This is a genomic window from Massilia glaciei (assembly GCF_003011895.2).
Taxonomy (GTDB): domain Bacteria; phylum Pseudomonadota; class Gammaproteobacteria; order Burkholderiales; family Burkholderiaceae_D; genus Telluria_A; species Telluria_A glaciei.
Window position 1 is genome coordinate 1 of record NZ_PXWF02000337.1, and the last position, 47,815, is coordinate 47,815.

A 47,815-nucleotide genomic window follows, 5' to 3' on the forward strand; every position below is an offset into this window, starting at 1 on the left:
AAAATCCGGTAACTCCGGCTACACTTTCGTCCGTGACTTTCTGCGCTCCGGGTTGAGTGAACAACTGGTCATGATGCACGCGCCCAACAGGCCCGATGCCAGGGACTACGAATGTGATCGCGTCCCCCATCAGGTGCGCCTGATTCGCCAAGTGGCGCCAAACGGAAAATTGCGAGTTCTGATGACCAGGCTTGCTCGACATGAAGGCTTTTCCCGCCAGCAGTTTTAGAGATCTCTATCATCAACGCTGGAGAATTGAAGAAGCGTTCAAAAGGTTGAAGGATCGCCTCAGCATCGAGCACGTTACCGGCCTTTCGCAGCAGGCTGTCGTGCAGGATGTGAGCGCCAAAATAGTGACCGACAATTTGCAGGCTCTCACCGCATTGACCGCACATGTACACGCCGGCCTCGACATCGTCAATCGCATCAATCACGCTTATGCCCATTCCGTGCTTAAACCATTATGGCCATCACTCCTGACACTCGGCAGAAAGGTCAAAAAGCTGTTGAAGAATGCGCTGGAGCTGATCGGTGGCCAGAACTATCGCCATCGAGAGAACGTGTCAAAACCACGCAAAGCAAAAGCAAAAGCAAAATCATACAAACACCTGACACAAAAGCCATGCTAGATTTGAAATATTTCCCTTATCTTGGGAAGATTGATGGATACGCTCGAGGCAAAGCTGGGCATGAACAGCCAGAATTCGAGCAAGCCGCCATCGCCCGATGGACTGGCAAGAAAGAATAAGACGAGCTCGTTGCACGGCAAATCCGACAAGGCGGTCGGAGGCCAACCGGGGCACAAAGGAAAACAGGGGCACAGCATGTTGGAAGTGCTGCGCCGCACATTTGCTGGCGATCCGATCATGCCAGTGGCGTAGCGGCTGAACAGTAGAGCGAGAAGAATTGATTATCGAATTACACAAGGTTTGACTTACGTTCTCTGCACGGCTCTGCTCGGCCTTTCAACTTGTCGCAGGTATAACTATGGACCTTTATAATGAAACAACAATTTAAGGCTGCTGGCAAGTCCAAGACCTCACCTGTATCGAATATAAAACGCACCGAAATAGCTGTAAAAATTCGGAAGCAAGTATTGTCCATATTCTTGGCGGAGCTGGTGACAAAGAAAGTTTTTATGGGTCTGGGCCATATGAAAACATTGTCGACGCATACCAAGCATTCGACGAAAAAATAGAGGATTTACTTCGATTAAGTTTATACAATCGAAAATACATAGGTTACAATGAAGTTCGAGGTGATGAAGACATAAAAGGCATTGTAATCGCAGCGATCCCGAGTAAGAAGACGCCGATTTGCATTATCGGCCACAGCCTTGGCGCGTGGAACGGCGCTCATCTATCCGGCCTATTATAAGAGCGAGGATATAATGTGGAAATGCTAATCACACTGGACCCTGTTGGCATGGGTGGCATGATACAAACGGCCCCTGATATTTATCCAAAAATGCCGGCCCCGCTGCTAAATTTTGTATTAACGTTTGTGCAGTTCCGAAAATTAGTCATAATTTCGACACCATTGCAAACCTCGGCGAACGTTGGATTATTAGCAGCGGCCCATGTATCAACTACAAAGTCGATATCAATCACTAGGCGAAAAATTGTTTTTTATCCCACTTAAAGAAAATAAATCGGCGGCTGATTTTATGCACGAATCAATTAGATTGGTCACGAAACCATGAAAATGCTCGCCATTTCTATAGTTTTCTCTTTGATAATTATTGGCTGCACCGATCAAAGGCCCCCGACCAACTTAAAATATCAAAAAATAGTGAACATGGGGAGCGCGTATGATGTATTATTTTCATCCGATGTAAATATTGAAACTTTATTTAAAAAAAAGAAAGGGGAAGCAGCTGTTTCTAAAAGATTGCTCTGCGCGCTAGGCGAAGATAATAATATTGAAGTGAGGCACCAGATGAAGTGATTTTTAAGTGGAGTAATCGATCTAGAAAAAGTTAAATTCGATGCGGAAAATGGACGTTACAACTATATTGCAACCACAAATTTTTATGAGATTTTAGATGGTGGCACAAGCACAAATCTTCTATTCGGACCTACTCTAGAAAAAATTCTAATCTCCAGAAGTTCTATACCTTGCAGAGTTGTGATCACGGTTTATCTAGCGCAGCCATTCTACTCCGAGCCAATGTCAATTCCGACAAAAGATATTATTCAAGCCATTAATCCTGCTGCATTTAACAAGAACAAGCCTCTACAGTTTTGATTTGTGTTCAGTTGTCTCGACGATCTCGCAACAGCTCCAAAAACCTAAAGCGATAGAATTAGTGGTGACTACATATGCACGACTTAATGATATCTACCACAAATCCAGCTCAGCCATCTACTAACACTACTTCAGAGTAACGAAAAAAATAGGCCCAATGATTAAGGAAAATAAATCAGCTGCCGACTATCTGCACGATTCAATTAGATTAGTCACGAACCTATGAACAACTCAGCCATCTCCCTTTTTCTTGTCGCGATATTGCTTGGCTGCACCCCTAAAAAGCCCGCCGTTAACTTAAGGTATCAGAAAATAACAAATACAGGAAATTCGTACAATATACTGTTCTCATCCAATGAAAATCTTGAAACTTTATTCGACAAAAAAAAGGAGAAATAGCAGTTTCCAAAAGACTTGTGTGCGCGCTAGGCAATGACAATAATTTTGATGTGAAACACCATATGAAACAGTTTTTAAGCGGCGGCGTCGATCCAGCAGAAGCCAGCATTGATACGAAAACTAGACGATACAATTACATTGCTGTAACAGATTTTTATGAGAGTTTAGACGGCGGCACAAGCAGGAATCTACTATTTGGATCTTCTTTAGAAAAAATACTAAAATCCAGAAGTACAATACCTTGCAGAGTTGTGATCACGGTTTATCTATCGCAGCCATTTTACTCCGCACCAATGTCAATTCCAACAGGAGATATTATTAAATCAATTAATACTACTTCAGAGTAACGAAAAAACATTCCTAAATTTCTCTCTTGCTCATCCGAACAATATAATATCCAGTATTACCATACCTTGCAGAATTGCAATCACGGTCTATCTATCGCAGGTGTTTTACTCCGTACCAATGCCAATCCCAACAGAAGAAATGGTTTATTTTTTAACAACACAGCAAGCAACAACAAAAATCACTATAGGCAATCACTGATTTATTCAGGATTGAGGCTTGCGATTTGTTCCAATGCCGAAAAAATTGAAACTTCGATTGCAGAATGGTCCAATAACCCACTAAAATCAGCGGGAATATTGGAGCCCTAGTGCAAGGGCTTATCAACGTCGATTGTTTAAATAATAAACATGCCCTCTTCCCTGACTTTGTCATCAAACCAAAAGAAACAGGCCACCCTGTTGTACTACTTCTCGTCGCTCGACTATCTCAAGGGACTGAAAGAACGTGTTGACCTTTTAATTGGCCCGCAAGATGCGCCGCGAGGAAAGTCGAGTCGACATGAAAAACAGAGACGGGCCACTTTCCACAAAACCATGCCTGTGCGCCTTGGTGCACAAGGAAATTCAGCATTGCATCTACTTCTTGCGTACCAACAGTCATTGAAAGTCGATATTTTTGAGAGAAAGCGCGACATGTTCAGTGAGACTGGCACGCATCAGTGTGGGCGGGCACTCTCCGAAGTTCCGCTGCCAGGGAATGGCCCGGCTGGATGGGAGGCATTTGAGGCTGCGTTCGAGGGAATTTCGTTGTATGCCGGGCGGATCGACAAAACGATGGCGCAATCTGGCACCGCCGGCGAACGGGACGACTCCTGCTTCACCGGGGCGTGGACAGAACGGGCAGGATGTTTTTCGCGCTTCCCCCAATTTCGCGTTCATACCGACGAGGTCGCGGAAACCGGACAAGTACCGCACCGGACTGGTGTGTACGTTTCAAGTGATGATCCCCACGCTGCCCTGCAGTTCGCATGGGTCGGCGGCCAAGGCGGCCGATTGTTGGAAGGCGTAACATTCAACCCCTTGGGCCTTGCCGCGCTGGAGTCTGTCGGCAGGCAGCGGCTATGGCTCGATGAAGTGGCGATGCTGCGTGTTGTTCAGGCCAATTTGAACAATGCGGACTTGAATGCCGACCCGGGTTTTGAATGCGCAGAAATAGCGGAGCTTGCGCCTTCACTCATTGCCAGAAACGCTTTTACGTCACGCGCGATGAAATGGCATTACGTGGAAAAGATCGATGGCGCGTTCGAGGAGATCAACGAATCAGAAACCGTCCAGCTGCACCGGTAGGGAAGCCGCAGCCTCCAAGTGACACACCTGTGCTCAAGACAAGCGTGACTGGCAGGTCACGACAAATAGATGTTCGGAAAGTACCGTTCCATCAATGACTCCGGCCGCAGCGGCGGCTTGAACCCGAACTGCTCGTACAAAGCATGCGCGTCCCCGGTGGCCAGGGTCAGGCGGCGCAGCCCCTGCAGACTCGGATGCGCCAGCACCGCCTTTAGCAGCTCCTTGGCGTATCCGCGGCCCCGGTGCTCCGGCACCACGAACATATCGACGAGATTGCCGAAGGTAGCGTAGTCGGTGATCACGCGCGCGAAGGCGACTTGGCGGCCATCGACATAGCCGCCGAAGCAGAGCGAATTTTCAATCGCGCGATCGACGATGGGGCGCGATATGCCGACCGCCCAGGTCGACTGTTCGCTCAAAAAACGGTAGACCAGCGGAACGTCGAGTTCGGCCCGGTCGGTACTGATCTGTAAATTGGAACTGGACATGGCTACGGCCCACCCGGCGAAAAAGAAACCATTCTACATTCGAACACGCAGACTTGGCGCATGCTCCGTGCGCGCTCCAAAAAGAGCACAGCCCCGTCCGCAGCGCCGTCCGCAGAGCTCGGAGGCGCATACCAGACTTCAGTACGAACTGATCGGCGCGCGGAGCGGCGGCATCGAGTGACATCCGCGGCGGCGCCTCCCTCTTCTTCGTGCGGCCGCCCGGAGGCCGGCTAGCCCCTGACCGTCTAGTTCGGTCGTAAGCCTGTGCCGGACGGCGGCCGGCGCGCCTGAGTGGTCACGGGCACCATCGCCAATTTCGCAAACGCCAAAGACCGCGTCATCCGCCGGGCGGTCGCCTGCTTCGGCGCCGTCTGGGCGCGGGTGTCACGTGACTAAAGACCGTACGCCGTCAACAAGTCGCGGTATGCCTTGCTCGCCTTGACCTTTTCCAAGGCAGCGGCGAACTTGCGCACGGTCGCCCGTGGCGTGTTGAGCGTGAACGCCAATTGCCCCTCGCCCGCCATCTCGGTCAGCTCGAACATCTTGACCGCCTGGCGCGGATCGAAGCCGTAGCGCTTGGCCGCGTGCGCCAGCATGGTCGGGTCTTCCGGCAGCACATCGATGCGACCGGCGAAGAATTTGCGGATATTGAGCTCGTCGTTGGCCGCCGCATCGATATTCGGATACAGCCCTTTTTGCCGGAAATAGACGAACCGGCTGCCGTCGTTCACCACGCCTATCTTGTATTTGGCCAGCTCCTGCAGCGTGTCGGCCCTGATGTCGGTCCGGGTCCTGAGGCGGTACACGAATATCTTGAACGGGACGATCTGCCCCACCCACTGGTAACTGGCCTCGGTTTCGGCGTTGCGGTAGACCGTGAAAATCAGGTGGTTGGGCTGCGTCATCTGCATTTGCTGGATGCGCGGCCATGGCAGGATGTCGATCGACCCGGTGCTGCCGGCCTGCGCAAACACCAGGCGCACCACGTCGACGGCGAAGCCGGCCGGCCGATTCTGCGCGTCGATATACTGGTACGGCGCCTCGCTCGGTGCGTAAGCGCTCACATGCGCGGCGCACATCGCAGGCGCCAACATCAGCAGGGCGAACAAGAATTTAAGCATCAATGACCCGTTTCAAATAACGCTCGGGCAGCGCCAGCTTGGCGTCCTCGGCGCGCCACAGCATGTTGACGACCGACCAGCGGCTGCCGTCGTTGAGCAGTTGGATGCTGTTGATCCCGCGTACGAACGGCTTGGCGTCGCCCTGCGCGTGCCGCGCCTCGTAAGTGCTCAATATTCTGGCGATCTGGCCGAAGCTCTCGATGCTGCGCGCCAATTCGGTCTCGAAGAAGCCGCTCGCGGCGAACATCGGGCCGGCCCGGCTTATGGTGTCTTCGACGCTCATCGCGCGCGTGCCAAAGCTGCCGTCCGGACGGGCGCCAACCGCCATCATCTTCGCCCCCGGCACAAACAGGGAGCGCAGCCGGTTCCAATGGCGCGGCTTGTCGGCCGGCCAGGAGATGACGTCGTACAGCGCGGCGATGATCGCGTCGACCGAGGCCACGTCGGCTCCCGCCGCGGCCGGCATGGCGGCGGGGGCGTCAACCGGCGCGGCAACCGCGGCGGGCGCGTCCTTCGCCTCCTGCGCCTGGGCGGCCGGTCCGCCCAGCAGCGCCAGCGCGGCGCATGCCGCCAATGTGAGTCGTTTCATGCCCGCCTTCGCAAAATTAGGTGAATGATAATACCTCAATAGCGCGCACCGTGTTGCCCCGGGGTAATTTCACCCGCTTTCCCGTCCTTGTTTATAATCAGGTAAATCAACAGGATACCTAAAATGACAGATCAATTCTCAAAAAAAGGCGAGGCCTGGTCGGCGCGCTTTTCCGAACCGGTCTCAGACCTGGTCAAACGCTACACCGCTTCCGTCTTTTTTGACAAACGCCTGGCGCTGTTCGACATCGCCGGCTCGCTCGCGCACGCCGAGATGCTCGAGGCGCAAAACATCATCAGCGCGGCCGACCGCGCCGAGATCGAGCGCGGCATGGCCCAGATCAAGGGCGAGATCGAAGCGGGCAGCTTCGAGTGGCTGCTCGACCTCGAAGACGTCCACCTCAATATCGAAAAGCGCCTCACCGAACTCGTTGGCGACGCCGGCAAGCGGCTGCACACGGGCCGCTCGCGCAACGACCAGGTGGCCACCGACATCCGCCTGTACGTGCGCGCCGCGATCGACGACATCACGGTCCTGCTCAACGCGCTGCGCTCGGCCCTGGTCGACCTGGCCGAGCAGCACGCCGACACCATCATGCCGGGCTTCACCCACATGCAGGTGGCGCAGCCGATCACCTTCGGCCACCACATGCTCGCCTACGTCGAGATGTTCGGCCGCGACTGCGAGCGCATGGCCGACGCCCGCAAGCGCGTCAACCGCCTGCCGCTGGGCGCCGCCGCGCTGGCCGGCACCACCTTCCCGATCGACCGCGAGCGCGTCGCGCGCACGCTCGGCTTCGAGGACGTCTGCCACAATTCGCTCGACGCCGTCTCCGACCGCGACTTCGCAATCGAGTTCTGCGCCGCCAGCGCCCTGATCATGACGCACATCTCGCGCATGTCCGAGGAACTGGTCATCTGGATGAGCCCGCGCATCGGTTTCATCGACATCGCCGACCGCTTCTGCACCGGTTCGTCGATCATGCCGCAAAAGAAAAACCCCGACGTGCCCGAACTGGCGCGCGGAAAAACGGGCCGCGTGTACGGCCACCTGACCGGCCTGCTGACCCTGATGAAAGGCCAGCCGCTGGCCTACAACAAGGACAACCAGGAGGACAAGGAGCCGCTGTTCGACACCGTCGACACCGTCGTCGACACCCTGCGCATCTTCGCCGACATGGCCGGCGGGATCACCGTCAAGCCGGAAGCGATGCGCGCCGCCGCGCTGCAGGGCTACGCCACCGCGACCGACCTGGCCGACTACCTGGTCAAGAAGGGCTTGCCGTTCCGCGACGCCCACGAGGCCGTGGCCCGCGCCGTGCGCGCCTGCGACGACGCCCGCTGCGACCTGTCGGAGATGTCGCTCGAACGCCTGCGCGATTTTTCGCCCCTGATCGACGACGACGTGTTCGCCGTGCTCACGCTCGAAGGCTCGGTGGCCGCGCGCGACCACGTGGGCGGCACCGCGCCGCGCCAGGTGCGCCTCGCCATCGCGCGCCTGCGTGCGCAATTGGGCCAGTAAGCGCGCGCGATTGCGGCAAAAACCGGCTAAAACGGGCCACAAACGGGCCAAAACGGGCCACAAACGGGCCACAAACGGGCCACAATCGGGCCAGTGAGGCTTGCCACGACGTCAATACCGTGGCAAAGTCAACCGCCGCTCCCCCGCCACGGGGAGCGACGGTTTTTTTTTGAGTCCGCCACACTGGAGAAGCACCATGTTTTTGTCCCTGTCACGCGGGATCGACAAGTTCAACGAGGTGATCGCGACCGCGGTCAGCTGGGCCCTGCTGGCCGCGGTCATCATCTCCACGGTCAATTCGCTCATGCTCTACCTATTCAAGTCGAGCTCCAACGCCTGGCTCGAGATCCAGTGGTATTTGTACGGCGCGGTGTTCCTGCTCGCCAGCGCCAACACGCTCAAGCGCGACGAGCATGTGCGCATCGACGTCATCGTGGGGCGCTTTTCGCTGCGCACCCAGGTCTGGATCGACCTGTTCGGCTACCTCGTCTTCTTGCTGCCGGTGTGCGCGCTGATCTTCTGGTTCAGCCTGGCCTACGCCGAGGTGGGCTACCTCAGCGGCGAGATCCGCAACGTCGGCGGCCTGCCCGCGTGGCCGGCCATGATGCTGGTGCCGATCGCGTTCCTCATGCTGATCGTGCAGGGCGTCTCCGAGATCATCAAGCGCGTCGCCTTCTTGAACGGCCGCCTCGAGGCCGGCGCCTTCCGCAAGGTCGCCCCCACCCCGGCCGACGAAATCGCCGCCATCAAGGCCGCGAACGCGCCCGAATAAAACCATAACAAGAATAAACCGAGACCCATGGAACAGTTCATCATCGCCAACATAGCGCCCATCATGTTCGGCGCGCTCGTCATCTTTTTGCTCTCGGGCTTTCCGGTCGCGTTTTCGCTCGCGGCCAACGGCCTGTTTTTCGGCCTCGTCGGGATCGAACTGGGCCTGCTCGACATCTCGCTGCTGCAGGCGCTGCCGAACCGGATTTTCGGCATCATGAGCAACGACACCCTGCTCGCGATCCCCTACTTCACCTTCATGGGGCTGATCCTCGAGCGCTCCGGCATGGCCGAGGACCTGCTCGACACGATCGGCCAGTTGTTCGGCCCGATCCGCGGCGGCGTCGCCTACGCCGTCATTTTTGTCGGCGCCCTGCTGGCCGCGACCACCGGCGTGGTGGCGGCCTCGGTCATTTCGATGGGCCTGATCTCGCTGCCGGTGATGCTGCGCTACGGTTACGACAAGCGCATCGCCAGCGGCGTGATCGCCGCCTCGGGCACGTTGGCGCAGATCATCCCGCCGTCGCTGGTGCTCATCGTCATGGCCGACCAGCTCGGCCGCTCGGTCGGCGACATGTACCGCGCCGCGTTTTTCCCGGGCCTGCTGCTGACGGCGATGTACTGCGGCTATGTGCTGTCGCTGTCGATCTTCAAGCCGCACCACGTGCCGGCGCTGCCGCCCGAGGCGCGCAACCTGCGCGAGCCGGACGGCAGCAGCGGCATGGCCTCGCTGCTGGCCGTGCTCGCGATCGCGGTTGGCGCCGGCTTCGGCTTTGCCGCGCTGTTCGGCGCCGCCTACCCGGAACTGCCGGCCGACTACGTGGGCGTGTATGCGGCCAGCTTCGGCGTCGGCGTCGCCTTTGCGATCGCGCTCGCCAACCGCACGTTCAAGCTCAAGCTGCTCTCGCGCATGGCCCAACGCGTCGTGTTCGTGCTCATTCCGCCACTCGCGCTGATCTTCCTCGTGCTCGGCACGATCTTCGTCGGCATCGCCACCCCGACGGCCGGCGGCGGCATGGGCGCGATGGGCGCGATCATCCTGGCCATGCTCAACAAGCGCCTGTCGTGGAGCCTGCTCAAGCAGGCCATGGGCTCGACCACGCGCCTGTCGTGCTTCGTCATGTTCATCCTGATCGGCTCGACCGTGTTCGCGCTCGTGTTCCGCGGCGTCAACGGCGACCTGTGGGTCGAGCATCTGCTCACCGGCCTGCCCGGCGGGGTCATGGGATTTTTGGTGATCGTCAACGTGATGTTCTTCGTGCTGGCCTTCTTCCTCGACTTCTTCGAGCTCGCCTTCATCCTGGTGCCGCTAGTCGGCCCGGTCGCGGCCAAGCTGGGCATCGATCTGATCTGGTTCGGCGTGCTGCTCAGTGTGAACATGCAGACCTCGTTCATGCACCCGCCGTTCGGCTTCGCCCTGTTCTACCTGAGGTCGGTCGCGCCCAAGGAGGTCAAGACCTCCGACATCTACTGGGGATCGGTGCCGTTCGTGTGCATCCAGGTCATCATGGTGGGCTTGATCATCGCGTTCCCGAGTCTGGTGTCGGTCGCCGACAGCGTCGACATGACCGAAAAGCTCGAACTCAAACTGGAGCCGTCGGAAGCGCCCGCCGCCCCCGCGCCGACGACCGAGGACGGCACGCCGGAGTTGAATTTTTCGACCGATACCGACACGCCGCCGGCGGCCGGCGAGCAGAAGGCGCCGGAGGCCGCCCCGGAGGAGGCCAAGGAACCCGAATTGAATTTTTCGTCCGACACGGAGACAAAATAGTCCATGGCCGAGGACTGGCTCGGACTGGCGCGCACCCTCGGGCTGTTCTTCGCCACGGCGCTGGCGGAACTGACCGGCTGCTACCTTCCGCTGCTTTGGCTCAGCGGGAAGGGCGCGGCATGGTTGTTGATTCCGGCGGCGCTCAGCCTGATGGTCTTCGTCTGGCTGCTCACGCTGCATCCGGGCGCGAGCGGGCGGATCTACGCCACCTACGGCGCCGTGTATATCAGCACCGCCGTGCTCTGGCTGCACCTGGTCGACGGCGTCGCCCCGAGCTACAGCGACTACGTGGGCGTGGGATTGGCGCTGCTCGGCGCCGCCGTGATCGCGCTCGGCAACAGGGCGGCCTGAGGGGCTAGGAGCCCGTCGGACTTAGGAACCAAGCGCAAATCGTTACATTTGTTGCGCACGGTACAGATCGAACCGGCCGCGCGCCGGGCCTGGGTCTAAAATAGCGCCATGACCACAGGGACTGTGCGCATCTCGCCGGGCGCGCAAGACAATCGAAATGAACCAAAGCAACGACACCTCGGTCAATGAGCTGTTCAAGGCGCATCCCATCCCCATGTGGATCTACGACCTCGAAACGCTCGCCTTCATGGCCGTCAACAACGCCGCGGTCGCCCACTACGGCTACAGCGAGGCCGAGTTCCTGACCCGCACCATCGCCGACCTGCGCCCGGCCGAGGACCTGCCCAGGCTCCACGAAAACCTGCGCAACGCGCCGCCCGGCAAACTGCAAAAGTCGGGCACCTGGCGCCACTGCAAAAAAGACGGCACCCTGATCGACGTCGAGATCACCTCGCACCCGCTGGTCTTCAAGGGCCGCGCCTGCCGCTTCCTGCTGGCCCACGACGTCACCGAGCGGGTCCAGGCGCAGCTGCGCATCGCGCGCCTGAACCGCGTCTACGCGGTGCTCAGCGGGATCAACTCGGCCATCGTGCGCATCCGCGACCGCGAAGCCCTGTTCAAAGAAGCTTGCCGCCTGGCCACCATGGAAGGCGGCTTCCTGAGCGCCTGCGTCGCCCTCGTCGACCCGGCCGACGGCGCGTTGGCCATCGTCGCGCAGGCCGGCCAGGGCATCCCGCTGCGCTCGGGCGCCCCCTGGCCGGCGCAACGCGCGGCGCGGGAGCAGCGGGCCTTCATCTGCAACGATATCAGCAACGGCGACTGCAACGGCATCGGCAACGACATCGGCGCCGACGGCGTGCCCGAACCGATGCGCGCCGACCTTCTCGCGCGCGGGGTGCGCGCGGCGGCCGCGTTCCCGCTGCTGCTGGGCGGCCGCCCGGTCGCCGTGCTGGCCCTGTTCGCCGGCGTGGCCGGCACCTTCGACGAGGACGAGCTCAAAGTGCTCAACGAAATGGCCGGCGACCTCGCCTTCGCGCTGCTGTTCTTCGAGCGCGAGAAGCAGCTCAACCACCTGGCCTACCACGACATGCTCACGGCGCTGCCCAACCGTGACCTGTTCCTCGACCGCCTGGTGCAGCTGCTGCACGCGAACAAACGCGAGAACCAGCCGGTCGCGATCGTCCTGCTCAACGTCGACCGCTTCGCCCAGATCAACGACACGCTGGGCCGCCACGCGGGCGACGCGTTGCTGGCGCACATGGCGCGCCGGCTAGAATCGAGCCTGCCCGGCTTTTACAACATCTCGCGCATCGGCGGCGACAATTTCGCCCTGACCCTGAGCGAACTGGCCTGCCTCGAGGACGCCGCCGCCGTGCTCGAACAGCGCATCTTCGCCACGCTCGACCAGCCGTTTTCAATCGACGGCAAAGAGGTGCGCATATCCACGCGCGCCGGCCTGGCGGTGTTCCCGGCCGACGGCGCGGACGCCGAGACGCTGTTCAAGCACGCCGAGGTCGCGCTGCGCAACGCCAGGTCGTCGGGCCAGCGCTACCTGTTCTACGCGCCGCGCATGAACGCCGCGCTGGCCGCGCGGGTCGCGCTCGAGAACGAATTGCAAAGCGCGCTCGAGGAACGGCAGTTCGTCATGTACTACCAGCCGCGCATCGACACCCCGAGCGGGCGCATCGTCAGCGCCGAGGCCCTGATCCGCTGGCAGCACCCGGTGCGCGGCCTGGTGGGGCCGGTCGAGTTCATCGGACTGGCCGAAGAAACCGGCCTGATCCGCCCGATCGGCGCGTGGGTGATCGACGCCGTCTGCGCGCAGCAGGCGGCCTGGCTTGCGGCCGGCCAGCCGGTGGTGCCGGTGGCGATCAACCTGTCGGCCGTGCAGTGCGCCTACGCGGGCCTGTTCGCGACCATCAGCGACGCCATCGAACGCCACGGCCTCGAGGCGCGCCACCTCGAATTCGAGCTCACCGAGACGGCGGTGATGAACAATCCCGAGGAGGCCGCGCGCAACCTGCGGGCGCTCAAACGGCTTGGCGTGCTGCTCTCGCTCGACGACTTCGGCACCGGTTATTCGTCTCTGGCCCAGCTCAAACGGTTCCCGTTCGACTTCGTCAAGATCGACCGCTCGTTCATCGCCGGCCTGCCCGACGACGCCGAAGACGCGGCCATCGCGGCGGCCATCATCGCGATGGCGCACAGCCTCCATCTGCGGGTGGTGGCCGAAGGCGTCGAGACCGAAGCGCAGTTGGAATTGCTGCGCACGCTGCGCTGCGACGAGCTGCAGGGGTTCTATTTCAGCCGGCCCATCCCGGCGCAAGGCTTCGCCGCCCTGCTGGCCGCGGACAGCCTTCGTCCTCGCGCATGCGGGGACCCATAGAACGGTCGCGCCGGGGCACCTTCCAAGTCCAAGGTTCGGCCTCTGCGGGACGATGCGGGAGCGCTGGCCTTCGCGCTATAGAGTTCCCCGCCCGAAGCGCTATGCGTTAATGCATAGCACGAGCAACTGTCATTCAAATCTGCGTAACCGAACTAGGCTGCCGGCAGCGTCATCGCCGCGCCGATCCTCACGCAACGCGCGTCCTCCTCCAATGTGTCGCTTAGCGCGCGCCGGGTGCCCGCCGACAGCGCCGGGAACCGCTTGAGCGTGGCCGCCAGCCGCGCGACGCTCGCCTTGGTGCAGGTCGCCGGGATAAGCGTTTCGGCGTAGCTGCGCACAAACGGCAGCTCGGCCGACTTGTCGATGTCCACCAGCATGCGCAGCCGCTGGTCGGCGCTCGCCTCTTCCAAATCGCCCTGCCCGGGCGGATACAGGCTTTCCATGGCCGCGCGCAGACGCGCGAACGGCATGCGCGTTTTAGGGTCGCCGATCCTGGCCAGCCAGCGCCCCTTGACGGCCGCGTCGGGCCGCATGACGTCCGCCTCGAGCGCGGCGGCCTGCCCGGCGTCGGACTTGTCGCGCGCCAGTTCGACCCCGACCAGCGCGGCGCTGCCCGGCGCCGCATGCCGGTTGAGCTGCTTGATGATCGCCCAGCGCATGTCCTGGTTCGGCGTCTCGCCGCCGACGGCCAGCCGGCCCCCGAGGATCGCGGCCAGCTTGCCGAGCGCCTCCGGGCTGCTGGCCGTGCGCAGGTACAAATCGAACCAGTGCGCCAGCAAGGCGCCGTCGCTCTTGTGCCGCAGCACGCCGGCCCAGGCCATATGCTCGATCGCCAGACCGGTTTTGCGCGCGTGGTGCGAGCCGGGCGCGATCGCGTCGAGATAGGCCCGCGACGCGCCGATCTTGGCTACCACGGCGCCCAGCAGGGTACGGTCGTTCTCGTGCGGCGCATTGGCCAGGGCCGCGTCGATGAAGGCATTGAGAGGCAGCTCGGCGTCGAGCACCCCGTCCCACAGGCTTTGCCACAGCATCGTGCGCAAAAACGGATCCCCGACCTTGCCCAGACCGCGCCGCGCGGTCGCGAACGAGCGCGCGTCGAGCCGCACCTTGGCATAGCCCCAATCCCCATAGTTCGGATACACCAGGTCCGGGCAAGCCTGGCCGAGCATCTCCGGCACCGGCGTCGAGCCCCCCTTGTAGGTCAGCGCCAGCAGCTTGCCGCGCGTCAGGCGCGCGCCGTCGAGCGTGAACGCGGCCACCTGCACGCGCTGCTCGCGCAAGGTCGGCAGACCCGGGTTGGGCGCGTGCTGGTCGATGCTGAAGCGCGCCACCTTGCCGTCCTCGCAGCGAAAGTTGGCAGTGATGGTGTTGACGCCGGCCTCGCGCAGCCATTGCCGGGTCCAGGTCGACAAGTCGCGTCCGGCCGCCGCGCCAAGGCTGCCGGTGAAGTCTTCCAGCTTCGCGGTTTTATAGGCATGTTTGACGAGGTAGTCGTGCACGCCCTTGCGGAACACCTCCGCGCCCAGCACATGGCGCAATTGCTTGAGCGCCGCCGCGCCCTTGGCGTAGACGATGCCGTCGGCGTTGTCGAAGGCGTTCGCGGTCGAGGCCACGGGCGCCTCGATCGGATGGGTCGCCGCCGACTGGTCCTCGCGGTAGGCGCCCTGCTTCTCGCCCGCATAAAAGGTTTGCCACGCGCCCTTGAATTCGGTCGCCTCGGCGGTGGCGAGCGTGCCCATGAACGAAGCGAAGCTCTCGTTGAGCCACAAGCCGTTCCACCACTGCATGGTGACAAGGTCGCCGAACCACTGGTGCGCCATCTCGTGCATGATGTAGCTGGCGAGGTTTTCGCGCTGCTCCGGCGTCATCTCCGACTTGAACAAAAAGCCGTCCTCCGAGAACGTGACCGCGCCCACGTTCTCCATCGCGCCATACAAAAAATCGGGCACCAGCAGGTGGTCGTATTTGGCGAACGGATAAGGCACGCCGAAATACCCCTCGAAGAACGCCAGCCCGCTCTTGGTGTACCGGAACCAGTCGGCCGGCCGGACCTGCTCCGCCACCGATTGGCGCGCGAACAGGCGCAGCGGGTACTTGCCGCTGTTGTCCTCCCATACCTTGTACGGCCCCGCGTGCAGCGAGAAGGTGTACGGGCTCAGTCTCGGCGTCTTTGGAAAACTCCAGCGCCGCGTCGCGCCCAGTTCCCGCACCGCGCTTTCGCGCGTGGCCGAGACCACCTGCCAGTCGGCCGGCGCGCTCACGCTCAGGGTGAAGCTCGCCTTCAGGTCGGGCTGGTCGAACAGGGCGAACATCTGGTGCGCCGCCGACGGCTCGAACTGCGAATAGGTGTAGACCCTGCCGTCGGCCGGGTCGACCATGCGGTGCAGCCCTTCGCCGTTGGTGCTGTGGGCGCGCTCGTAGGCGACCGTGACGCTGTTGCGCCCCTTGCGCAGGTGGCGCGGCGCGAGCGTGATGAACCACCGGTTGTAGCGCGGCGCGACCGCCTTGCCGTTGACCAGCAGCGCGGTGATGTTGGCGTTTTCGAGGTCGAGCGTGAGCGGCGCGGCCGTGTCGCGCAGGTCGAAGCCGATGGTGCTGGTGCCTTTGAAACGCGCGGCGCCGCTCAGGGAGATGTCGAGCGCGTAGTCGACATTGGACACCCGCGCCGAACGTGCCGCCGCATCGGCCTGCGACAGATGGGCATTGTGCGCGCGCGCCGGGGCGTCCGCGCGCGCAAAGACTGCGCCCGCGCACAACGCCAGGATGGCACAGAGCGCGGCGGCGCCCGGACGGCGGATCGGCAGATGCATGCGGGTCTTCGCAGAAGAGGAAGCGGCGCCGCGAGGGCGCCGCAAGGTGGGGCCGGCCGGCGCCGGTGTCAGGAGCGGCGCAGCGAGCGCGCGAACAGGCCCAGGCCGCCGACCGTCAGGACCAGGATGATGATCAGATTGAGCAAGGTCATCGTGCGGAAGTTGATGCTCAGGCTGGCGATCACGCCGAAGATGATGGCCGCCAGCGAGCCGCACGCGAGGATCCAGCCCCACGGCGCGCGCGCGTTGTAAAAAATCCAGCCGACCCCGAACATGAAGGGGATCAGCAAGGCGCCGCCCGAGACGTTCCATCCGCCGCCGTAGGAGATGCGGTACAGCGGGGCGCCAAAGCCCCAGCTGTTCGACACCACTATATTGTCGAGCAACATGAAGCCGCCGGCGCAGGCCATGATCAAGCCCATGAAGAAAGCGAGCGAGCCGCCCGATGTGCCACCGGCACCGCGTTGTGAATTCATTCTGAAGTTCTCCTTGACCTGCAACTGACTGATAAAAATGCGCCAACACCGGCGCGCTAGGCTAGTTCCTTGCCGCGGCGTGGCACCAGCAGTTCGTCGGGGGTGCAGCCGAGCACCCGGCACAGGCTGCTCAAGAGCTTGATGTCGAGCTGCTTGGGCTCCTGGTACACGAGGCGCGAAATGCTGCTCGCGCTGACCGGGCAGCCGTCGCGCGCGAGCGCGTCCTGCAGGTCCTTGGCGAACTTGATGCCGCGGTCGGCCATGACCGCGTGCAGGCGCCAGTCTAGCCCCGTCAGGCTGCCTGGTTTGGCTTCGCCCCCGCCCTCCACCGCTTCTCGCATGCTGCCTCCTACAGTTCGGCGAACTGGCGCTTGATGCGCTTGGTGAGCTCGAAAAACTCCGGCCGCGACTCGATGTCCGGATCCCATGCCATGCCCATCTCGGCCAGGTTGATGACCTCCTGGATGCGCGCGCCGGGCACCGGGTTGCCCTTGTCGTCGCGGTCGCGCCCGAGGACCCAGACCGTGTCGGCGATCGCGATCGCGCTTTCGATATCGTGCGTGACGACGATCATGGTGTTGAGGTCGTGCTTGCCCGAGACGCCGGCGATGGTTTCGCACACGCGCCGCTTGGCCAGCGGATCGAGTCCCGAAAAAGGCTCGTCCATGAGCAGGAAGTGCGAGCTGCACAGCAGCTGCTGCGCGATCGCGATGCGCTGGCGCTGTCCGCCCGAGAGCGACTGCGGATACGACATCGCCTTGTCCTCGAGGTGGAACTCCTCGAGCATGGCGACGGCTTTCTCGCGCGCCTGCTTCGGATCCTTGGTGTGGCGCGACGCCGCCACGAGCAGGTTGCCGAGCACCGTGCGGTGGTTGAACAAGGGGTAATGCTGCGCCACCACGCCGACCTCGCCGGGCATCACCTGGGTGGTGCTGCTCTTGAGCCGGATCGAGCCCGAGTTCGGCCGTTGCAGGCCGGCGATGCAGCGGAACAGCTGGGTCTTGCCGCTGCCCGATGGCCCCAGCAGCGCCACGACCTGACCCTGCTGCATCCCGTCGCGCACGATGTTGTCGATCTTCGCGTCGAGTTTTTTCAGCACCGGTTTGTCGTACGAGACGCAGACGCCTTCGATCGTGAGCAGGCGCTCGCCGACGGTAAATTCCTTCAACACCGCGCTCATGCCGCGCCTCCTTCTTTGCCGAGCCGCGAATGCGGGCACATGGCGTCCTTGAGCAGGCCGAGGAACTTGTCCTGCGTGAGGCCGTAGACCAGGATCGTGATCTGGATCGCGAACACGCCGGCGAGCAGGAAGTAGCGGTTCTGGTTGAGCAGCATGGCGCCGATGCCGCCCTCGGAACGGGTCATGCCCTCGACCAGCGTGAGCAGGGTCCAGCCGACCGCCGCGTTCTGGCGCACCAGGTCGAGCGTGACATCGGCCTTGCCGAGCAGGACCACCTCGCCCGTGATGCGCCAGTGCTTCATGCCCAGCGTGCGGCAGTGGTCGACCTGCTCCTGCGGCATGGCCCTGATCTCGGCCAGCAGGCCGGTGACCATGAACACGAACATCCCGAACGAGAGCAGCGAGATGCGCAGCCAGTACGAATCGCTCGACATCAGCATGAACACGTAGGTCAGGCCGGCGAAGCCGAGGAAGCGCAGCGACGACGAAAACCGCGCCAGCGGCTGGAACATGGGCGCCGTGCTCAGGGCCGCCACCAGGACCGCGGCGACGGTGGATATGAGCAGCGAGACGAGGCTGATCTTGACGCTGCTCCACAGCTCGAACATGAGGTCCTGGTTGCGCACCAGGTCGACCCAGGACGTGATGACCTCGAGCGGCGTGGGCAGCGACTTGGAATCGCTGGCCGACCAGATGAGCACCGCCAGCAGGGCCTGCACCGCGAACACGATCTTGATGTGCGAGGGCGCGACCGGTGTAAAGGGGAGGAATAGATTCGATGCCTTTTGCATGTGGCCGCGTTCCCGTCAGATGTGGAGGTGAGGAGGAGAAAAAAACAGCGGCCGGCGCATGCGCGCGCCGGCCGCCGGTGCCGCTTTACTCGGTGCGGATGAGCGAGACTTCGACGCGCCGGTTCTTGGCCTTGCCCTCGGCCGTGCTGTTGTCCGAGACCGGCTGCTGGTCGCCATAGGCGCGGGTGCGCAGGCGCTCTTTGGGGAACGAGGACGGCGCGTTCGCCTGCAGCCACTGGCTGATCGCTTCGGCGCGGCGCTTCGACAGGGCCAGGTTGGCGAGCGGGTCGCCGCTGCTGTCGGTGTGGCCGGCGATCTGCACCGCCAGGCCCGACACCGTGATCTGGTCGATCATCTGCTCGAGCACGGGGATCGCCTCGGGACGGAAGGTGGCCTTGCCGCTGTCGAATTCGACCGCCCACGAACGCTTCGAGAAGGTCGAGGTGGCCGGCGCGTTCTGGGTGAACGCCGGCACGTCCGGACGCACGGCGGCGGCCGCGGCCGAGCCGCTCGCGAGTGCCTGCAGGTAGCGCGTGTTGACCACTTTGTCGTAGGCGATCAGCTCCGGCATATCCTTCGGATACATCTCTTTGGCGATGTTGCCGAACACCGTGTAGACGCGCTTGTACAGGTTGTCGTTGCCGTTCAGGCCGAACAGGAACAGGTTGTCGGCCAGGTTGTTGGTGGTCGAGCCGCCAAGGCTGATCGGGTGTCCCTGCTTGTCGTTTTCAACGACGCCCTTGTGGTACTTGGCCCACCACTGCGCGTCCTGCTCCTTCATGACCTTGGCCAGGATGCCGGTGCCGATCAGGAGGTTGGCGTCGCTGGACTTGACCGCGTCGCTGCCCTCGAAGGCGGCGGCGAGCATGTTGCTCACGTACTCAGGGTGCTTCTCCATCCACTGCTTGTTGCCGATGATCGTGGACGGCATCTGCCACATGTATTCCTTGGTCGAGGCGACCGAGGCCAGGCCGCCCACTTCGCGCGCCACCTTGACGTCGCCCGGGGTCCAGGTCGCGGTGCCGTTCTGGCACACCCGGCGGTTCTCGCCGGTGGCCCTGCCCTTGCTGACGACGGGGCGGGTTTCGCACGCGCCCTTGGAGGCGGCGATCAGTTTTTCGTCGGCTTCGACGAAGGAGGTCGTGGAGACGAAGTTCATCGCCTCCGGATCGTAGGTGCGCACATCGGGATTGACCGGGATCTTGTTGTCGGCGGCGTACTTGACGCAGATGTTCCAGTCGCCGTCGCGCAGCACCGCGCCGATCAGGGAACCGCGCGCCTTTTGCGGATTGGACGCCACTTCGAGCGGCAGCATGCACTTGTCCTCGCCGCGCGAGTAGCCGACCGCGCCGACCACCTCGATCTGCTGGCCCATCTTCTCGAGCGCGGCCTTGGCCGAACTGGCGTAACCGGGCAGCGCGTCGCCCATGATGATGACGAAGGCCGCGCCCTTGGTCGGCTGGTCGACGCCGGCCGCCACTTCGGCCGCGAACAGGGCCTGCTCGGCCACCATCTGCGCGTAGTCGTCCTGGCGCTCGAGCAGCAGGTTCACGCCGCGCCTGGCCATCAGGCTGCCCGGCTTGGTGCTGGCGTCGCCGTTGGCGAAATGCAGCGCCGCGGTCGCGTTCCAGGGAATGACCAGCATCTTCGGCATGTAATTGCCGCCGCCTTGCGGCACGGCCGCTGTGTCGATCGCGGCGCCCGCGCCCTGCGGGCCGGTGCCGGCGGCGACCGGCATATCGAGCCCGGTCGGGACGATGCTCGCGCTGGTCTCGCCGCGCAGGCCGCCGCTGCCGAAGTATTTGTTGATGCCGTAGACCGCGCCGCCGATGACGGCGACGATCAGGATGAGCCTTGGAATGGGCTTGAGTGCCATTGGAATTCCCTTTATTTATATCTGGTAGTGGCCGCGAACGCGCGCGGCCCGGATTGCGTGTGCGTGTGCGTGTGCGTGTGCGTGCTGCTTAAGACTTGTCGAACCACTGGACGTCGGTCGTATTGACGCGCACGGCCTCTTTTTCCGGCGTCATCGACATCTTGACGCTCGCCGAGGGATTGTTCTCGATCAGCAGGCGCTTGGAGTCGCCCAGCACGATCGAATCGGCGTTCTTCTCCCAGTCCTCGAGCATCTTCATGGCGTCGGCCTCGTAGACGCCGTTTTGCAGGTCGACCGAGGACATGAACGAGTCTGACATGCGCACGAAGTCCTCGATCTCGCCGATCTTCATCGCGTAGTCGGCGGCCAGGTATTCGTTGGCCATGTTGAACATCTCCTTGGCGTCGGGGTCGCCATTGATGATGCTCATCGCCGACTTCATGGCAGAATGGGCGGCGTCGGCCATCTCCTTCTTGCGCATCTTGACTTCGATTTCCTGCTTCATGTCCTCGATCAGGAAGTTCGACACGTCCTGGTATTTGATCAGCACGCGGTACAGCAACTCGAGCTTGGCGAGCAAATCCTGGTAGGTGATGTTGGCCTCGGCCATGCGGCCGGCCTTGCGCGCCTGCAAAGCGATGACCGTCGCCTTGCCCTCTTTTTGCGCCTCGTTGACCATCTTGAGGGCGCCCGACTTGACCTTCTCGTTCTTCTGGATCTCCTCCTTGCAGGCGCGGATCATGCCGCTAAGCTGCGCGATGCGCTTGTTCATGTTCTCGAGCTTGCCTTGCAGCTCGACCACATAGTTCTTCATGATGCCGATCGGATCGATCTCGACGAACACTTGGGTGATCTTGCGCATCATGCTCATGTACATGTACTTGCCGAGGCGCCAGAAGCGCTTGTCGGTGACGATGAAGCCGAGCACGACGGCGACCACGCCGAGCGCGATCGCGGTGATCGTGTTCTGCAGCAAGGTGATGATGTAAGGCAGCGCCTGGTAAAGCAGATAGCCCGCGCCCCCGATCAGGGCCACGCCGAAAATCTGGCCGGTAACGCCCTCGGGGCGCTCCCAGAAGCCCTTCGGTTTGAAATCCTTCGGAGCGTTCTCGATCATGTTGACATCCTTTGCTGGGGGTGGGGCGGTAGAAAAGATAGAAAAAGCGGGGGCGAGGGCGAAGCGCGCGGCTGCGCGCCGCGCCTAGGCCAGGTACTTGAGAATTTTGGCCTTGGCGCCGGTCAGGCTCTCGCGCACGGCGGCGGCGGCGGCGTCGAACTGGCGCTGCACGGCGGCGATCGCCTTCTGGTTTTCGTCGACCGCGCGGTCGATCTCGGCGGCGCGCTGGCGGTCGCGTTGGACGCCATCCTCGATCGCGCGCACCTTCTCCTCGAGCTCGCGGCGCAGGTTGGCCACCTGCGCGTTGGCCGCGTCGATCCTGGCCTTGAGGTTGGTCGACTCGTCGACGCGCGACTGCACGTCCTGGAACTGCTTGCTCTTGGCCTGCACCGCGAAGCGCGCCACCTCCTCCGCGAGCACCTCCATGTGCTGCAGGTCGATCGCCTGCACCACCTGCTCGAGCGTGCGGTTCTTCTTGATGACGGCGAAGGCGGCGCGGTAGCGCGTCATCTCGTCGGGGATGATCTCCTCGAGCGGCGTCATGGCCTCGGTCAGGGCGGTGTAGGCCGTGGCGCGCGCGAGCGTGACGGACAGCAGGCTGGCGAACATCGGCGAGTCCTGCGACGCGGGGGCCGTGAATGACGGCGCCGGCGCCGACGGCGACTGGCCCGGGTTGCCGCGGGCGGCGGCGCCGGCGGCCGGGGCCGGCGCGGCCGCGGCCGGCGCTTCGGCGGGGGCGCGCTTGGCCGGAACCTCGTCCTCGAGGATCATGCCTTTCAAACCACTCAGGAAGCGTGAGCCAAAACTTTCCTCGCCGCCGCCGTCTTCGTTCTGAGCCATCTGCATCCCCTATTTAGTCGCGTTTTGAGAGAAAATTTCCCGAACATCGGTAATATATGAGGGTGATATAACACTGTCAAGAATTCTTGGCTGCATTTCCCAATTGTTGTAAAAAAAGCAGGTCGGGCCCGCCTCTTATACAGACACATGGATGCGCGCCTTGATGTGCTTGAGATGGATGATGATCGTGAAAGTCATAATCACCAGCAACGACCAGGCGCTCCACTTGCCCACATGGACCACCGACCACGTTCCCATCTGATCAGGATAGCGCCAGACGCCGCCAAAGGTGCTGATGTTCTCGCCAAGCCAGATGAAAAACCCGATGAGCACAAAGGCGAGCGGCAGCGGCATGCTGCGCTCGCGGTCAAACGGGCGATACACCACGCTGGTGCGCGCATACAGGCCCAGCGCGCAGGCGGCGAGATAGAAGCGATAGTCGCCGATGTAATGGCGGGTGAAAAAGTTCGCGTAGATCAGCACCGCGATCAGGGTGGCCATCCAGTACGGCGGATGGTGGCGGATGCGCAGCTTGAACAAGCGCCAGGCCTGGATCATGTAGCTGCCGACCGAGGCGTACATGAACCCCGCAAACAGCGGCACGTTGAACAGCTTGGTGAAGGCTGGATCGGGATAGCTCCACGACCTGATGCCGCTGGAGGTCTTGAACACCTCGAGCGCGAAGCCGACCAGGTGGAACACGCAGACGGCCTTGATTTCATCGGCGCTCTCGAGGCCGGACCACAGCATCCAGGCCTGGATGGCGATGGCGACCAGCAGCAGGACGTCGTAGCGCGGCAGGCCGAACACGCCCGCGCGCGGCACCAGGAACACGGCCGCGAAGAACAGGACGACGAACAGGCAGGCGCGCGCGTTTTTTACGCCAAAATACCAGAACTCGAGGCCGAAGCGGCGCATGCCGACGAGGCCGGGCCGGGCCGGTGGATTGATCAGGTGCTGATCGAGTGCTTGCAGGAGCATGGCGGGCGCGTGAATGCTTGCGCCAGGGCGCAAATGAACCGACATGGTGCCCTAAGGAGCCGTGAATAAATAAGTGTGACAATTGGGCGGCTCTGGCGGGACGGATTGCAAAGCAATCCGGGCACCGCAAGTTCTTCGCCGCGATGCAAGGCGCGAGAAGGAGTCATAGCGAGCTATGGCGACGACGAAGGCGGTCTGCAAGAACGCCGAGGCAGCAGCGCGCCCGTCAGGGCTGATCCAATTGTTACAGTTATTTTTGAACGACTCCTAAGCACCATGCCGAAGCAAGCTCGCCATCCGCAGCCCAGAAATCAGGCGCGCTTCATCACCAGCGTCAGGATGTCGTAGCTGGCGACCAGCTCCTCGTTCTGGTTGGTGACCTGCACGTCCCACGCGACCACGCCCTGGCCCACGCCCTTCTCGTCGACGCGGTTGCGGTCGACCTTGCGCTTGCAGGTCAGGCGCGCGCGGATGGTGTCGCCGATCGCCACCGGCGTGATGAAGCGCAGGTTGTCGAGGCCATAGTTGGCCAGCACCGGACCGGGCGCGGGCGAGACGAACAAGCCGGCCGCCGCCGACAGCACGAAGTAGCCGTGCGCGATGCGCTTGCCGAACTGCGAATCCTTGGCCGCGATCTCGTCGAAGTGCATGTAGAAGAAGTCGCCCGAGATGCCGCCGAAGGCGACGATGTCGGCCTCGGTGACGGTGCGCCGGTGGGTGAGCAGCGAATCGCCCATCTCGAGCTCCTCGAAGTACTTGCGGAACGGGTGCAGCGGAGCTTCTTTCACCGCCGCGCCGCGCACATACTCTCCCGTGACGGCGGCGATCATGGTCGGCGAGCCTTGCAGCGCGGCGCGCTGCAGGAAGTGGCGCACCGCGCGGATGCCGCCGAGCTCCTCGCCGCCGCCGGCGCGGCCGGGGCCACCGTGTTTGAGCTGAGGCAGCGGCGAGCCGTGGCCGGTCGAATCGACCGCCGCTTCACGGTCGAGCACCAGCACGCGGCCGTGCGAGGCGGCCATAACCGGCACCGCGCGCGCGGCGACCATCGGATCGCGCGTGACGAGCGTGCTGACCAGGCTGCCCTTGCCGCGCGCGGCCAGCGCCAGCGCCTCGTCCAGATCGTTATAGGCCATCATCGTGCTGACCGGACCGAAGGCCTCGACATCGTGCACCGCATCGTTGGCGAAACCGTCGCGGCACAGCACCAGCGTCGGCGCGAAGAAGGCGCCCAGGTGCGCGCCCTCGCCTTTTGGCGCAAAGCCGTCGGCGGCGCCGAACAGGATCTCGTTGCCCTTGGCGAGCATGGCCAGGCGCTCGCCGACATCGCGCTGCTGGTCGAGCGAGGCGAGCGCGCCCATGCGCACGCCCTCGATCGACGGATCGCCGACGACGATCTTGGCGAGCCGCTCGCGCAGCCTGGCGCCGACCGCCCCGACATGCTTTTGCGGCACGATGATGCGGCGGATCGCGGTGCACTTCTGGCCGGACTTGCCGGTCATCTCGCGCGCGACCTCCTTGACGAACAACTCGAATTCGACATCGTCGGGCGAGACATCGGGGCCGAGGATGGCGCAGTTGAGCGAATCGGCTTCGGCCGTGAACGGGACCGAATTGGCGATCAGGTTTTTGTTCACGCGCAGCATGGCGGCGGTGTCGGCCGAGCCGGTGAAGGTGACGGCGTCGAAGCCGGTCAGGCGGTCGAGCAGGTCGCCGGTGCTGCCGATGACGAGCTGCAGGCTGCCGGCCGGGAGCAGGCCCGAATCGTCGATCATGCGGACCACGGCCTCGGTCAGATAGCTGGTCGCGGTGGCCGGCTTGCCGATGCACGGCATGGCCGCCAAAAAGCTCGGCGCGAATTTTTCGAGCAGACCCCAGATCGGGAAGTTGAAGGCGTTGATATGCACCGCCAAGCCGCCGCGCGGCACCAGGATGTGGGTGCCTGCGAAGCCGCCGTTCTTGCCGAGAGCGAGCACCGGACCCTCGTGCAGCACATTGCTCGACGGGAGTTCGCGGCTGCCCATGCTGGCGTAGGCGAACAGGGTGCCGATGCCGCCCTCGATGTCGACCCAGCTGTCGGGGCGGGTGGCGCCGGTCAGGTGCGAGACCTTGTAGAGCTCCTCCTTGCGCTCCATGAGGTACAGGGCGAGCGCCTTGAGGCGCGCGGCGCGCTGCTGGAAGTCGAGCGCCATCAGGGCCGGCACGCCCTGCTTGCGGGCGAAGGTGACGGCCTCGTCGAAATCGATTTTTTCGGCGTGGGTGTGATAGATGAGCGAGCTGTCGAGGGCGCTGTGCAGCGGGACATTGGCTTCGGCGCCGAGCCAGCGGCCGCCGATCAGGCTTTGCAGGGTTGATACTGTGGGCATGGGTTTCTCCAGAAAGGAATCAGATATTATTTTTTAGGCGCGTGCATCTCGGGCCCGAGATCGATGCGAGGGCGATTGGCTTCGACCTCGGTGAGCGCCTCGACCGCGTGCATCGACTCGAACGAGCGCACGGCGAGCGCGTGGTACTGGCTGGTGCCAAAGCTTTTCCAGGCGATTTCCTTATCGGTCAACTCGCGCATGACGCGCGCGGGCGCGCCCATGACCATGGACCGTGGCGCAATCACCATGCCGGCCTTGACGAAGCTCATGGCGGCCACGATCGACTCCTCGCCGACGACGGCCTTGTCCATGACGACGGCGTTCATGCCGACCATTGCATTGCGCCGGATGCGGCAGCCATGGAGCACGGCGCCGTGGCCGATATGGCCGTCGACCTCGACGACGGTATCCTCGCCGGGAAAGCCGTGCATGACGCAAGTGTCCTGCAGGTTGGCGCCCTCCTCGAGGATAAGGCGGCCGAAGTCGCCGCGCATCGACGCGAGCGGCCCGATATAGCAGCGCGGGCCGACGATGACATCGCCGATCAGGACCGCGCTCGGATGGACGAACGCGCTCGGATGGACGACCGGCGTGACGCCGTTAATTTCATAAACCTTAACCATACCGGCTCCCAACAATTTCACAACCGGGGTCTGACCCCACTTGAGAAATATTCCTTAACCGGGGTCAGACCCCGGTTACAAAATATTTCCAATAAGCCGCGCCTGTTTTGGATTCTCACCCTTAACGGCACCGAAGTTGACCAATTGTTTAAATGATTTTGAAACTGGGGTCTGACCCCACTTACGAAATGTTTCATAAGTGGGGTCAGACCCCGGTTGCGGAATGTTTTATACGCGCTCGATGATCAGGGCTATGCCCTGGCCGACGCCGATGCACATCGTGCACAGGGCGTAGCGCCCGCCCGTGCGGTGCAGTTGGTTGACCGCGCTCGTCACCAACCGCGCGCCCGAGGCCCCCAAAGGGTGCCCGATCGCGATCGCGCCGCCGTTAGGGTTCACGTGCGCCGCGTCGTCCGCCAAGCCCAAGGCGCGCGTCACCGCCAGGCCCTGCGCGGCGAAAGCTTCGTTTAACTCGATGACGTCCATCTGACCGATCGTCAGGCCGGTCTGCGCCAGCACCTTGAGCGTCGCCGGCGCCGGGCCGTAGCCCATGATGCGCGGCGCCAGACCGGCCGTCGCCATGCCGACAATGCGCGCGCGCGCGGTCAGTCCACAGCGGCCAGCCGCCGCGCCAGAGGCGATCAGGATCGCGCAGGCGCCGTCGTTCAGGCCCGAGGCGTTGCCGGCGGTGACGCTGCCGTCCGGGCGCACCACGCCTTTGAGCTTGGCCAGCATTTCGATCGTGGTGTCTGGGCGCGGGTGCTCGTCGCTCGCCACCACGCGCGCCTCACCCTTCTTTTGGGCGATGCTGACGGCGACGATTTCTTCGGCGAAGTGGCCGGACGCGTTGGCTTTAGCCCAGCGCTGCTGGCTGCGCAGCGCGAACGCGTCCTGGTCGGCGCGGCTGATGTCGAATTGCTGGGCCACGTTTTCGGCCGTCTCGGGCATGCTGTCGATCCCGTGCGCCGCCTTCATCAGCGGGTTCACGAAGCGCCAGCCGAGCGTCGTGTCCTCGATCTTCGGCGAGCGCGCAAAGGCGCTGTCGGCTTTGCCCATCACGAACGGGGCGCGCGTCATGCTCTCGACGCCGCCGGCGATGATCAGTTGCGCTTCGCCCGATTTGATCGCCCGCGCGCCGATGCCCACCGCGTCAAGGCTCGAGCCGCACAAGCGGTTGATCGTGCTGGCCGGGACTTCGACCGGCAAGCCGGCCAGCAGCGCCGCCATGCGCGCGACGTTGCGGTTGTCCTCTCCGGCCTGGTTGGCGCAGCCGTAGTAAAGGTCGTCGACCGCGGTCCAGTCCACGCCCGGATTTCGCGCCATCAGTGCGGCGATCGGCAGTGCGCCAAGATCGTCGGCGCGCACGCCCGCCAAGGCCCCGCCGTAGCGGCCGAACGGGGTGCGGACGGCGTCGCAAATGTAGGCTTCGTTTTGTAGTATCACGTCTGCTGCTCCTGGGTTTTTTCGGTGTGTTGTTGGTCGACCACGAGGCCGCTCACGCGGTGCGATTTGCCCCGGAAAAGCGCGATCGCGCGCCCGTCCTGGTTGCTGACCTTGATGTCGTAGACGCCGGTTTTTCCGGCCAGCGCCTGTTCGCACGCTTCGGCCGTGAGCACGTCGCCCTCGCGCCCCGGCACCAGGAAGTCGATGCTGCAGCCCGCCGCCACGGTGTTGAAGTTGTGCGAATTGCAGGCGAACGCGAAGGTGCTGTCGGCCAGCGCGAAGATGAAGCCGCCGTGGCAGATCTGGTGGCCGTTGATCATGTCGGCGCGCACCGGCATCGTCATGCGCGCGTAACCGGGTCGGACCTCGGCCAGCTGCATGCCCAGCCCGCGGCTGGCCAGGTCGCGCTCGAACATGGTTTTGCCGGCCAATTCGGCCAGCGCCAGCGCCTGCGGATCAACCATGGAACCGCGCTCCGCCCGCCAGTTTGCGGCGCAGCAGCGGCGACACGCGGTAGCGGTCCTCGCCGTAGGTCGCGGCCAGGTTCGACAGCACCGTGACGATGTGCGCCAGCCCGACCGAATCGGCCCAGGCCAGCGGTCCGTGCGGATAGTTGACGCCCTTTTGCATGGCGATGTCGACCGCCTCGGCGCTGCACACGCCCTGGTTGACGGCGTCGGCCGCCTCGTTGGCGAGCATGGCGACGGTGCGCATCACGGCCATGCCGGGCACGTCGTCGAGCCGGGTGACCGCGAAGCCGGACGCCTGGAACAGGCCGACCACCGCGTGATAGGCGCTGTCGCTGCACTGGTCGGCGCGCGCGAGCGCGATGCGGGTGGCGCCGGCGCAATCGAGCGCGAGGTCGTACAGCACGGTGTCGGCGTGCTTGTTGGCGGCCGCGCGTTCGGTGGCCGTGCGGCCGTCGGTCAGGAACACGGCCGCGCCATGGCAGTGGAAGGCCGCCGCCTCGTGCTCGCCGGCGCCCGGCAGCGGGTCGCGGTGCTTGACCACGAATCCGGCCTCTTTAAGGCGCAGTTCCATCGGCGCCGTCACCGAGCCTTTTGCGTCGGGCTCGATGCTGATGTTGACGGCGCCGGGCCGCGCTTGTGGCGCTTCTTCCAGTACCGCCGCCTTGGCCGCGTCGTCGCCGTAGCGGTAGAAGCCGCGCCCCGATTTGCGGCCCAAAAAGCCCGCGTTGACCATCTCTTGCTGCAGCACCGAGGGGGTGAAGCGCGGGTCGCCGAAATAGGCGTTGAAGACCGACTGCGTGACCGAGAAATTGACGTCGTGGCCGATCAGGTCCATCAGCTCGAATGGCCCCATGCGGAACCCGCCGGCCTCGCGCATGACCGCGTCGAGCGTGGCGGCGTCGGCCGCCCGCTCCGACAGCAGGCGCAGCGCCTCGGCGTAGAACGGGCGCGCCACGCGGTTGACGATGAAGCCCGGCGTCGACTTCGCGTGCACCGGGTTCTTGCCCCAGGCAGCGGCCGTCGCGAAGACGGTGTCGGCGACGGCGGGCGCGGTGGCCAAGCCGCTGATCACTTCGACCAGCGCCATCAGCGGCACGGGGTTGAAGAAATGCATGCCGACCAGCCGCTCCGGGCGGCGCAATTTGGCCGCGATCGCGGTGACGGAAATCGATGAGGTGTTGGTGGCGAGGATGCACCCGTCGCCGACGATGCCTTCGAGGTCGGCGAACAGCGCGCGCTTGACGTCGAGGTTCTCGACGATCGCCTCGATCACGATGGCCGCGCCGGCCACGTCCTTCAGGCTGGCGACGCCGGCCAGGCGCGCGCGCGCGGCGTCGGCGTCGACGGCGTCCATGCGGCCCTTGTCGACCAGCTTGCCGTACATCTTGCCGATGTCGGCGATCGCCTTGTCCACCGCTTCAGCGCGGGTGTCGAACAGGCGCACCTGGTAGCCAGATGCCGCGGCGACCTGCGCGATGCCCGCGCCCATGGCGCCGCTGCCGATGACGGCGACGATGCTGCCTTTTTCGAGTGCGTTCGTCATCGCTTACTCTCCGGTAAAGTGCGGGGCGCGCTTGGCGATGAAGGCGGCCACGCCTTCGCGGTAGTCGTGGCTGTAGCCAAGCTCGCGCATCATGTCGCCTTCGACTTTGAGCTGCTCGGGCAGCGTGTTGGCGTAGCTAAGTTGCAGCGCTTTTTTGGTGAAGGCCAGGCCCTTGGTCGGCGCGCTGGCGAAGTGTTCGGCCATCGCGTAGGCGTCTTCTTGCAGCGCCTCGTCCGGCACGCAGCGCCAGATCAGGCCCCAGTCCTCGGCCGTCTGGGCGCTCAGCTTATCGCCCAGCATCGCCAGGCCCGTGGCCCGGGCGTGCCCGATCAGGCGCGGCAGGATCCAGGTTCCGCCACTGTCGGGGATCAGCCCGAGCTTGCAGAACACCTCGACGAAATTGGCCGACTTGGCCGCCAGGACGATGTCGCAGGCGAGCGCGATGTTGGCACCGGCGCCGGCGGCCACGCCGTTGACCGCGCAAATGACGGGCATCGGCAGCGAGCGCAGCGTCATGATCAGCGGCGCGTAGAATTTTTCGACCGAGGCGCCCAGGTCGACGCCTTGGGCGCCCGGTTCGACCGCGCGGTCCGACAAATCCTGCCCCGCGCAAAAGCCGCGGCCGGCGCCGGTCAGCAGCAGCACGCGCACCGTTTTGTCGGCCTCGATGGTGCCCAGCGCGTGGCGCACCTCGAGGTGCATCGCCTGGGTGAAGCTATTTAGCTTGTCGGGACGGTTCAGCGTCAGTTGCGCGATGCCGTTTTCGATCTTGAAGAGGATGTTTGCGTATTCCATGCTGGCTCCCGGGATCTTGTTTGGCTTATTCGGCCTGGTCGAAATCGATGACTACTTTGTCGGTGACGGGGAAACTCTGGCAGCTCAGGACGAAACCGCGCGCGATCTCGTAGTCTTCGAGCGCGTAGTTGGCGTCCATGTCGACCTTGCCGTCGATTAGCTTGCAGCGGCAGGTCGAGCACACGCCGCCCTTGCACGAGTAGCGCATGTCGATGCCGGCGCGCAGGCCGGCGTCGAGGATCGATTCCTTGTCCTTGTCCATCACGAAGCTGGTGTGGTTGCCGTCCATGATGACGGTCACCTCGGTCTCGTGCGGCACCGAGGCGTCGTGCGCGCGCGCCTTGTGCTGGTGCTTCGGGATGCTGGCGGCGAACAGCTCGATCTTGATGTTCTGCTTTTCCATGCCCGCCTCCTGCAGCGCGGCCGAGACGCCGAGCATCATGTCCTCCGGCCCGCAGATGAAGGCGGCGTCGATGTCGCCTAGGTGGATCCAATGCTTGATGAACTGCGCGCACTTGTCCTTGGTGATGCGGCCGTTGAACAGTTCGATGTCCTGCTGCTCGCGGCTCATCACGTAGGCTAGGTTCAGGCGCTGCATGTAGACGTCTTTGAGATCGGTCAGCTCTTCCTTGAAGATCACGGACGACGAGGCGCGGTTACCGTAGAACAGGGTGAAGCGGCTGTTCGGTTCGGCCAGCAGTGTCGTTTTGATGATCGACATGATCGGCGTGATGCCGCTGCCGGCCGCAAACGCCACGTAATGCTTGGCGTTGTCCGCCGCCAGCGGCAGGTTGAAGTGGCCCATCGGCGGCATCACCTCGAGCGTGGCGCCGGCCTTTAACGTGTCGTTGGCCCAGCTCGAGAACAAGCCGCCCTGGGTGCGCTTGATCGCCACCCGCAGCGCGTCGTCCTGCACCGCCGAGCAGATCGAGTACGAGCGGCGCACGTCCTCGTCGCCGATCATCGCGCGCAGCGTCAGGTGCTGGCCCTGCTCGTACTTGAAGCTCGGTTTGAGCGCCTCGGGCACGTCGAAGGTGACCACGATGGTGTCGCGCGTTTCTTGGCGCACCTGGGATACGGACAATGGATAGAATTTGCTCATGGCTCGCCTAGTGGCACTTGAAGTAATCGAAGGGTTCGCGGCAGTCGAGGCACTTGTAGAGCGCCTTGCACGGGGTCGAACCGAATTGGCTGGTCAGCTCGGTGTGGGTCGAATCGCAGTTGGGGCAGGCCACGCTGAGCACCGGCCCGGGGCGCCGCTTGACGCCCGCGTGCAACCCGCTGATGTCGACCACCTGCTGGGCCGGCGGCGCGATGCCGTAGCCCTTGAGCGCGGCCTTGCCGGTCTCGCTCATCCAGTCGGTGGTCCAGGCGGGCGAGAGCTGGCTCACCAGCCGCACGCGCGCCACGCCTTGTTCGTTCAGCGCAGCGGTGACCGATTCGGCGATCACCGCCATCGCCGGGCAGCCCGAATAGGTCGGCGTGATGGTGACGACGCATTCGTCGCCATCCCACGCGACCGCGCGCACGATGCCAAGGTCGACCACCGAGATCACGGGGATCTCCGGGTCGGCGACCTGCCCGAGCCAGGCCCAGACCTGGTCGGTCGCGTTCATTACCACTCGGCCCCGGGGTAGGCGCGCTGCAGGAACTGCATCTCGGCCAAAATGTAACCAAGGTGCTCGGTGTGGCGGCCGACCTTGCCGCCCTTGTGCATCCACGCGTCGGGCGCGGGCATGCTCAATGTGGCCTCCGCGAAGATCTCGCCCACGTGCTCGAGGAAGGCCGCGCGCAGCGGCTCGGCGGCCGGCGCAACGCCCTGTTCGACCATAGCGAGGTCGAGCGCGTCGTAGTTGAACATCTCGCCGCTGTACGGCCACAGCGCGTTGACGGCGGCCTGGGTCTTGGCGTGGCTCTCGGGGGTGCCATCGCCCAGGCGCACGATCAGGTCTCCACTGCGGCGCAGGTGGTAGGTCACCTCCTTGATCGATTTTTCGGCGATCTGCGCGATGCGCTCGTCGCTCGACTTGAGCAGGCCCCGCATGAGGAAGTAGTGCCAGGTGTCGAAGTAAAACTGGCGCACCATGGTGTCGGCGTAGTTCCCGTTAGGCTGCTCGACCATCAAACAGCAGCGCATGTCGTGGGCGTCGCGCAGGAAGGCCAGTTGGTCCTCGTCGCGGCCGGCGCCTTCGATCTCGCCGGCGTAGCCGAGCCACATGCGGGTCTGGCCGAGCAAATCGAGCGCGACGTTGGTCAGGGCCATGTCCTCTTCGAGCGCGGGGCCCTTGCCGCACAACTGCGACAGCTGCTGCGACAGGATCAGCGCGTTATCGGCCTGGCGCAGCAGGTAGGTGAATTTTTCGGTGGCGTTGGTGTTCAAGGCCGCGCTCACAGGTTTTTGACTTCTTCCGGCATCGGGAAGAAGGTCGGGTGGCGGTAGACTTTGCTGTTGGACGGCTCGAACAGCATGCCCTTGTCGTCCGGGCTGCTGGCGACGATGTCGGCGGCGCGCACGACCCAGATCGAGACGCCCTCGTTGCGGCGCGTGTAGACGTCGCGCGCGTTATTGACGGCCATTTCGGCGTCGGACGCGTGCAGGCTGCCCACATGCTTGTGCGCCAGGCCGTGCTGGCTGCGGATGAAGACTTCCCACAGGGGCCATTCTTTGCTCATTTGATTCTCCGGTTTGAATTTGTGCCACGAAGCCGGGCCGCGCTTAGCTTTTACGCGGCCGCCTGCCTGCTCTGTTTTTTGTCGGCGTAGGCCACCAGCGCGTCGCGGAACCAGGCGCCGTCGTCCCAGGCCTTGACGCGCGTCGCGAGGCGCTCCTTGTTGCACGGGCCATTGCCCTTGAGGACGTTGTGGAACTCGGACCAGTCGATCTCGCCGAATTCGTAGTGGCCCGTCCCGGCGTTGAACTTGAGGTCGGGGTCGGGCACGGTCAGGCCCAAAAACTCGGCCTGGGGCACGGTCTGGTCGACCATGCGCTGGCGCAGTTCGTCGTTCGAGAACAGCTTGATGCGCCACTGCGCCGACTGCGCGCTGTTGACCGATTCGGCGTCGGACGGGCCGAACATCATCAGCGCCGGCCACCACCAGCGGTTGAAGGCGTCCTGCGCCATCGCCTTTTGCGCCGGTGTGCCGCGGCACAGGCTGAGCATGATGTCGTAGCCCTGGCGCGCGTGGAACGACTCCTCTTTGCAGACCCGGATCATGGCGCGCGCGTACGGCCCGTACGAGCAGCGGCACAGCGGGATCTGGTTGATGATGGCCGAGCCGTCGACCAGCCAGCCGACCGCGCCCATGTCGGCCCACGACAGGGTCGGGTAATTGAAGATGCTCGAGTACTTGGCCTTGCCCGAGTGGAGGTTGCCCAGCAGTTCGTCGCGCGAGACGCCGAGCGTCTCGGCCGCGCTGTACAGGTACAGGCCGTGGCCCGCCTCGTCCTGGATCTTGGCCAGCAGGATCGACTTGCGCTTGAGCGTGGGCGCGCGCGTGACCCAGTTACCTTCGGGCAACTGGCCGACGATCTCCGAGTGCGCGTGCTGCGAGATCTGGCGGATCAGCGTTTTGCGGTAGGCCTCGGGCATCCAGTCCTTGGCTTCGATTTTGATGCCGGCGTCGATGCGCGCCTGGAATTGCCGCTCCTGTTCACCCATGTCGGCGAGCGTTTGGACCTTGTTCAGGCCGGTTTCTACCATTTGCGCGTACATGTCAGTCTCCCCGTGGCGTATCTACAGCAAGCATATTACGATACAAATTCTTTGGTGTACACGAATTATTTGAATCATTTTCAAGGTTTGTATCTTGTGTTTAAATGCCATACCCGTGCCATACCCGTGCCATAACCGTGCCATAACCGTCCCCAGCCAGCAGAACAGATGACATTAGCAAACAGCAACGAATGGATAGCGCAGTTCCTCGCGGGCGACCCGCCGCGCTCGAAGTCGCTCGTGATGACGATTTTCGGCGACGCCATCGCGCCCCATGGCGGCACCGTGTGGCTGGGCAGCCTGATCGAACTGCTGGCCCCGTTCGGCGTCAACGACCGCCTGCTGCGCACCAGCGTGTACCGGCTGGCGCAGGAGGGCTGGCTCGAGGCCAACCGCGACGGGCGCCGCAGCTCGTATTCGATCCCGCCGGCGGCGCTGACCCGCTTCGAGCGCGCCTACCGCCGCATCTACGCGCCGCTCGAGGTGCACTGGGACGGCAAATGGACTTTGCTGCTCGCCACCGGCAGCGCCCTCACGGCGCACCAGCGCGCGGTGCTGCGCAAGGAGCTGCTGTGGGAGGGCTACGCGGTGACGGCGCCGGGCGTGTACGGGCATCCGGCCGGCGACACCGAGATCCTCGAGGAGGTGCTGGGCCGGGTCGGCGTGCGCGGCAAGCTGTTCGTGTGCAGCGCGGTGGCGCAGGGCGCGGTGTCGACCAGGCCGCTGCGCGAACTGGTCGAAGACGGCTGGGATTTGTCGGACGTGGTCGAGGGCTACCGCCACTTCATCGAGACCTTCGCGCCGGTGCTGGCGATGCTGCTGCGCGAGGCCAGGCTGGCGCCCGAGCAGGCCTTCGTGATCCGCACCCTGCTCATTCACGCCTACCGCCGGGTGCAGCTGCACGATCCGATGCTGCCGATCGAGCTGCTGCCCGACCCGTGGCCCGGCTCGAAAGCCTACGAGCTCGCGCGCGCGCTCTACCAGTACACCTACGCGGCGGCCGAGGAGCACATCGTGGCGGCCCTGCGGCGCGAGGACGAGCGCGCGGGCGGCGCCGAGGCCTCGTTCTACTCGCGCTTCGGCGGTCTGCGCAGGTAGGCCCAAGACAGGCAGGCGCACGATAAGTAAAGCAAGACAAGGCAAGACAAGTAAAGCAAGACAAGTAAAGCAAGACAAGTAGAAGAAGCGCCTCACAAACCAAGCGGCCCCGGAGACTGTCGCGAGTCCAGGGGGCCGGCAAGGGGTGCGCAACGCGCGCCGCGTCTTGAAGCTGATCGTCTTGAAGCTGATCGTCTTAAAGCTGATCGTCTTAAAGCTGATCGTCTTAAAGCTGATCGTCTTAAAGCTGATCGTCTTGAAGCTGGTCGTCTTGAAGCTGGTCGTCGCGCTAATCGTAGTGGCTGGGCGCGCAGTGGCGGCCGACCATGGGGTTGCGCATCGATTCGAGTCCGATGTCGAGGTCGAGCGCCGGCCAGTACAGGCGCGACGCGCTCGCGCACTCGACGCGGAATATCTGCGCCACCGTGGCGTGCTCGAAACGGGGGAATTCGACGAACGTCAGATAGATTTCTTCGTCGTTGAACTGAAGCCAGAAACCGTGGGCGCCGATGCTGGTGACCTCGACGCACGAAAAGCAGATTGCTGCCATGCCTACTCCTTAAATATGTTCGGTCGCCGCCCGCCGAGGGCACCCACGGCTGCGCAACGAGCGCACAGCCAACAGCCACGATAGCAATCCGGCGGGCTGGGGCATTGACGTAGCGCAGGAAACCACACGATGGCGAGCGCGGCAGGCCATTTTCGCGCCGCCGCCGGTCGAATTTAGTATGATCTCGGTCTTACACCCTTGTAACCAAGCACCCATTCCCACCACAGGACTCACCATGTCTATCAAGATCAGCAGCCAGTTCGACGCCGGCGCCATCGATTTCGTCAGCGCCACGAGCGCCGACGCCATCGACCTGAAGATCCGCAAGGATTCGCACGCCGACATCACCCAATGGTTTTACTTCCGCCTGCAGGGCGCGCAAGGGCAGGCGTGCAGCATCCGCTTCCTCAACGCCGGCGAGAGCGCCTATCCGGCCGGCTGGGAAGGCTACCAGGCCATGGCCAGCTACGACCGCGTGAGCTGGTTCCGGGTGCCGACCGCGTTCGACGGCAGCGTCATGACGATCAGCCACACGCCGGCCATGGACAGCGTCTACTACGCCTACTTCGAGCCGTATTCGTGGGAGCGCCACCTTGAGTTGTGCGACCGCGCGCAAATGTCCGAGAACGTGCGCCTGCTCGATTTGGGCAGCACGGTCGAGGGCCGCGACATGAATTTGCTGGTCATCGGCGATCCGGCCGCCAAGCGCAAGGTGTGGGTCATCGCGCGCCAGCATCCGGGCGAGACCATGGCCGAGTGGTTCGTCGAGGGCATGCTCGACGCCCTGCTCGACCCGGCCGATCCGTTCGGCCGCCAACTGCTCAAGGAGTCGGTGTTCTACGTGGTGCCGAACATGAACCCGGACGGCTCGGTGCACGGCAACCTGCGCACCAACGCCGCCGGCGCCAACCTGAACCGCGAATGGAACACGCCGAGCCTGGCGCGCAGCCCCGAGGTCTACCACGTCAAGAACAAGATGGCCGTCACCGGTTGCGATCTGTTCCTCGACGTCCATGGCGACGAGGGCCTGCCCTATGTGTTCACGGCCGGCAGCGACGCCTTGCCCAGTTTTACCGCGGCCCAGGCGGCGCAGGAGAAGCAGTTCGGCGACGACTACAAGATCTCGAGCCCCGACTTCCAGGACGTGCACGGCTACCCTTCGGCGCCTTACACCGACGAGGTGCTGACCATGGGTTCGCCCAACGCCACCCACAGCTTCGGTTGTTTGTCGCTGACGCTGGAGTTGCCGTTCAAGGACAACGCCAACGATCCGGACGAGCACTCCGGCTGGGACGGCGCCCGCAGCGCGCGCCTCGGCGCCGCGGTGCTGCAGCCGATCTTGCAGGCGCTGCGCCGGATGTAAGCGGCGGCGCAGGACGAAAAAAAACCGGGCCAATGAAGCCCGGTTTTTTTTCGCGTACAGTTTATTTGCGGTTGGCCCGGATCAGGAAATCCTGCATCGGCGCCTCGCACACCGAGGCCCAGGTGTTCTGGTCCTGGCGGAAGCGCTTCCACGGCTCGTACACTTTTTTAAACTTCGGATTCTTGGCCGCCTCCTCGTTCATCACGTCCTGCGCCGCCTTGTGGCACGCCGCCATGATGGCCGGCGAGAAGGTGCGCAGCTTGACGCCCGACTTGAGCAGGCGCGCCAGGGCCGCCGGATTTTTGGTGTCGTACTCGGCCTGCATCTTCACGTGCGCCTCGTAGGTGGCCACCTCGATCGCCGACTGGTACAGCTTGGGCAGCTTCGCCCATTCCTTCAGGTTGATGTAGAACGAGAAGCTCGCACCCGGCTCCCACCAACCCGGCGCGTAATAGAACTTGGCCACCTTGTTGAAGCCGAATTTCTCGTCGTCATACGGTCCGACCCATTCGGCCGCGTCGATCGTGCCCTTTTCGAGCGCGGGATAGATCTCGCCGCCCGCGATTTGCAGCGGCACCACGCCCAGGCGCGCGACGGCCCTGCCGGCGAAGCCGCCGATGCGCATCTTGATGCCCGTCAAGTCCTCGATGGTCTTGATCTCTTTGCGGAACCAGCCGCCCATCTGCGTACCCGAGTTGCCGCCCGGGAAGTTTATGATGTTGTAACCCTTGAAGAAGTCGCGCATCAGTTCGCGCCCGCCGCCCGTTTCGAACCAGGCCGTTTGCTGGCGCGAGGTCAGCCCGAACGGCACCGCGGTGTCGAAGGCGAACGTGGGGTCTTTGCCAAAATAATAGTACGAAGCCGTGTGGCCGATCTGGACCGTGCCGTTCTGGACGGCGTCCATCACCTCGAGGCCGGGGACGATTTCGCCGGCGGCGAACGAGCGGATGTTGAACTTGCCGCCGGTCAGTTCCGACACGCGCTTGGTGAAGTTGTCGGCGGCGCCGAAGATGGTGTCGAGCGATTTGGGGAAGCTGCTGGCGAGGCGCCAGTTGATCGTGGGCAGGCTTTGCGCCAGCGCGGGCGCGGCGACAGCGCCGAGCGCGCCGCCTGCCGCCGCTTTTTGAAGAAAGGAACGACGTTGCATTTATTTTGTCTCCTGATTGAACCTTGACGGGAAGCGACTGTGCCAACTTGCCGGCACAGTGTATTGGCAAGCCCAAAAGCTTGCAATGTAAACATCCGCCCGTCGCGTGGTCCGGCGGCGGGCATCAGCCGCCGGCGACCACCATGTTCTCGATCAGGATGGAACCGGTCTGCTTGTTGCCGCGGATGAGGGTGTCGTTGCCGATCGCCACGATCTGCTTGAACATGTCGCGCATGTTGCCGGCGATGGTGATCTCCTCGACCGGGTATTGGATCACGCCGTTCTCGACCCAAAAGCCGGACGCGCCGCGCGAGTAGTCGCCGGTGACGTAGTTGGTGCCCTGCCCCATGAGCTCGGTCACGAGCAGGCCGGTGCCCATCTTTTTGAGCATGCCGACGAAGTTGTCGCCGCGCTTGGTCAGGCTCGAGGCCATGGTCAGGTTGTGCGAGCCGCCCGCGTTGCCGGTCGTTTGCATCTGCAGCTTGCGGGCGGTGTAGGTCGACAAGAAATAGCCCTGCACCACGCCGTTTTTGACGACGTCGCGGCGCGCGGTGCGCACGCCCTCCTCGTCGAACGGGGAGGAGCCGACGCCACCGACGACATGCGGGTCCTCGAGGATTTGTATGTGGTTCGGAAACACCTCGGTGCCCAGCGAATCGAGCAGGAAGGTCGATTTGCGGTACAGGGCGCCGCCCGAGGTCGCTTGCACGAAGGCGCCCAGCAGGCCGGCCGCGAGCGGCGCCTCGAACAACACCGGGCAGGTGCGGGTGTCGAGCGTGCGCGCGTTAAGGCGCGACAATGCGCGCTCGGCGGCGTAGCGGCCGACGGCCTCGGGCTGGGCCAGCTTGCGCGCGTCGCGCACCGAGCTGTACCAGTCGTCGCGCTGCATCTTGGCGCCCTTGCCGGCGATCGGCGCGACCGACAGCGTGTGGCGCGAGAACGGATAGCCGCCCGAAAAACCGCGCGAGTTGGCCGCCACAAAGTGCGACTGCTGCACGTGGACGTTGGCGCCCTCGCTGTTGGTGATGCGCGGGTCGACGTCGAACGCGGCGGCCTCGGCGCGCTGGGCCAGCACCACCGCCTCTTCGGTCGAGATGATCCATGGATAGCACAGCTTGAGGTCGCGCGGCGCCATTTCGAGCAGCTCGGCCTCGGGCAGGCCGGCGCAGTCGTCTTCGGCCGTGAAGCGGGCGATGTTGTAGGCCGCGTCGACCGTGGCGCGCATGGCCGCCGGCGAAAAGTCGGAGGTGCTGGCATTGCCGCGCTTTTGGCCGATGTAGACCGTCACGCCCATGCCCTTGTCCTTGTTTTGCTCGATCGTCTCGATCTTGCTGCGGCGAACCGACACCGACAGGCCGCTGCCCTCGCTGATTTCGACGGCGGCGTCGGTGCCGCCGGCCTCGCGGGCGTAGGCCAGCACGTCGCGCGCGAGCGCCTTGAGTTGGTCTTGCGTGTGGATAAAGACGGAGTCGTTCATGGCGTATTTTTCTTCGGATGTCCGGGTGGCCAGGGGCGCTTCCATGGTGGAATCGCGCTGCCTGATAACCGTGGCGGTGGACCACGGCGCAAAGTAACAAGGGATAAGTAGTAAAGCAGCTAGGTTTCAGCGAGCAGTTTAACCCACTCGCCGCGCCACTGCATTCTACCGGGAACGCGCCGCCTGTTCCTCGGCAAAACGCGCGATCGCGCCGAGCAGCCAGGTGCGGAAGGCCTGCACCGGCGGGCGCGCCAGCGCCTCGGGCGGGCAGACGAAATAATACTCGTTGCGGCTGGCGGCGGCGACGTCGAACAGGCGCACCAGGGCGCCGTCGGCGATCTCGCGCAGCGCCATCACGTGGCGCACCAGCGCGACGCCGTTGCCGTCGACCGCCGAGCGGATCAGCAGCGACTGGTCCTGCAGCAGCACGCCGCCGCGCGGCTCGGGCAGATCGAGGCCGGCCGCCTGGAACCACGGCAGCCACGGCTCGTCCGAGCGCAGCAGGGTCGCCTGCGCCATGTCGGCGGGCGTGGCGGGCAGGCGTCCGCCGCGGTAATGGGGGCTGGCCACCGGGTAGTAGCTGTCGCCCATCAGGCGCTCGGACACCAGGCCCGGATAGTGGCCGCGGCCGAAGCGGATGCCGACGTCGATGCCGTCGCGCGCGAGGTCCTGCAGCTCGCTGCTCGAATGGAGCGCGATCTCGGTGCCGGGATGGTCTTCGATGAACTGGCCAAGGCGCGGCGCCAGCCAGCGCGCCGCGAACGAGGGAAGCGCCGAGACCGTGAGGCGGCCGCGGTGGGCGGCGGGGCGCAGCGCGTCGGCGCCGTCGGCGATGTCGGCGAACGCGCGCCCCAGCGTCTGCGCGAAGCGCAGGCCCCCGGGGGTGACCGTCACATGGCGGCCGTTGCGCACGAACAGCAGCAGGCCGAGGTCCTCCTCGAGCGCGCGCACCTGGTGGCTGATGGCGCCGTGGGTCAGGTGCAGCTCGTCGGCCGCGCGCGAAAAATTCTGGTGGCGCGCCGCCGCCTCGAAGGCGCGCAACGCGGAGAAATTCGGCATGCGGCGGGGAGCGGCCATGTTTTTATGTGAGCCAAAGTAACAATAGAAGGGAAAATATATCGTTTCCTGCCCTGCCGGGCAAGGCATAAGATGTGAATTCAACTCATCAACCAGCGGAACCGCCATGCCCGACAACGCCCTGCACCTCTACGTCAACACCTCCTTCACCAGCCCGTACGCGATGTCCTGCTTTGTCGCGCTGGTCGAAAAACAATTGCCCTTCAGCCTGGAGACAATCGACCTCGACGCCGGCCAGCACCTGCAGCCACCCTACCGCGACGCCGTGCCCAGCGCGCGCATCCCGGCCCTGCGCCACGGCGACTTTTTGCTCTCGGAGTCGAGCGCCATCGTCGAATACCTCGAGGACGTGTTCGGCGCGCCCGAGCACGCCGCGGCGCTGCCGGCCGCGCCGCGCGAACGCGCCCGCGCGCGCCAGGTGCAAGCCTGGCTGCGCAGCGACCTGATGGCCCTGCGCAACGAGCGCTCGACCCAGACCATCTTTTACGAACCGACCACGGCGCCGCTGTCAAGCGAGGGCCGGGCCGCCGCCGACAAGCTGATCCGCTTCGCCGACAGCCTCGTCGACGGCCCCAACCTGTTCGGCCAGTGGTGCATCGCCGACGCCGACCTGGCCCTCATGCTGCAGCGGCTCGTCGCCAACGGCGACCCGGTGCCGCCGCATTTGCACGACTACGCGCAGCGGCAGTGGGCGCGCGACTCGGTCCAGCAATGGGTCGCCAAATCGCGCGTCCTTGCAAATCAATGACTTAGTTAAGCTTTTCCGGACGCTACTCCTGCCAAAAAAGCAAGGCAAAAGGCGCATGAACGGCGACGTAGCGGCCCAAAACGGTTATGATGGCAATCGTTTACAGTTTCTACTGGCCGGCCGCGCGCCCGCCACATCCACACATACCATGCCAAATCCAAACCGGGGCGCCTGCGGGTTCCAATCTACCGAGTTCGAGCAAGAATACGAACGCCCATCGAAGTCCGAGCTCAAGCGCCAGATGACGGTGCTGCAAAAACTCGGCGAGGAACTCGTCGCCGAGGCGCGCGACCGCGTCAAGCGCGTGCCGATGCCCGAAGACGTGCGCGACGCGATCCTGGAATGCCAGTTGATCACCAACCACGAGGGCCGCCGCCGCCAGATGCAGTTCGTCGGCAAAAAAATGCGCACCCTCGACGAGGAAGAAGTGGCCGCGATCCAGCGCACCATCGACAGCTGGAAGGGCATGTCCAAGTCAGACACGGCCGCCATGCACGCGCTCGAGCGCCGCCGCGAAAAACTGCTGGCCGACGACAAGGCGCTGACCGTGCTGCTGGGCGAGCACCCGGAGCTCGACGTGCAACACCTGCGCAACCTGATCCGCAACGCGCGCAAGGAGCAGGCCGAGAACAAGCCGCCAAAAGCGTACCGCGAGATTTTCCAGATCCTCAAGCAATGCGCCAACAAGGGCAAGGCCGCCGACCCGGCGGACGATGCTGATATCGATGGCGAGGAAATCGATGCCGAGTCCGACGACGAATAGCATTAGCAGCGGCGGCGAGGTGCTGGTGGTGGGACTCGTTTCTGTGTCCGACCGCGCCAGCGCCGGCATCTACGAGGACAAGGGCATCCCCGCGCTGGCCGACTGGCTCGCCGGCGCCATCACAACACCGTACCGCCTCGAGACGCGCCTGATCGCCGACGAGCGCGCCCTCATCGAGCAGACCCTGACCGAGCTGGTGGACCGGCAGCGCTGCCACCTGGTGCTGACCACCGGCGGCACCGGCCCTGCGCGGCGCGACGTCACGCCCGAGGCCACGCTGGCCGTGGGCACGCGCGAGATGCCCGGCTTTGGAGAGCAAATGCGCCAGATCAGCCTGCAGTTCGTGCCGACCGCGATCCTGTCGCGCCAGTTGGCCGTGATCCGCGAGATCGACGGCCACGCGGCGCTGATCATGAACCTGCCCGGGCAGCCAAAGGCGATCAAGGAGACCCTCGAGGGACTCAAGGACGCCGACGGCAAGCAGCTCGTGGCCGGCATTTTTGCGGCCGTGCCCTACTGCGTCGACCTGATCGGCGGCCCGTACATCGACACCAATCCGGCCGTGTGCAAGGCGTTCCGTCCCAAATCGGCGCAACGCCCGCCCGCCGCCTAAATTGAACGACTACGAAAGAACAAGAACATGAGCGACCTGTTACCAAACATTGAAATCGAAAGCGCCGCCAATCCGACCGTGGCGATCATCTGGATGCACGGCCTGGGCGCCGACGGCAACGACTTCGTGCCGATGGTGCGCGAGCTCGACCTGAAGGGCCTGCCCGGGATCCGCTTCGTGTTCCCGCATGCGAACACGATGCCGGTGACGATCAACGGCGGCTATGTGATGCGCTCGTGGTACGACATCAGCAACGCCGACCTGACCAAGCGCGAGGACGAAGGCGGCCTGCGCGCCTCGCAAAAGCAGGTCGAGGCGCTGATCGCGCGCGAAAAATCGCGCGGCATCCCCGCCTCGCGCATCATCCTGGCCGGCTTTTCGCAGGGCTGCGCGATGGCGCTGCAAACGGGTTTACGCCACCCGGAGACGCTGGCAGGGTTGATGTGCCTGTCGGGCTATGTGCCGATGGCCGACAAGCTGTCGATGGAGCGCAGCGCCGACAGCGTGGCGACCCCGGTCTTCATGGCGCACGGCCAGCGCGACGGCGTGATTCCGATCCAGCGCGCGACCGACTCGCGCGACCTGCTCAAGGCGCTCGGCTACCAGGTCGAGTGGCACGACTACATGATGGAGCACTCGCTGTGCGCCGAAGAGGTCGTGCACATGGGCGCATGGCTCAAAAAAATACTCGCCTGATTTAAACAGAATTAAATAGAACGACAGCGCACAACAAGGGCAGGATGGGTTCCGTGAACCCGCCTGCCCTTTTGTGTGCTGCGCGCCTCACGCCAGCGCGTAAAATGGCTTATTCGAATCACCAAGGGCAGCAAAATGAAAAAAACCGGAATGGCCAAGAGCGACGCCAAAAAACTCATGGGTAAAATGGTCGCGCCGGGCGCGGCGGGGTTTGGCAATGGCGACGCCGCCATCGTCGACCGCCGCGAGCAGCGCAAGCGCGACCAGGCGCTCGGGCTGGTGCCGTTCGCGGTCAAGCTCAACGCCGACCTGGTCAAGCAGCTGCAGGCGCTCGCGCTCGAACGCGGCGCCGACATCAACGAGACCGTGGCCGAGGTGCTGGCCAAGGGCTTGAAGGCTTAGTCTTTTAAGGGGATCATCATGGCAAAGAAAAAAGAGGAACTCGACGAGGAAACCCTGGCGCTGATCCACTGGTGCATCGAGGTCGAAGGCTTCCTGGTCGCCGGGGGCGCCACCTTGGCGCAGGCGCAGGAGCACATCGAGGACGAGGTCGAGTGGTTCACCGACCAGTTCTACGACGGCCTCACGCCCGAGGAAGCGGCCAAGGAAGCGCTGGCCTGATAGGGACCATCCTGCCGGCGCAGGCATGGCCGGCACGGTATCGCCGGGCCAGGAAATCGGTGGCATGAAGGTAGAAAGAAGCGGCCGGGGACGCGCCCATCGATTCGAGCAAGTGGTCGGATTCGCGCCGCCTCGCGTCAACCGACGCGCCACCGGATCAGTCAATTTCTATATTCTCGCGACCTCGATCCTTCCGTCTTCGTGAATTAAGACGGTGCACCCGACAGGGATCTCCAAATGAATTCTCCGCTTATCCTTTATCTTAAATGAAATGCGAAAACTCATTGCCGGTGACTCGGGACTATTCAAGCGGCCAAATGCCCTGCTGATGCAATCCGTGAGGATTTTCAAACCGTCGTAAGCCGCACTCGCGGCAAGGCTCGCCAAAAAAGCGTCAGTCGCGACCTGGCTGCCAAAAAAATTCATCAGCGCATCGATTGTCACTGAACCATTACGAACTTCAGTAATGTTTAGCCGAACGAACCGTGGCTCATGGGCCACAGGGGAGTATGGAAGCGCTAACTCCTTTGATTTCACGCTCGCACGATTCACCCAGCGATTGATTGCTGTCAAAAAAACGCCGAGCTCGGCTACATCCAACCCTTTGCCGGTGAGTTCCTCCAGATGAATCTGGAGATAGACTGCTTCGCTATCCATGGCACATCCCCTATAAAAATATTCAAATCACCAACAAGATTTGCGCGCTATGTGAATGAGATCAGGCTTGGCGCGCCTTCTGGTTGACCTGGTTGACCTGACAATTAACGTTGAGCGCGAGCCTGAGGGCTGGTCCTGTACTACAGCGGCAAGGGCGGCGCCGTGGTCGCCGGCGCGGCCGTCTGCGCGCCGTTCATGACCATCGATAAGAACGTGTAGTAGCCGTTGACCCCCATCAGGTCGACCACCCCGTGCTCGCCCAACAGCGCCAGCGCGCCGGCGTATGTCGCATCCGAGACCCGCTTCTGCCGGTGCAGCTCGGTGCAAAAATCAAACACCACCTGCTCGTCGTGCCGCATGCCGGACGGGCGCGCGCGCGCGGCGATCGCCTCGACGATGTGCCGCCCGATCCCGCTTTGCAGCGCCACCGGCGCGTGGATCGCCCACTCGACCTGCTGGTCCCAGTGGCGCGCCGTGACCAGGATCGCCAGCTCGGTCAGGCGCGGCCCGATCGCGCTGCGGTAGCGCAGGTACTCGCCCATGCGCTGGGCGCACGACATCAGCTCGGGACTGCGCAGCAGCGGCACGAACGGCCCGTACAGCGCGCCGCGCGGGCCGTCGATGACCGCCTGCGCGGCGCTGCGCTGGGCCGGGTCCAGCTGCGCCGGGTCGATCGGGCCAAGGCGGTCGGTCGGGGTCATAAAAATTCCTCGAGGATATTATTGAAATCGGGAAAAATATTCGCACAGCCTAGGGGAAAAATCAAAAGAATCGACCGCAATCAAGATTATTGTCAACAGTCAAACTTCTAAAAACGGGGGCCGGCATGAGCAATATCATCCACCGCAATTTGCACCACACGCCGCCGCGGGCGGTCGGCGCCCACGGCATGCTGGTGCGCGACAGCGAGGGCAGGACCTACATCGACGCCAGCGGCGGCGCGGCGGTGTCCTCGCTCGGGCACGGCCACCCGGACGTGCTGGCGGCGATGCACCGCCAGATCGACCGCGTCGCCTACGCCCACACCGCCTTCTTCACCACCGAGCCGGCAGAGGAGCTGGCCGAGCGGCTGGTGGCGCGGGCGCCGGCCGGCCTGAACCAGGTGTATTTCGTCTCGGGCGGGTCGGAGGCGATGGAGACCGCGCTCAAGCTGGCGCGCCAATACTGCGTCGAGACGGGCGAGGCGCGCCGCACCCTGTTCATCGCGCGGCGCCAGAGCTACCACGGCAACACGCTCGGCGCGCTGGCGGTCGGCGGCAACGAGTGGCGCCGGCGCGACTTCGCGCCGCTCCTGATGGCGGTGCCGCGGGTGGCGCCGTGCTACGAATACCGCGACCGCGGCGAGGGCCAGAGCGTCGAGCAGTACACCGTCGGCCTACTGCGCGAACTCGAGACCACCATTTTGGAGACCGGCCCGGAGCGCGTGATCGGCTTTTGCGCCGAGCCGGTGGTGGGCGCGACCGGCGGCGCGATCCCGCCCACGCCGGGCTACTTCGCGGGGGTGCGCGCGCTGTGCGACAAGTACAAGATTTTGTTCATCGCCGACGAGGTCATGTGCGGCATGGGCCGCACCGGCACCATGTTCGCGCTCGAGCAGGACTGCGTCGCGCCCGACATCGTGGCCGTGGCCAAGGGGCTGGCGGGCGGCTACCAGCCGATCGGCGCGGTGATTGCGCGCGGCAGCCTGGTCGACCAGCTGCGCCGCGGCAGCGGCTCGTTCCAGCACGGGCACACCTATGTCGGCCATCCGGTGGCGGCGGCGGCCGCGCTGGCGGTGCAGCAGGTGATCGAACGCGATGGATTGCTCGAAGCGGTGACGGCGCGCGGGCACACGCTGCGCCGCATGCTCGGCGACATGTTTGGCGAGCACCCGCATGTGGGCGACATCCGCGGCCGCGGCCTGATGATGGCGATCGAATTGGTGGACAATCGCGCCAGCAAGGCGCCGTTCGCGCCCGAGCGCAAGCTGCACGCGGCGATCAAGAACCAGGCCATGGCGCGCGGCCTGATGGTCTATCCGATGGGCGGCACCATCGACGGCCTGCACGGCGACCATGTGCTTCTGGCGCCGCCGTTCATCGCCAGCTCGGCCGACCTGTCGGAGATCGTCGCGCGGCTGGCCGAGGCGGTCGACGCCGCCATCGCGCAAGTGTGAGGATGTGAATCGGCGCAGCATTCAGCATGCATGGGCTGGCGCCATCCCTAGTAGTACGCGCTTCTCAAACAGATCAAAGTGGAGCTTGTTTCGCGCAGTTGTCCATAGTGCGATTGCGCCGTAGACGGCAAACGCGGCAACAACTGGAATCATCAAAGCTTGAACAAAGGCCGTTTAGTGCGGCATGGAATTCATAATTTTCCTAAATTCTTCATTGACGCAATGGATAACTTGTCGAGCGCGCCTGTGTCGCGCAATTTGCGGATGATCTCGTTTATCTGCAATAGCAGCTCGCGTGCCGCACTGCGGCGCGAGAAAGCGAAGCACACGTCGTGGCGCGCCAGTGCCACAGGAAGCGCAACGATTTTTCCCTATTCCATTCGTTGTTGGTGCGTCTCGGCCATCCAAGCATCCCGCTTGGCAAGAATGTCAAGACGTTTCTGCCACCACTTTGAATATGAAAGGTGATCCATCGCCAGTGCTCTCAAGCGGTTCGCGTTTGGAGAATCAGCAGTAAGAGAGCACTGGTGCGTATTTCGGACGAACGTGAC

Annotated in this window: 50 protein-coding genes and 1 pseudogene; 21 read left to right on the top strand and 30 right to left on the bottom strand. The window is 63.6% G+C overall.

From position 1 onward, the window contains the following. From C7C56_RS29540 to C7C56_RS26580, 7 genes and pseudogenes are all read left to right on the top strand, one after another. Window positions 1-229 (top strand): annotated as a pseudogene (locus C7C56_RS29540) (IS4 family transposase); the annotation flags it as partial. Next, window positions 201-629, top strand: coding sequence for a transposase (locus C7C56_RS26565; protein ID WP_229459020.1), 429 nt, complete (start codon window positions 201-203; stop codon window positions 627-629). The pseudogene C7C56_RS29540 and the gene C7C56_RS26565, both read left to right, overlap by 29 nt. Before the next feature lie 33 nt (window positions 630-662). After that, on the top strand, window positions 663-881 hold the full coding sequence (locus C7C56_RS30425; RefSeq protein ID WP_106760348.1) for a DUF6444 domain-containing protein: 219 nt from the start codon (window positions 663-665) through the stop codon (window positions 879-881). Window positions 882-1,000: 119 nt separating this feature from the next. Continuing rightward, on the top strand, window positions 1,001-1,198 hold the full coding sequence (locus tag C7C56_RS28450) for a hypothetical protein (protein ID WP_146204655.1): 198 nt from the start codon (window positions 1,001-1,003) through the stop codon (window positions 1,196-1,198). A 500-nt stretch (window positions 1,199-1,698) separates the two neighbouring features. Further along, window positions 1,699-1,947: a hypothetical protein gene (locus C7C56_RS28455; RefSeq protein ID WP_146204657.1), complete on the top strand. Its 249-nt coding sequence runs from the start codon at window positions 1,699-1,701 to the stop codon at window positions 1,945-1,947. A gap of 761 nt (window positions 1,948-2,708) precedes the next feature. Further along, window positions 2,709-2,993 (top strand): hypothetical protein, encoded by a 285-nt coding sequence (locus C7C56_RS28460; RefSeq protein ID WP_146204658.1) that lies wholly within the window; start codon window positions 2,709-2,711, stop codon window positions 2,991-2,993. Between the two features lie 348 nt (window positions 2,994-3,341). Further along, the gene (locus tag C7C56_RS26580; protein ID WP_146204659.1) at window positions 3,342-4,280 is read left to right on the top strand and encodes a hypothetical protein; all 939 of its coding nucleotides are present in this window, start codon (window positions 3,342-3,344) and stop codon (window positions 4,278-4,280) included. A 56-nt stretch (window positions 4,281-4,336) separates the two neighbouring features. Here C7C56_RS26580 and C7C56_RS26585 read toward each other — a convergent pair whose 3' ends face one another. The 3 genes from C7C56_RS26585 to C7C56_RS26595 form a co-directional block, all read right to left on the bottom strand. Beyond that, complete coding sequence (locus C7C56_RS26585; RefSeq protein ID WP_106760351.1) at window positions 4,337-4,768, bottom strand: GNAT family N-acetyltransferase; 432 nt, start codon at window positions 4,766-4,768, stop codon at window positions 4,337-4,339. A gap of 392 nt (window positions 4,769-5,160) precedes the next feature. Continuing rightward, the gene (locus C7C56_RS26590) at window positions 5,161-5,889 is read right to left on the bottom strand and encodes a substrate-binding periplasmic protein (RefSeq protein WP_106760352.1); all 729 of its coding nucleotides are present in this window, start codon (window positions 5,887-5,889) and stop codon (window positions 5,161-5,163) included. Beyond that, on the bottom strand, window positions 5,882-6,478 hold the full coding sequence (locus C7C56_RS26595; protein ID WP_229459018.1) for a hypothetical protein: 597 nt from the start codon (window positions 6,476-6,478) through the stop codon (window positions 5,882-5,884). The genes C7C56_RS26590 and C7C56_RS26595 overlap by 8 nt, the downstream gene beginning before the upstream one ends. 123 nt (window positions 6,479-6,601) lie before the next feature. Here C7C56_RS26595 and argH point away from each other — a divergent pair, with 123 nt between their 5' ends. From argH to C7C56_RS26620, 5 genes are all read left to right on the top strand, one after another. Continuing rightward, entirely contained in the window at window positions 6,602-7,999 is a 1,398-nt protein-coding gene (gene argH / locus C7C56_RS26600; RefSeq protein ID WP_106760353.1) for an argininosuccinate lyase, read from the top strand. A gap of 196 nt (window positions 8,000-8,195) precedes the next feature. Continuing rightward, window positions 8,196-8,771, top strand: a complete 576-nt coding sequence (locus C7C56_RS26605) for a TRAP transporter small permease subunit (RefSeq protein ID WP_106760354.1) — start codon at window positions 8,196-8,198, stop codon at window positions 8,769-8,771. A 27-nt stretch (window positions 8,772-8,798) separates the two neighbouring features. After that, window positions 8,799-10,541: a TRAP transporter large permease gene (locus C7C56_RS26610; RefSeq protein ID WP_106760355.1), complete on the top strand. Its 1,743-nt coding sequence runs from the start codon at window positions 8,799-8,801 to the stop codon at window positions 10,539-10,541. 3 nt (window positions 10,542-10,544) lie between these two features. Continuing rightward, a complete protein-coding gene (locus tag C7C56_RS26615) occupies window positions 10,545-10,892 on the top strand; it encodes a YnfA family protein (RefSeq protein WP_219933239.1) in 348 nt (115 codons plus the stop codon). Between the two features lie 157 nt (window positions 10,893-11,049). Beyond that, window positions 11,050-13,278: a sensor domain-containing protein gene (locus C7C56_RS26620; RefSeq protein ID WP_106760356.1), complete on the top strand. Its 2,229-nt coding sequence runs from the start codon at window positions 11,050-11,052 to the stop codon at window positions 13,276-13,278. Window positions 13,279-13,430: 152 nt separating this feature from the next. On the opposite strand, the gene pepN is transcribed toward C7C56_RS26620, so the two are convergent. The 20 genes from pepN to paaA all read right to left on the bottom strand — a co-directional run bounded on the left by pepN (window position 13,431) and on the right by paaA (window position 34,299). Continuing rightward, window positions 13,431-16,088: an aminopeptidase N gene (gene pepN, locus C7C56_RS26625; RefSeq protein ID WP_106760357.1), complete on the bottom strand. Its 2,658-nt coding sequence runs from the start codon at window positions 16,086-16,088 to the stop codon at window positions 13,431-13,433. A gap of 68 nt (window positions 16,089-16,156) precedes the next feature. Next, window positions 16,157-16,564 carry a hypothetical protein gene (locus C7C56_RS26630; protein ID WP_106760358.1) on the bottom strand — a complete coding sequence of 136 codons (408 nt, stop codon included), beginning with the start codon at window positions 16,562-16,564 and terminating at the stop codon, window positions 16,157-16,159. 56 nt (window positions 16,565-16,620) lie between these two features. After that, window positions 16,621-16,905 (bottom strand): helix-turn-helix domain-containing protein, encoded by a 285-nt coding sequence (locus C7C56_RS26635; protein WP_181373375.1) that lies wholly within the window; start codon window positions 16,903-16,905, stop codon window positions 16,621-16,623. 8 nt (window positions 16,906-16,913) lie between these two features. Beyond that, complete coding sequence (locus C7C56_RS26640; RefSeq protein WP_106760360.1) at window positions 16,914-17,744, bottom strand: ABC transporter ATP-binding protein; 831 nt, start codon at window positions 17,742-17,744, stop codon at window positions 16,914-16,916. Next, a complete protein-coding gene (locus C7C56_RS26645) occupies window positions 17,741-18,535 on the bottom strand; it encodes an ABC transporter permease (protein ID WP_106760361.1) in 795 nt (264 codons plus the stop codon). Before C7C56_RS26645 ends, C7C56_RS26640 begins: the two co-directional genes overlap by 4 nt. Window positions 18,536-18,620: 85 nt before the next feature. Then, entirely contained in the window at window positions 18,621-20,411 is a 1,791-nt protein-coding gene (locus C7C56_RS26650) for an OmpA family protein (protein WP_106760362.1), read from the bottom strand. 88 nt (window positions 20,412-20,499) lie between these two features. Then, entirely contained in the window at window positions 20,500-21,528 is a 1,029-nt protein-coding gene (locus C7C56_RS26655; protein WP_106760363.1) for a hypothetical protein, read from the bottom strand. 84 nt (window positions 21,529-21,612) lie between these two features. After that, the gene (locus C7C56_RS26660; RefSeq protein WP_146204660.1) at window positions 21,613-22,368 is read right to left on the bottom strand and encodes a hypothetical protein; all 756 of its coding nucleotides are present in this window, start codon (window positions 22,366-22,368) and stop codon (window positions 21,613-21,615) included. Window positions 22,369-22,503: 135 nt separating this feature from the next. After that, a complete protein-coding gene (locus tag C7C56_RS26665) occupies window positions 22,504-23,349 on the bottom strand; it encodes a DUF817 domain-containing protein (protein ID WP_106760365.1) in 846 nt (281 codons plus the stop codon). 311 nt (window positions 23,350-23,660) lie between these two features. Then, window positions 23,661-25,712 (bottom strand): phenylacetic acid degradation bifunctional protein PaaZ, encoded by a 2,052-nt coding sequence (gene paaZ, locus C7C56_RS26670; RefSeq protein WP_106760366.1) that lies wholly within the window; start codon window positions 25,710-25,712, stop codon window positions 23,661-23,663. A gap of 26 nt (window positions 25,713-25,738) precedes the next feature. Next, window positions 25,739-26,335 carry a phenylacetic acid degradation protein PaaY gene (paaY, locus tag C7C56_RS26675; protein ID WP_106760367.1) on the bottom strand — a complete coding sequence of 199 codons (597 nt, stop codon included), beginning with the start codon at window positions 26,333-26,335 and terminating at the stop codon, window positions 25,739-25,741. A 228-nt stretch (window positions 26,336-26,563) separates the two neighbouring features. Beyond that, window positions 26,564-27,775 carry a 3-oxoadipyl-CoA thiolase gene (pcaF, locus tag C7C56_RS26680; protein WP_106760392.1) on the bottom strand — a complete coding sequence of 404 codons (1,212 nt, stop codon included), beginning with the start codon at window positions 27,773-27,775 and terminating at the stop codon, window positions 26,564-26,566. Then, window positions 27,775-28,242 carry a hydroxyphenylacetyl-CoA thioesterase PaaI gene (gene paaI / locus C7C56_RS26685; RefSeq protein WP_106760368.1) on the bottom strand — a complete coding sequence of 156 codons (468 nt, stop codon included), beginning with the start codon at window positions 28,240-28,242 and terminating at the stop codon, window positions 27,775-27,777. The genes pcaF and paaI overlap by 1 nt, the downstream gene beginning before the upstream one ends. Further along, window positions 28,235-29,791, bottom strand: coding sequence for a 3-hydroxyacyl-CoA dehydrogenase PaaH (gene paaH / locus C7C56_RS26690; protein WP_106760369.1), 1,557 nt, complete (start codon window positions 29,789-29,791; stop codon window positions 28,235-28,237). Before paaH ends, paaI begins: the two co-directional genes overlap by 8 nt. 3 nt (window positions 29,792-29,794) lie before the next feature. Next, window positions 29,795-30,586, bottom strand: a complete 792-nt coding sequence (gene paaG, locus C7C56_RS26695; RefSeq protein WP_106760370.1) for a 2-(1,2-epoxy-1,2-dihydrophenyl)acetyl-CoA isomerase PaaG — start codon at window positions 30,584-30,586, stop codon at window positions 29,795-29,797. A 25-nt stretch (window positions 30,587-30,611) separates the two neighbouring features. Further along, on the bottom strand, window positions 30,612-31,688 hold the full coding sequence (paaE, locus tag C7C56_RS26700; protein ID WP_106760371.1) for a 1,2-phenylacetyl-CoA epoxidase subunit PaaE: 1,077 nt from the start codon (window positions 31,686-31,688) through the stop codon (window positions 30,612-30,614). A gap of 7 nt (window positions 31,689-31,695) precedes the next feature. Beyond that, complete coding sequence (gene paaD / locus C7C56_RS26705; protein WP_106760372.1) at window positions 31,696-32,202, bottom strand: 1,2-phenylacetyl-CoA epoxidase subunit PaaD; 507 nt, start codon at window positions 32,200-32,202, stop codon at window positions 31,696-31,698. Further along, window positions 32,202-32,966 (bottom strand): 1,2-phenylacetyl-CoA epoxidase subunit PaaC, encoded by a 765-nt coding sequence (gene paaC, locus C7C56_RS26710; protein WP_229459019.1) that lies wholly within the window; start codon window positions 32,964-32,966, stop codon window positions 32,202-32,204. Before paaC ends, paaD begins: the two co-directional genes overlap by 1 nt. An 8-nt stretch (window positions 32,967-32,974) precedes the next feature. Next, window positions 32,975-33,259, bottom strand: a complete 285-nt coding sequence (paaB, locus tag C7C56_RS26715; protein ID WP_106760374.1) for a 1,2-phenylacetyl-CoA epoxidase subunit PaaB — start codon at window positions 33,257-33,259, stop codon at window positions 32,975-32,977. A 50-nt stretch (window positions 33,260-33,309) separates the two neighbouring features. After that, complete coding sequence (gene paaA / locus C7C56_RS26720) at window positions 33,310-34,299, bottom strand: 1,2-phenylacetyl-CoA epoxidase subunit PaaA (RefSeq protein WP_106760375.1); 990 nt, start codon at window positions 34,297-34,299, stop codon at window positions 33,310-33,312. Window positions 34,300-34,467: 168 nt separating this feature from the next. Here paaA and paaX point away from each other — a divergent pair, with 168 nt between their 5' ends. Continuing rightward, a complete protein-coding gene (gene paaX, locus C7C56_RS26725; RefSeq protein WP_106760376.1) occupies window positions 34,468-35,397 on the top strand; it encodes a phenylacetic acid degradation operon negative regulatory protein PaaX in 930 nt (309 codons plus the stop codon). Window positions 35,398-35,686: 289 nt separating this feature from the next. On the opposite strand, the gene C7C56_RS26730 is transcribed toward paaX, so the two are convergent. Continuing rightward, window positions 35,687-35,947 (bottom strand): DUF2442 domain-containing protein, encoded by a 261-nt coding sequence (locus C7C56_RS26730; protein WP_106760377.1) that lies wholly within the window; start codon window positions 35,945-35,947, stop codon window positions 35,687-35,689. A gap of 235 nt (window positions 35,948-36,182) precedes the next feature. Between C7C56_RS26730 and C7C56_RS26735 the strand changes: the two genes are divergently transcribed. Then, a complete protein-coding gene (locus tag C7C56_RS26735) occupies window positions 36,183-37,310 on the top strand; it encodes a M14 family metallopeptidase (protein ID WP_106760378.1) in 1,128 nt (375 codons plus the stop codon). Between the two features lie 61 nt (window positions 37,311-37,371). Here C7C56_RS26735 and C7C56_RS26740 read toward each other — a convergent pair whose 3' ends face one another. The 3 genes from C7C56_RS26740 to gcvA all read right to left on the bottom strand — a co-directional run bounded on the left by C7C56_RS26740 (window position 37,372) and on the right by gcvA (window position 41,011). Then, window positions 37,372-38,457, bottom strand: coding sequence for a TRAP transporter substrate-binding protein (locus C7C56_RS26740; RefSeq protein WP_106760379.1), 1,086 nt, complete (start codon window positions 38,455-38,457; stop codon window positions 37,372-37,374). A 124-nt stretch (window positions 38,458-38,581) separates the two neighbouring features. After that, a complete protein-coding gene (pmbA, locus tag C7C56_RS26745; RefSeq protein ID WP_106760393.1) occupies window positions 38,582-39,934 on the bottom strand; it encodes a metalloprotease PmbA in 1,353 nt (450 codons plus the stop codon). A gap of 165 nt (window positions 39,935-40,099) precedes the next feature. Beyond that, window positions 40,100-41,011: a transcriptional regulator GcvA gene (gene gcvA, locus C7C56_RS26750; protein ID WP_106760380.1), complete on the bottom strand. Its 912-nt coding sequence runs from the start codon at window positions 41,009-41,011 to the stop codon at window positions 40,100-40,102. 106 nt (window positions 41,012-41,117) lie between these two features. Here gcvA and yfcF point away from each other — a divergent pair, with 106 nt between their 5' ends. From yfcF to C7C56_RS26780, 6 genes are all read left to right on the top strand, one after another. After that, on the top strand, window positions 41,118-41,759 hold the full coding sequence (gene yfcF / locus C7C56_RS26755) for a glutathione transferase (RefSeq protein WP_106760381.1): 642 nt from the start codon (window positions 41,118-41,120) through the stop codon (window positions 41,757-41,759). A 148-nt stretch (window positions 41,760-41,907) separates the two neighbouring features. After that, complete coding sequence (yjgA, locus tag C7C56_RS26760; protein WP_106760382.1) at window positions 41,908-42,522, top strand: ribosome biogenesis factor YjgA; 615 nt, start codon at window positions 41,908-41,910, stop codon at window positions 42,520-42,522. Further along, window positions 42,500-43,135, top strand: coding sequence for a molybdopterin adenylyltransferase (mog, locus tag C7C56_RS26765; RefSeq protein ID WP_106760383.1), 636 nt, complete (start codon window positions 42,500-42,502; stop codon window positions 43,133-43,135). The genes yjgA and mog overlap by 23 nt, the downstream gene beginning before the upstream one ends. A 27-nt stretch (window positions 43,136-43,162) precedes the next feature. After that, on the top strand, window positions 43,163-43,831 hold the full coding sequence (locus C7C56_RS26770) for an alpha/beta hydrolase (protein WP_106760384.1): 669 nt from the start codon (window positions 43,163-43,165) through the stop codon (window positions 43,829-43,831). Between the two features lie 135 nt (window positions 43,832-43,966). Continuing rightward, window positions 43,967-44,233 carry a hypothetical protein gene (locus C7C56_RS26775; RefSeq protein WP_106760385.1) on the top strand — a complete coding sequence of 89 codons (267 nt, stop codon included), beginning with the start codon at window positions 43,967-43,969 and terminating at the stop codon, window positions 44,231-44,233. 18 nt (window positions 44,234-44,251) lie between these two features. Beyond that, complete coding sequence (locus C7C56_RS26780) at window positions 44,252-44,452, top strand: hypothetical protein (protein WP_106760386.1); 201 nt, start codon at window positions 44,252-44,254, stop codon at window positions 44,450-44,452. Between the two features lie 168 nt (window positions 44,453-44,620). On the opposite strand, the gene C7C56_RS26785 is transcribed toward C7C56_RS26780, so the two are convergent. Beyond that, the gene (locus tag C7C56_RS26785; protein ID WP_106760387.1) at window positions 44,621-45,109 is read right to left on the bottom strand and encodes a hypothetical protein; all 489 of its coding nucleotides are present in this window, start codon (window positions 45,107-45,109) and stop codon (window positions 44,621-44,623) included. Between the two features lie 140 nt (window positions 45,110-45,249). Beyond that, window positions 45,250-45,810: a carboxymuconolactone decarboxylase family protein gene (locus tag C7C56_RS26790; protein WP_106760388.1), complete on the bottom strand. Its 561-nt coding sequence runs from the start codon at window positions 45,808-45,810 to the stop codon at window positions 45,250-45,252. A gap of 125 nt (window positions 45,811-45,935) precedes the next feature. Here C7C56_RS26790 and C7C56_RS26795 point away from each other — a divergent pair, with 125 nt between their 5' ends. Beyond that, on the top strand, window positions 45,936-47,264 hold the full coding sequence (locus C7C56_RS26795; RefSeq protein WP_106760389.1) for an aspartate aminotransferase family protein: 1,329 nt from the start codon (window positions 45,936-45,938) through the stop codon (window positions 47,262-47,264). A 371-nt stretch (window positions 47,265-47,635) separates the two neighbouring features. On the opposite strand, the gene C7C56_RS29545 is transcribed toward C7C56_RS26795, so the two are convergent. Continuing rightward, on the bottom strand, window positions 47,636-47,815 hold a 180-nt coding region (locus tag C7C56_RS29545), incomplete at its 5' end, for a hypothetical protein (protein WP_219933240.1).

What these genes read in the sequence shown, in the direction of transcription:
- C7C56_RS26565 (WP_229459020.1), top strand. Translation starts at nt 201, where the DNA reads ATGAAGGCTTTTCCCGCCAGCAGTTTTAGAGATCTCTATCATCAACGC.
- C7C56_RS30425 (WP_106760348.1), top strand. Translation starts at nt 663, where the DNA reads ATGGATACGCTCGAGGCAAAGCTGGGCATGAACAGCCAGAATTCGAGC.
- C7C56_RS28450 (WP_146204655.1), top strand. Translation starts at nt 1,001, where the DNA reads ATGAAACAACAATTTAAGGCTGCTGGCAAGTCCAAGACCTCACCTGTA.
- C7C56_RS28455 (WP_146204657.1), top strand. Translation starts at nt 1,699, where the DNA reads ATGAAAATGCTCGCCATTTCTATAGTTTTCTCTTTGATAATTATTGGC.
- C7C56_RS28460 (WP_146204658.1), top strand. Translation starts at nt 2,709, where the DNA reads ATGAAACAGTTTTTAAGCGGCGGCGTCGATCCAGCAGAAGCCAGCATT.
- C7C56_RS26580 (WP_146204659.1), top strand. Translation starts at nt 3,342, where the DNA reads ATGCCCTCTTCCCTGACTTTGTCATCAAACCAAAAGAAACAGGCCACC.
- C7C56_RS26585 (WP_106760351.1), bottom strand. Translation starts at nt 4,768, where the DNA reads ATGTCCAGTTCCAATTTACAGATCAGTACCGACCGGGCCGAACTCGAC.
- C7C56_RS26590 (WP_106760352.1), bottom strand. Translation starts at nt 5,889, where the DNA reads ATGCTTAAATTCTTGTTCGCCCTGCTGATGTTGGCGCCTGCGATGTGC.
- C7C56_RS26595 (WP_229459018.1), bottom strand. Translation starts at nt 6,478, where the DNA reads ATGAAACGACTCACATTGGCGGCATGCGCCGCGCTGGCGCTGCTGGGC.
- argH (WP_106760353.1), top strand. Translation starts at nt 6,602, where the DNA reads ATGACAGATCAATTCTCAAAAAAAGGCGAGGCCTGGTCGGCGCGCTTT.
- C7C56_RS26605 (WP_106760354.1), top strand. Translation starts at nt 8,196, where the DNA reads ATGTTTTTGTCCCTGTCACGCGGGATCGACAAGTTCAACGAGGTGATC.
- C7C56_RS26610 (WP_106760355.1), top strand. Translation starts at nt 8,799, where the DNA reads ATGGAACAGTTCATCATCGCCAACATAGCGCCCATCATGTTCGGCGCG.
- C7C56_RS26615 (WP_219933239.1), top strand. Translation starts at nt 10,545, where the DNA reads ATGGCCGAGGACTGGCTCGGACTGGCGCGCACCCTCGGGCTGTTCTTC.
- C7C56_RS26620 (WP_106760356.1), top strand. Translation starts at nt 11,050, where the DNA reads ATGAACCAAAGCAACGACACCTCGGTCAATGAGCTGTTCAAGGCGCAT.
- pepN (WP_106760357.1), bottom strand. Translation starts at nt 16,088, where the DNA reads ATGCATCTGCCGATCCGCCGTCCGGGCGCCGCCGCGCTCTGTGCCATC.
- C7C56_RS26630 (WP_106760358.1), bottom strand. Translation starts at nt 16,564, where the DNA reads ATGAATTCACAACGCGGTGCCGGTGGCACATCGGGCGGCTCGCTCGCT.
- C7C56_RS26635 (WP_181373375.1), bottom strand. Translation starts at nt 16,905, where the DNA reads ATGCGAGAAGCGGTGGAGGGCGGGGGCGAAGCCAAACCAGGCAGCCTG.
- C7C56_RS26640 (WP_106760360.1), bottom strand. Translation starts at nt 17,744, where the DNA reads ATGAGCGCGGTGTTGAAGGAATTTACCGTCGGCGAGCGCCTGCTCACG.
- C7C56_RS26645 (WP_106760361.1), bottom strand. Translation starts at nt 18,535, where the DNA reads ATGCAAAAGGCATCGAATCTATTCCTCCCCTTTACACCGGTCGCGCCC.
- C7C56_RS26650 (WP_106760362.1), bottom strand. Translation starts at nt 20,411, where the DNA reads ATGGCACTCAAGCCCATTCCAAGGCTCATCCTGATCGTCGCCGTCATC.
- C7C56_RS26655 (WP_106760363.1), bottom strand. Translation starts at nt 21,528, where the DNA reads ATGATCGAGAACGCTCCGAAGGATTTCAAACCGAAGGGCTTCTGGGAG.
- C7C56_RS26660 (WP_146204660.1), bottom strand. Translation starts at nt 22,368, where the DNA reads ATGGCTCAGAACGAAGACGGCGGCGGCGAGGAAAGTTTTGGCTCACGC.
- C7C56_RS26665 (WP_106760365.1), bottom strand. Translation starts at nt 23,349, where the DNA reads ATGCTCCTGCAAGCACTCGATCAGCACCTGATCAATCCACCGGCCCGG.
- paaZ (WP_106760366.1), bottom strand. Translation starts at nt 25,712, where the DNA reads ATGCCCACAGTATCAACCCTGCAAAGCCTGATCGGCGGCCGCTGGCTC.
- paaY (WP_106760367.1), bottom strand. Translation starts at nt 26,335, where the DNA reads ATGGTTAAGGTTTATGAAATTAACGGCGTCACGCCGGTCGTCCATCCG.
- paaI (WP_106760368.1), bottom strand. Translation starts at nt 28,242, where the DNA reads ATGGTTGATCCGCAGGCGCTGGCGCTGGCCGAATTGGCCGGCAAAACC.
- paaH (WP_106760369.1), bottom strand. Translation starts at nt 29,791, where the DNA reads ATGACGAACGCACTCGAAAAAGGCAGCATCGTCGCCGTCATCGGCAGC.
- paaG (WP_106760370.1), bottom strand. Translation starts at nt 30,586, where the DNA reads ATGGAATACGCAAACATCCTCTTCAAGATCGAAAACGGCATCGCGCAA.
- paaE (WP_106760371.1), bottom strand. Translation starts at nt 31,688, where the DNA reads ATGAGCAAATTCTATCCATTGTCCGTATCCCAGGTGCGCCAAGAAACG.
- paaD (WP_106760372.1), bottom strand. Translation starts at nt 32,202, where the DNA reads ATGAACGCGACCGACCAGGTCTGGGCCTGGCTCGGGCAGGTCGCCGAC.
- paaB (WP_106760374.1), bottom strand. Translation starts at nt 33,259, where the DNA reads ATGAGCAAAGAATGGCCCCTGTGGGAAGTCTTCATCCGCAGCCAGCAC.
- paaA (WP_106760375.1), bottom strand. Translation starts at nt 34,299, where the DNA reads ATGTACGCGCAAATGGTAGAAACCGGCCTGAACAAGGTCCAAACGCTC.
- paaX (WP_106760376.1), top strand. Translation starts at nt 34,468, where the DNA reads ATGACATTAGCAAACAGCAACGAATGGATAGCGCAGTTCCTCGCGGGC.
- C7C56_RS26730 (WP_106760377.1), bottom strand. Translation starts at nt 35,947, where the DNA reads ATGGCAGCAATCTGCTTTTCGTGCGTCGAGGTCACCAGCATCGGCGCC.
- C7C56_RS26735 (WP_106760378.1), top strand. Translation starts at nt 36,183, where the DNA reads ATGTCTATCAAGATCAGCAGCCAGTTCGACGCCGGCGCCATCGATTTC.
- C7C56_RS26740 (WP_106760379.1), bottom strand. Translation starts at nt 38,457, where the DNA reads ATGCAACGTCGTTCCTTTCTTCAAAAAGCGGCGGCAGGCGGCGCGCTC.
- pmbA (WP_106760393.1), bottom strand. Translation starts at nt 39,934, where the DNA reads ATGAACGACTCCGTCTTTATCCACACGCAAGACCAACTCAAGGCGCTC.
- gcvA (WP_106760380.1), bottom strand. Translation starts at nt 41,011, where the DNA reads ATGGCCGCTCCCCGCCGCATGCCGAATTTCTCCGCGTTGCGCGCCTTC.
- yfcF (WP_106760381.1), top strand. Translation starts at nt 41,118, where the DNA reads ATGCCCGACAACGCCCTGCACCTCTACGTCAACACCTCCTTCACCAGC.
- yjgA (WP_106760382.1), top strand. Translation starts at nt 41,908, where the DNA reads ATGCCAAATCCAAACCGGGGCGCCTGCGGGTTCCAATCTACCGAGTTC.
- mog (WP_106760383.1), top strand. Translation starts at nt 42,500, where the DNA reads ATGCCGAGTCCGACGACGAATAGCATTAGCAGCGGCGGCGAGGTGCTG.
- C7C56_RS26770 (WP_106760384.1), top strand. Translation starts at nt 43,163, where the DNA reads ATGAGCGACCTGTTACCAAACATTGAAATCGAAAGCGCCGCCAATCCG.
- C7C56_RS26775 (WP_106760385.1), top strand. Translation starts at nt 43,967, where the DNA reads ATGAAAAAAACCGGAATGGCCAAGAGCGACGCCAAAAAACTCATGGGT.
- C7C56_RS26780 (WP_106760386.1), top strand. Translation starts at nt 44,252, where the DNA reads ATGGCAAAGAAAAAAGAGGAACTCGACGAGGAAACCCTGGCGCTGATC.
- C7C56_RS26785 (WP_106760387.1), bottom strand. Translation starts at nt 45,109, where the DNA reads ATGGATAGCGAAGCAGTCTATCTCCAGATTCATCTGGAGGAACTCACC.
- C7C56_RS26790 (WP_106760388.1), bottom strand. Translation starts at nt 45,810, where the DNA reads ATGACCCCGACCGACCGCCTTGGCCCGATCGACCCGGCGCAGCTGGAC.
- C7C56_RS26795 (WP_106760389.1), top strand. Translation starts at nt 45,936, where the DNA reads ATGAGCAATATCATCCACCGCAATTTGCACCACACGCCGCCGCGGGCG.